Annotated in this window: 40 protein-coding genes and 1 other RNA gene (1 of these 41 running past the window's edge); 25 read left to right on the top strand and 16 right to left on the bottom strand. The window is 33.9% G+C overall.

Annotation, left to right across the window (positions count from 1 at the left end):
- Positions 1 to 328, top strand: partial view of a protease complex subunit PrcB family protein gene (locus BUC29_RS12310; protein WP_073416480.1) — the 3' portion only. 95 nt of this gene lie to the left of the window's left edge; 328 of the gene's 423 nt are visible here — the last part of the coding sequence; the start codon falls outside the window, past its left edge; its stop codon occupies positions 326 to 328.
- Positions 329 to 500: 172 nt separating this feature from the next.
- Here BUC29_RS12310 and BUC29_RS12305 read toward each other — a convergent pair whose 3' ends face one another.
- Positions 501 to 998: a hypothetical protein gene (locus BUC29_RS12305; protein WP_073416479.1), complete on the bottom strand. Its 498-nt coding sequence runs from the start codon at positions 996 to 998 to the stop codon at positions 501 to 503.
- 155 nt (positions 999 to 1,153) lie between these two features.
- The gene (locus BUC29_RS12300) at positions 1,154 to 1,978 is read right to left on the bottom strand and encodes a UDP-2,3-diacylglucosamine diphosphatase (protein ID WP_073416478.1); all 825 of its coding nucleotides are present in this window, start codon (positions 1,976 to 1,978) and stop codon (positions 1,154 to 1,156) included.
- Positions 1,979 to 2,166: 188 nt separating this feature from the next.
- Between BUC29_RS12300 and aroC the strand changes: the two genes are divergently transcribed.
- The gene (gene aroC / locus BUC29_RS12295) at positions 2,167 to 3,225 is read left to right on the top strand and encodes a chorismate synthase (RefSeq protein WP_073416477.1); all 1,059 of its coding nucleotides are present in this window, start codon (positions 2,167 to 2,169) and stop codon (positions 3,223 to 3,225) included.
- A 51-nt stretch (positions 3,226 to 3,276) separates the two neighbouring features.
- Positions 3,277 to 4,560 carry a dicarboxylate/amino acid:cation symporter gene (locus BUC29_RS12290; RefSeq protein ID WP_073416476.1) on the top strand — a complete coding sequence of 428 codons (1,284 nt, stop codon included), beginning with the start codon at positions 3,277 to 3,279 and terminating at the stop codon, positions 4,558 to 4,560.
- A gap of 90 nt (positions 4,561 to 4,650) precedes the next feature.
- On the opposite strand, the gene BUC29_RS21780 is transcribed toward BUC29_RS12290, so the two are convergent.
- Positions 4,651 to 4,779 carry a hypothetical protein gene (locus BUC29_RS21780; protein ID WP_262489302.1) on the bottom strand — a complete coding sequence of 43 codons (129 nt, stop codon included), beginning with the start codon at positions 4,777 to 4,779 and terminating at the stop codon, positions 4,651 to 4,653.
- A 243-nt stretch (positions 4,780 to 5,022) separates the two neighbouring features.
- On the opposite strand from BUC29_RS21780, the gene BUC29_RS12285 reads away from it, so the two are divergent.
- The gene (locus BUC29_RS12285) at positions 5,023 to 7,206 is read left to right on the top strand and encodes a response regulator (protein WP_073416475.1); all 2,184 of its coding nucleotides are present in this window, start codon (positions 5,023 to 5,025) and stop codon (positions 7,204 to 7,206) included.
- Here the strand turns inward: BUC29_RS12285 and BUC29_RS12280 are convergent.
- Together BUC29_RS12280 and BUC29_RS12275 are read right to left on the bottom strand one after the other, a co-directional pair.
- Positions 7,203 to 8,450 (bottom strand): DEAD/DEAH box helicase, encoded by a 1,248-nt coding sequence (locus BUC29_RS12280; RefSeq protein WP_073416474.1) that lies wholly within the window; start codon positions 8,448 to 8,450, stop codon positions 7,203 to 7,205. The genes BUC29_RS12285 and BUC29_RS12280 overlap by 4 nt on opposite strands.
- Positions 8,451 to 8,573: 123 nt before the next feature.
- Complete coding sequence (locus BUC29_RS12275) at positions 8,574 to 9,620, bottom strand: formimidoylglutamase (RefSeq protein WP_073416473.1); 1,047 nt, start codon at positions 9,618 to 9,620, stop codon at positions 8,574 to 8,576.
- 97 nt (positions 9,621 to 9,717) lie between these two features.
- Here BUC29_RS12275 and BUC29_RS12270 point away from each other — a divergent pair, with 97 nt between their 5' ends.
- On the top strand, positions 9,718 to 10,599 hold the full coding sequence (locus BUC29_RS12270) for a hypothetical protein (RefSeq protein ID WP_073416472.1): 882 nt from the start codon (positions 9,718 to 9,720) through the stop codon (positions 10,597 to 10,599).
- 201 nt (positions 10,600 to 10,800) lie between these two features.
- Here the strand turns inward: BUC29_RS12270 and hutI are convergent, their stop codons facing one another.
- Positions 10,801 to 12,036, bottom strand: a complete 1,236-nt coding sequence (gene hutI, locus BUC29_RS12265) for an imidazolonepropionase (protein ID WP_073416471.1) — start codon at positions 12,034 to 12,036, stop codon at positions 10,801 to 10,803.
- Between the two features lie 92 nt (positions 12,037 to 12,128).
- Positions 12,129 to 13,178, bottom strand: a complete 1,050-nt coding sequence (locus tag BUC29_RS12260) for a glutaminyl-peptide cyclotransferase (protein ID WP_073416470.1) — start codon at positions 13,176 to 13,178, stop codon at positions 12,129 to 12,131.
- A gap of 88 nt (positions 13,179 to 13,266) precedes the next feature.
- Here BUC29_RS12260 and ffs point away from each other — a divergent pair.
- From ffs to BUC29_RS12240, 4 genes are all read left to right on the top strand, one after another.
- Positions 13,267 to 13,364: signal recognition particle sRNA small type (gene ffs, locus BUC29_RS12255), an RNA gene on the top strand.
- 138 nt (positions 13,365 to 13,502) lie between these two features.
- Positions 13,503 to 14,306: an SDR family oxidoreductase gene (locus BUC29_RS12250; RefSeq protein ID WP_073416469.1), complete on the top strand. Its 804-nt coding sequence runs from the start codon at positions 13,503 to 13,505 to the stop codon at positions 14,304 to 14,306.
- A 171-nt stretch (positions 14,307 to 14,477) separates the two neighbouring features.
- Positions 14,478 to 15,134: a fructose-6-phosphate aldolase gene (fsa, locus tag BUC29_RS12245; RefSeq protein WP_073416468.1), complete on the top strand. Its 657-nt coding sequence runs from the start codon at positions 14,478 to 14,480 to the stop codon at positions 15,132 to 15,134.
- Positions 15,135 to 15,223: 89 nt separating this feature from the next.
- Entirely contained in the window at positions 15,224 to 15,718 is a 495-nt protein-coding gene (locus tag BUC29_RS12240) for a hypothetical protein (RefSeq protein WP_073416467.1), read from the top strand.
- Positions 15,719 to 15,835: 117 nt separating this feature from the next.
- On the opposite strand, the gene BUC29_RS12235 is transcribed toward BUC29_RS12240, so the two are convergent.
- The 3 genes from BUC29_RS12235 to BUC29_RS12225 form a co-directional block, all read right to left on the bottom strand.
- Positions 15,836 to 17,272, bottom strand: a complete 1,437-nt coding sequence (locus BUC29_RS12235; RefSeq protein ID WP_073416466.1) for an MFS transporter — start codon at positions 17,270 to 17,272, stop codon at positions 15,836 to 15,838.
- Between the two features lie 168 nt (positions 17,273 to 17,440).
- Positions 17,441 to 18,142 (bottom strand): LytR/AlgR family response regulator transcription factor, encoded by a 702-nt coding sequence (locus BUC29_RS12230; RefSeq protein ID WP_073416465.1) that lies wholly within the window; start codon positions 18,140 to 18,142, stop codon positions 17,441 to 17,443.
- A complete protein-coding gene (locus BUC29_RS12225) occupies positions 18,132 to 19,184 on the bottom strand; it encodes a sensor histidine kinase (protein WP_073416464.1) in 1,053 nt (350 codons plus the stop codon). Before BUC29_RS12225 ends, BUC29_RS12230 begins: the two co-directional genes overlap by 11 nt.
- 271 nt (positions 19,185 to 19,455) lie before the next feature.
- Between BUC29_RS12225 and BUC29_RS12220 the strand changes: the two genes are divergently transcribed.
- The 10 genes from BUC29_RS12220 (at position 19,456) to BUC29_RS12175 (ending at position 42,804) form a co-directional block, all read left to right on the top strand.
- On the top strand, positions 19,456 to 22,653 hold the full coding sequence (locus BUC29_RS12220) for a SusC/RagA family TonB-linked outer membrane protein (protein WP_073416463.1): 3,198 nt from the start codon (positions 19,456 to 19,458) through the stop codon (positions 22,651 to 22,653).
- Between the two features lie 12 nt (positions 22,654 to 22,665).
- Positions 22,666 to 24,189 (top strand): SusD/RagB family nutrient-binding outer membrane lipoprotein, encoded by a 1,524-nt coding sequence (locus tag BUC29_RS12215; protein ID WP_073416462.1) that lies wholly within the window; start codon positions 22,666 to 22,668, stop codon positions 24,187 to 24,189.
- Between the two features lie 68 nt (positions 24,190 to 24,257).
- Positions 24,258 to 25,283, top strand: coding sequence for a glycosyl hydrolase family 18 protein (locus BUC29_RS12210; protein WP_073416461.1), 1,026 nt, complete (start codon positions 24,258 to 24,260; stop codon positions 25,281 to 25,283).
- A 328-nt stretch (positions 25,284 to 25,611) separates the two neighbouring features.
- Positions 25,612 to 28,644 (top strand): SusC/RagA family TonB-linked outer membrane protein, encoded by a 3,033-nt coding sequence (locus tag BUC29_RS12205; RefSeq protein WP_073416460.1) that lies wholly within the window; start codon positions 25,612 to 25,614, stop codon positions 28,642 to 28,644.
- 10 nt (positions 28,645 to 28,654) lie between these two features.
- A complete protein-coding gene (locus BUC29_RS12200) occupies positions 28,655 to 30,235 on the top strand; it encodes a RagB/SusD family nutrient uptake outer membrane protein (RefSeq protein ID WP_073416459.1) in 1,581 nt (526 codons plus the stop codon).
- Between the two features lie 112 nt (positions 30,236 to 30,347).
- Positions 30,348 to 32,288, top strand: coding sequence for a glucosamine-6-phosphate deaminase (nagB, locus tag BUC29_RS12195; RefSeq protein ID WP_073416716.1), 1,941 nt, complete (start codon positions 30,348 to 30,350; stop codon positions 32,286 to 32,288).
- Positions 32,289 to 32,443: 155 nt separating this feature from the next.
- Positions 32,444 to 34,510 carry a beta-N-acetylhexosaminidase gene (locus tag BUC29_RS12190; RefSeq protein WP_073416458.1) on the top strand — a complete coding sequence of 689 codons (2,067 nt, stop codon included), beginning with the start codon at positions 32,444 to 32,446 and terminating at the stop codon, positions 34,508 to 34,510.
- A gap of 473 nt (positions 34,511 to 34,983) precedes the next feature.
- Entirely contained in the window at positions 34,984 to 39,717 is a 4,734-nt protein-coding gene (gene chiA / locus BUC29_RS12185) for a T9SS-translocated chitinase ChiA (RefSeq protein WP_073416457.1), read from the top strand.
- A 436-nt stretch (positions 39,718 to 40,153) separates the two neighbouring features.
- Positions 40,154 to 40,927 carry a TlpA family protein disulfide reductase gene (locus BUC29_RS12180; protein WP_073416456.1) on the top strand — a complete coding sequence of 258 codons (774 nt, stop codon included), beginning with the start codon at positions 40,154 to 40,156 and terminating at the stop codon, positions 40,925 to 40,927.
- A gap of 257 nt (positions 40,928 to 41,184) precedes the next feature.
- A complete protein-coding gene (locus BUC29_RS12175) occupies positions 41,185 to 42,804 on the top strand; it encodes an ABC-F family ATP-binding cassette domain-containing protein (protein ID WP_073416455.1) in 1,620 nt (539 codons plus the stop codon).
- A gap of 264 nt (positions 42,805 to 43,068) precedes the next feature.
- Here BUC29_RS12175 and BUC29_RS21535 read toward each other — a convergent pair whose 3' ends face one another.
- The 3 genes from BUC29_RS21535 to BUC29_RS12165 form a co-directional block, all read right to left on the bottom strand.
- Complete coding sequence (locus tag BUC29_RS21535; RefSeq protein ID WP_167369537.1) at positions 43,069 to 43,242, bottom strand: hypothetical protein; 174 nt, start codon at positions 43,240 to 43,242, stop codon at positions 43,069 to 43,071.
- A 108-nt stretch (positions 43,243 to 43,350) separates the two neighbouring features.
- Positions 43,351 to 44,154, bottom strand: coding sequence for a hypothetical protein (locus BUC29_RS12170; protein WP_073416454.1), 804 nt, complete (start codon positions 44,152 to 44,154; stop codon positions 43,351 to 43,353).
- A 28-nt stretch (positions 44,155 to 44,182) separates the two neighbouring features.
- Complete coding sequence (locus BUC29_RS12165; protein WP_084538638.1) at positions 44,183 to 45,070, bottom strand: TIR domain-containing protein; 888 nt, start codon at positions 45,068 to 45,070, stop codon at positions 44,183 to 44,185.
- A 197-nt stretch (positions 45,071 to 45,267) separates the two neighbouring features.
- Here BUC29_RS12165 and pyrR point away from each other — a divergent pair, with 197 nt between their 5' ends.
- From pyrR to BUC29_RS12135, 6 genes are all read left to right on the top strand, one after another.
- Positions 45,268 to 45,807 carry a bifunctional pyr operon transcriptional regulator/uracil phosphoribosyltransferase PyrR gene (pyrR, locus tag BUC29_RS12160; RefSeq protein WP_073416453.1) on the top strand — a complete coding sequence of 180 codons (540 nt, stop codon included), beginning with the start codon at positions 45,268 to 45,270 and terminating at the stop codon, positions 45,805 to 45,807.
- A gap of 152 nt (positions 45,808 to 45,959) precedes the next feature.
- Positions 45,960 to 46,886 carry an aspartate carbamoyltransferase catalytic subunit gene (locus BUC29_RS12155; protein ID WP_057120673.1) on the top strand — a complete coding sequence of 309 codons (927 nt, stop codon included), beginning with the start codon at positions 45,960 to 45,962 and terminating at the stop codon, positions 46,884 to 46,886.
- Between the two features lie 205 nt (positions 46,887 to 47,091).
- Positions 47,092 to 47,424: a ribonuclease Z gene (locus BUC29_RS12150; protein ID WP_073416452.1), complete on the top strand. Its 333-nt coding sequence runs from the start codon at positions 47,092 to 47,094 to the stop codon at positions 47,422 to 47,424.
- 86 nt (positions 47,425 to 47,510) lie between these two features.
- Positions 47,511 to 48,416 carry a ribonuclease Z gene (locus BUC29_RS12145; protein ID WP_073416451.1) on the top strand — a complete coding sequence of 302 codons (906 nt, stop codon included), beginning with the start codon at positions 47,511 to 47,513 and terminating at the stop codon, positions 48,414 to 48,416.
- A gap of 248 nt (positions 48,417 to 48,664) precedes the next feature.
- Positions 48,665 to 49,309 (top strand): pyridoxamine 5'-phosphate oxidase, encoded by a 645-nt coding sequence (gene pdxH / locus BUC29_RS12140; RefSeq protein ID WP_073416450.1) that lies wholly within the window; start codon positions 48,665 to 48,667, stop codon positions 49,307 to 49,309.
- A gap of 172 nt (positions 49,310 to 49,481) precedes the next feature.
- On the top strand, positions 49,482 to 49,982 hold the full coding sequence (locus tag BUC29_RS12135; RefSeq protein WP_073416714.1) for a CAP domain-containing protein: 501 nt from the start codon (positions 49,482 to 49,484) through the stop codon (positions 49,980 to 49,982).
- Positions 49,983 to 50,103: 121 nt separating this feature from the next.
- Here BUC29_RS12135 and BUC29_RS12130 read toward each other — a convergent pair whose 3' ends face one another.
- From BUC29_RS12130 to BUC29_RS12120, 3 genes are all read right to left on the bottom strand, one after another.
- Positions 50,104 to 52,038 (bottom strand): OmpA family protein, encoded by a 1,935-nt coding sequence (locus BUC29_RS12130; protein WP_073416713.1) that lies wholly within the window; start codon positions 52,036 to 52,038, stop codon positions 50,104 to 50,106.
- Positions 52,039 to 52,050: 12 nt separating this feature from the next.
- Complete coding sequence (locus tag BUC29_RS12125; RefSeq protein ID WP_073416449.1) at positions 52,051 to 52,968, bottom strand: PorP/SprF family type IX secretion system membrane protein; 918 nt, start codon at positions 52,966 to 52,968, stop codon at positions 52,051 to 52,053.
- A 123-nt stretch (positions 52,969 to 53,091) separates the two neighbouring features.
- Positions 53,092 to 57,671: T9SS type B sorting domain-containing protein (locus BUC29_RS12120; protein ID WP_073416448.1), on the bottom strand; the 4,580-nt coding region annotated here is incomplete at its 5' end.

Here is a 57,671-nt window from a genome sequence, read left to right as displayed (position 1 = left end):
AGAACAGCCAGATGGCGGAGGAAACATCAAATTCTTTGAAATTTTAACAGAACCTAATGAAATTAAAATGCTGCAGAATGATCCTCTTCTGTCTTCTAAAATGAAACATGATGATATTAATACTTCAAATTATGTCATTCTGAATATGGGAGAAAAAAACACAAGCGGCTATACTATTGGTATTGAAAAAGTCGAAGAAACAGATAAGAATATTATCATTACGGTAAAAGAAAATAATCCCGCTCCGGATGCTATGGTAATGCAGGTAATAAGCTATCCATATACAGTTGTAAAAGTGCATTCTAAAAAGGAGATTATTATCAAATAGTATTAGAAGTAAAAAGTTAGAGGTTAAATCATGCTGAGCGAAGTCGAAGCTCTTTTTACCTCGAAAGTCCTTCGACTTCGCTCAGGGTGACAATTACTTTAACTAACAAATAAAAAAAACCTGTCGCATTAAAAACGACAGGTTTCTTCTTACAATTATTTTTTAATTTTAATTAGAATCTGAATTTAACGCCTAGACCAACGTCAAATCCAAAATTGTCATCGTCATAGTATCCAGAACCAATTTCAGGTCTTGCATCTAATGACAGTGTAATAGGCACTTCCTTAAATCTATATTCGATACCAATGTCTCCAGCTGCAAAAACATAAGTTCCGCTATCATTGTATCTGTAATTGTTGTTATAATAATCGTGATCCCAAGCGGCTAAACCACCACCAACACCAGCGTACCAGTTAAATCCCCCATCGATGTTCCAAACCCATTGATAAAGTGCCACACCTTTAATAGCATCAACATCACGGCTGTTTCTCCAGCCTAAATCAAATTCAAGTCTGTTTTTTTGATTTAAACCTAATTGGTATGAGACTTCTCCTCCAAAACCGTTATTGTCTCCTAAACGTAATCCTAAAGCGTGCTTCGAAATTTCTTGCGATTGAGCCGTAAATGCTAATCCAAAAAGCATAATGGCAGATAATAGTATCTTTTTCATAAAATGGTTAATTAATTTTTGTCAAATTTAGATTTCCTTATTTATGAAGAACGTATAATATTTTTAGAAATTGTTACATAATTCACATTTTTGCGAATTTTGATACACTCAAAAGTTAAAAAAAGCCTTTACAAGGCTTTAGAAGTACATATCGCTTATTTTTTTAAAATAATATTTGATAATACTTGTGAGGTTAAAATGTCCTCCATTTCAAAAAGATTTTCTTCTTCTGTAAAGTTAGTATGGGTGTATGAATATAATTTCCAGCGCTTTTTATGATATTCAAGAGCAGTCAAATTTTCCACCCAATCTCCTGAATTTAAGTATAAAGTAGATCCGTGTTTGTTTTCTTTAGTTAGGATTTTTGGTTCGTGAATGTGCCCGCAGATTACATAATCATAATTTTTTTCAATAGCCAGATCAGTTGCCGTAGTTTCAAAATCAGAAATAAATTTTACGGCCTTTTTTACACTGGCTTTTATTTTTTTAGAAAAAGAGTAAGGTTCGCGTCCTAATTTTGCAAGACACCAATTAGCAAATCGGTTCATTAAAATTAAATAATCGTAACCTAATCCGCCCAGTTTTGCAATCCATTTTGAATGCTGTACAGAAGCATCAAAAACATCTCCGTGAAAAATCCATGCTTTTTTATTGTCTAATTCTAAAACCAATTTATCAACAAGAGAAAAATTTCCCATATTCATGTCGCTAAATTTTCTAAGAATTTCATCATGATTTCCGGTAATATAATACACTTTTGTGCCTTTTGAAGCCATTCCTATTATGCGCTGAATGACTCTTAAATGTGCTTTCGGAAAATAAGATTTTCTAAATTGCCATGCATCAATAATATCACCATTTAAGACTAAAGTTTTAGGTTTAATGGTTGATAAATAGTTGTTTAGCTCTTTTGCGTGACTTCCGTAAGTTCCCAAGTGGACATCAGAAATAATGACCAATTCGACATTTCGTTTTTTCAATTTTTCTTAATTTGAAGTTCCACAAATGAAAGAAAATCCTACTCAGTTTATTTTATCAAAAGGTTACTAATTTGGAGACAATTTTAATAAATTGTGATTTTTAAAGTGTTTAATCTTTAATTAATATTACCAATTTTTAATTTTTTAATTTAATTCATAAAACTTACATTTGCTCAAAACAAATTACAATGGCAGGAAACAGCTACGGCACCCTATATAAAGTTACAACATTCGGAGAATCTCATGGTGAAGCTTTAGGCGGAATTATAGATGGTTGTCCATCAGGAATAGAACTTGATTTTGAAGCGATTGAGGTCGAAATGTCTCGAAGAAAACCAGGTCAGTCGGCTATCGTAACCCAAAGAAAAGAACCAGATGCAGTTCAGTTTTTATCTGGGATATTTGAAGGAAAAACTACCGGAACTCCCATAGGTTTTATTATTCCAAATACCAATCAAAAATCCGACGATTACTCGCATATAAAAGATAATTACAGACCAAGCCATGCTGATTATGTATATGATCAAAAATATGGTTTTCGTGATTACCGCGGAGGAGGAAGAAGTTCTGCACGCGAAACAGCAAGCAGAGTGGTAGCAGGCGCAATTGCAAAACAAATGCTGCCTCAAATTAAAATTAATGCTTATGTTTCTTCTGTTGGTCCAATCCATTTAGAAACTCCATATCAGGAATTGGATTTCTCAAAAATAGAGAGCAATCCTGTTCGCTGTCCGGATGAAAAATCGGCAGCAATTATGGAAGAATATATTCGCGACATTCGTAAACAGGGAGATACTGTTGGCGGTGTTGTTTCTTGCGTTATTCAAAACGTTCCGGTTGGTTTAGGAGAACCTGTTTTTGATAAACTTCATGCAGAATTAGGAAAAGCAATGCTTTCTATAAATGCAGTAAAAGGTTTTGAATACGGAAGCGGTTTCTCTGGTTCTGAGATGAAAGGAAGCGAACACAATGATTTATACAATCCTGATGGAACTACAAAAACAAATCTTTCAGGAGGAATTCAGGGCGGAATAAGCAACGGAATGGATATTTATTTCAGAGTGGCTTTTAAACCTGTTGCGACTATCATGCAGACTCAGGATTCTCTTGATAATAAAGGAAATATCACACCAATGACCGGAAAAGGACGTCATGATCCGTGCGTGGTGCCTCGTGCAGTACCAATCGTTGAGGCGATGGCTGCGATTGTTTTGGCTGATTTTTATTTAATCAACAAAACATATTAATAAAAGTAAGACAGTGAGGGTCTTATATTTTAATAATTAAAAAATAAATTAATGCAAATTACAGAAACTAAAAAAAAATCATTTCTTGGAGGATTAACAGGGCAAATTTTAATTGCAATGTTTCTTGGCGCAACGCTCGGAATTATACTGCATAATTATATTTCGCCAGAAGCAGCGCAGTCATTTAGTACAAAAATTAAAATGCTGGCTACTGTTTTTATCCGTTTAGTGCAAATGATTATTTCTCCTTTGGTTTTTACAACCTTGGTTGTTGGAATCGCAAAACTAGGAGATATAAAAACAGTTGGAAGAATTGGAGGAAAAGCACTCGGATGGTTTTTTACGGCTTCGTTTATATCATTATTAATCGGTTTATTTTACGTAAATATTTTAGAACCGGGAGTTGGTTTAAAATTAGGACACGTAGATATGGCTTCTGCTTCTGAGGTTACTGCAAAAACGCAAAATTTATCTTTCGAAAATTTTGTTGAGCATATTGTTCCAAAAAGTATTATTGAGGCAATGGCAACAAACGAAATTTTACAAATAGTAATTTTTTCAATTTTCTTTGGATTAGCAGCTGCTTCTTTAGGAAATACGGTTAAACCGGTAATTGGCGCTTTAGATAAAATTTCACACATCGTACTTAAAATGGTAAATTATGTAATGAACTTTGCTCCAATAGGAGTTTTTGGAGCCATTGCAGCTGTTTTTGCCATTCGCGATGCCGAAGAATTATTAATTACATATTTTAAGTTTTTTGGATCTTTTTTATTAGGAATTGGAACTTTATGGGTAGTTTTAATTGCAGTTGGATTTATCTTTTTAAAAGGAAGAATGATCGAATTATTAAAACGAATTATTGGTCCTTTGGCAATTGCTTTTGGAACAACAAGTTCAGAAGCTGTTTTTCCTAAATTAACAGAAGAACTGGAAAGTTTTGGTGTAAAGGACAGAATTGTTTCTTTTATGCTGCCGCTTGGATATTCCTTCAATCTTGACGGAAGTATGATGCATATGACTTTTGCCAGTATTTTTATTGCACAATTCTATAATGTACATTTAGATTTGGGAACTCAAATGGCGATGCTTTTGGTTTTAATGCTCACAAGTAAAGGAATTGCCGGCGTACCAAGAGCAAGCTTAGTCGTAGTTGCTGCAACCTGCGGAATGTTTGATATTCCGGTTGAAGGGATTGCATTAATATTACCAATTGACCATTTTTGCGACATGTTTAGAAGTGCAACCAATGTTTTAGGAAATGCTTTGGCAACTTCAGTTGTTGGGCAATGGGAAAATGGTAAAGAAGAGAATTTAAGTATAGAAGAAAAGTAATCTAACTTTTCTTTAAATATAAAAAACCGTAACAGACATGTCTGTTACGGTTTTTTAATTTTATACCAGTCGAGTAAGTCAGCTAGTGAATTATTTTGCGGCAACTTTTCCTTTTCTGGCATCTTCATCCTCTGGAGGTGTATCGCCGCCGGTAATTGTTTTTTGCTGTGTTTTTGTCAATTTTTCTGTTTCTTCAAATTTTGAAAAGTTATCTAGCATAGTTTTTGGTTTTTTAGCGCTCCAATCTTTAAACACTTGGGGCTTGTGTTTTTTTAATTATGTTAAAAATAGTATTATTTTTTATTCGTTGTCAATTATTTTTGAATATTTAATTGAAAAATATATTTGCAGTATAATTTATGTCATTTTAAGCGTGTTTGGTCAATCTTTACATTATTAAGGTAAATACTATTATTGTGTATTACTATAAAGATGTATATTTGAATAATCATACTCCAAATTATGCTTCGTTACAGATTTAGTCTTTTAATTTTAATTTTTCTAAATATATTCTGTCTTGAGTTGTCGGCTCAGAACCATACTGTATCAGTTGAAAAAGTTAAAAATTTAATACAGGAAGCTTGTGACTATTTAGACGAAACGAATTACGAAAAATCCTTAAAGAAATCCGGGATTGCTCTTCAATATGCATTTGATCTTAAAAATGATACCCTGATTTCGAGAAACTACAATATAATTGGAATTAATTTTCATGATTTAGGTGAAATTAACAAAGCAGTATTCTTTTATAAAAAAGCTCTTTTTTATGCTGAACGATCTAATATTGTTAGTTTAAGAATGATGATAACCAGTAATCTGGGTAATTTATATTTTTTTGAAAAAAAAATGTACAATACCGGAATTACATATTACAAAGAATCTCTAAAATTTGGCAGACAGCAAAAATATTCGAAAGAAGTTGCGATAACAAACCTCAATATTGTCTGGTCATACTTTAAAATTGAAAATTACAAAGCAGGCTTACCCTATTTACAATACATTAATAAACACAAGGATGATTTAAAAGGAAAATCAAATGATATTGCATTGAATTTTTTGAACGGAATGTATTACGCCAGCATAAATGATACTGTAAATGCAGATAAGTATTTTTTAAAGGCGGTTTCTGTTAAATCAAAAGATGACAAGCCAGATCTTGCCTATGCCCATTTAGAATATTCAAAATTTTTGGATAAAATAGGAAGACATAAAGAGGCTTATGATAATCTTGTTATTTATAACCAAATAACAAGTGAGCAATATAGCGAGGAGAAACTTAAGAAAGCTTCGATTGCCGGTTTGAATCTAGAACTTGATGAATACAAAAGACAGATTGAAAAAATCGAAAGCGAAAAAACGTCACAATCTCAAAGTCTGAAAAAATCAAGAATTATTGTAATATTATTTATTCTGATTTCGTTTATTCTGCTTTTCTTAATTGTCACTTTAATTAAGAATATCGGACTTAAGAAAAAACACAATTTACAGCTCTTAAAAGCAAAAGAAATTGCAGAGGAAGCCTCTCTGCTCAAAACTCAGTTTATTTCGACTATAAGCCACGAATTGCGTACACCGCTTTATGGTGTTGTAGGAATTACAAATATGCTTTTAGAAGAACATAAAGAATTATCGCAAAGCCAGCATTTGAGTGCCTTAAAATTCTCTGCCAGATATTTATTGTCTTTGGTAAATGATATTCTCCAAATCAATAAAATCGAAGAAAACAAGGTCGTTCTCGAAAGCCTGACTTTTAATATTTCTGATGAAATTACTGTAATCAAAAATTCTCTCTCATTTTTATCTCAAAAAAATAACAATAAAATTAATGTTGCCATAGATGTTGATATTCCAGAATATTTAATTGGAGATAAACTTCGTCTGGCACAAATCTTAATGAACCTGGTGAGTAATGCATTAAAATTTACTAAAGACGGAGAAGTTGAGATTATTGTGAGACTAGACAGAGTAGAAGGCAAGTTCTATTATTTGGACTTTTTAATAAAAGATAACGGAGTAGGAATCGCCGCCGTTGACCAGAATAAAATATTTGAAAAATTTGTTCAGGTGGGCCGAAAAGAAGAAGATTATCAGGGAACAGGATTGGGACTCAGTATTGTAAAACGATTGCTGGGACTTTTTGGTAGCACAATTACTTTAGAAAGTGACCTTGGTGCCGGAACATCTTTTTCGTTTATAATTCCTTTTGAACACGATCCTTTAAAAACAAAAAAAATTATTGAAAATATTGAAGTTGATTTAACATCGAGCGATATTTATAAAATTCTTATTGTCGAGGATAACCAGATAAATCAATTGGTAACCAAGAAAATTATTGAGAAAAATAATTTTATCTGTAAAGTTGTCGACGATGGTTTTGCTGCTTTAAAAATATTAGAAACCGAACAATTTGATTTAATTTTAATGGATATTAATATGCCATTAATGAATGGTTTTGAAACAACAAAAAGAATTCGTCAGATTGGAATAAAAACTCCGGTTGTGGCACTAACTGCTTTTGATAAGGATGAAATTACCGATGAAGCAATTTCAGCCGGAATGAACGATATAATCGTTAAACCTTTTGAACCGGTTAAACTGTTTAAGATTTTAAATTACCTGATAAATGAAGCCAAAAACGCTGGTTAGTACCAGCGTTTTTTATTTTTTTTAGAAGCATTTGATTTTCTCGATTTGTGAGCACCGCCGCTTCTGTTAGAATTTTTAGGTTTTTCGCCTGCTTCAGGACTTCCTGCATGCCAAGGATACGGATGATCTGAAATAATTTTTACATCGACTTTTATTAATTTCTTAATATCCTTCCAGTAAGGTTCTTCGTCTTTACCGCAAAATGAAATAGCAATACCGCCATTACCTGCACGTCCCGTACGGCCAATTCGGTGTACATATGTTTCCGGAATATTGGGCAAATCAAAATTGATTACATACGGTAATTGTTCAATATCGATTCCTCTTGCTGCAATATCCGTTGCTACAAGCACACCAACTTCTTTATTTTTAAAAGCATCCAGAACACGCTGTCTCGCATTTTGCGATTTATCTCCGTGAATAGCTTCAGCAGGAATATCTTTTTTACGAAGTGCTTTTACAACATTATCTGCACCGTGTTTGGTTCTTGAAAAAACCAGTACATTTGATAAGTTTTCTTCTTTAATTAAACGGTAAAGCAGGTTTCTTTTTTCTGTTTTGTCAACAAAATAAACACGCTGTTCAACATTTTCGGCAGTTGAAGAAACTGGAGAAACTTCGACTCTTTCCGGATCCTGCAAAAACATTTCTGCAAGTTCAAGAATAGCAAGAGGCATAGTAGCGGAAAACAATAATGTTTGTCTGTTTTTTGGCGTAAGTTTTACAATCTTTTTTACATCGTTTATAAAACCCATATCCAGCATCTGATCGGCTTCATCCAGAACTAAAGTATGAAGATGATTTAAGTCAAGAAAACCCTGCTTGTGTAAATCTAATAATCGGCCCGGCGTTGCCACCAAAACGTCGACACCTTGTTTTAAAGCATCAACCTGAGGGTTTTGAGAAACTCCCCCGAAAATTGTTAATTGCGTTAAATTGGTGTATTTAGCATAAGTGTCAAAACTCTGACCAATCTGAACGGCTAATTCACGCGTAGGCGTTACGATAAGTGCACGAATTTGTTTGGCTTTTTTTGATGAACCCACAATTCGGTGCAATTGGTGTATAATCGGAATTGCAAATGCAGCAGTTTTTCCGGTACCAGTTTGTGCACAGCCAATTAAATCCCGTCCGTCTAAAATAATCGGAATTGATTTTTCCTGAATTGGAGTGGGATTTAGGTAGCCTTCTTCAAAAACGGCTTTTTGTATACTTTTTGAAAGTGATAAATCTTCGAATAACATATCTTACTAATTAAGAATTTAGTTTTAAGTACTAAATTCTCTGCAAAGATAGGTTTATTCGGTCAATCGTTTATTTGAATCTTGTATTATTTGGGAAATGTGCGGTTTTAGGCCGCTTGCTCTTCATTGTGTTTTTTCTTTTTCGTTATTGGCTTTTATAAAATCAGTTACCAAATAGCCAATTAATTTTCCAATTAAATTATTGTTTGGAGAATCGGCTAAATCTGGAGCACCTTCGCAAATATGCAGATATGCGGCATTTTTATGCTGTGCAAAAAACGAGATAAAACGTCTTAATTCTTCTACCGAAAAACCGCTTATTGTCATGGCACTGCTGGCAATATTTGGAATTGCATCCAAATCAATTTCAATTCCAAATGAATCAGTTTTTATAAATTCCAGTGCAAGAGCCATTTCTCTTTCAAAATCTTTCTCTTTGCGAATATTTACACTGTCATATGTGTTATAACGAACGCGGTCTTCAAGTTTTTTAATAATATCTAAAACGCTTTTTGAAGTATAATTTTCGTGAAGTCCAAAAATGAAATATTTTTTTAAGAAACCTTCCTCATAAGCGTACGAAAAACCATTTCCGCTATGACGGCCTTCAAGGATTCTAAAATCTGAATGTGCATCAAAATTGATTGCATTAATAGGTTTTCCTTTGGCTAAAGCCGAACCTTTAATATTTCCGTAAGCATTATTGTGTCCGCCTCCAATAATAATTGGCGTTTTTCCGGCTTTTATTATTGTAAATATAATATGTGAAACTTCTTTGTCAATTTTTTCTACTAACTGACTTAATTTAGAACGGTCATCAATATCGTTAAAATCGAGATTTTCGACGTCACGCATTTCCTGAGCAACATCTAATTGCCCTAAAACAATAATCTGGCTTCCTTTCGAAAAACGATTATGCTGAATATTTGCAATACTTTTAATAGCATTTTCCCAAGCAGATGCTGCGCCTGGTCTTCCGTAATTGGCACGCACACCAATATCTTCTGGTATTCCCAACAAAACATACTTCGCCTCCGATTCTTGCAAAAACTTGATTTTATCAACTCCTTTTGGAAGTACAATCATTTTTTCTCCGAATTTTATTTCACCACTACGATGATTTGTGACTTTTGCCAAATCATTGACAGTAAAAGGAACTAATTTCTCCATGAAAAAAATTTATTTTCCAAAAATAATATAATTGTTACAACTTACGTTATTAACATATATTAATTCTTAAATTTGTTATTAAAGAAAATTATTCAATATGGAAAACCCAAAGAACAACAACAATTCAAGTCTAAAAGCGGTAATAGCGGTTTTAGCAGTCCTACTGATTGGTAGCTTAGTGTATATTTTTAAACTTTCTTCTGATACTGAAGTAGTTAAAACAGAATTGACAACGTCAATGACAGAAAAAGAATCTGTTATGAAAGATTTACAGGAATTAAAAGCAACGTATGATGCTGCAATTGCTGAAAACACGTCAATGTCTGATGAATTAATTCAGGAAAGAGATAAAGTTGTCGCTTTAATGGCAGATTTAAACAAATCAAAAGGCGATGTTTCTAAATACAGATCTCAGGTTCAGGCAATGCAGGGTAAAATGAAAACTCTTGTTGCTGAAAACGACGAGTTGAAAAAACAAAATGGTGTTTTAACAACGCAGAGAGATAGTACAATTGTAGTTTTAGGAGAGTCTAAAAAATATAACGAAGTACTTGTAGGTCAAAATGAAGAGCTTGCAAAAACAGTTGAAAGAGGTTCTAAATTATCAATTACGAACACTAAAACAGCTGCTTACAAATTAAGAAGCTCTGGAAAACAAATTGAAACAGATAAAGCAAGCCGTGCTGATGTTTTAAAAATAAGTTTTACAATTGCTGAAAACCAAATTGCAAAATCTGGTGACAAAACATATTATGTACAAGTTATCGATTCAAAAAATAATGTTTTAGGCGAGAAAAAAACAGAAAGTTTTGGAGACAACTCTTTAACTTACAGTTTTAAAACTACTGTAAAGTATGAAAACAAAACTGTAAATGTTACAGAAGATCTTCCTGGAAAAGATTTCGCAAAAGGAACTTACTTTATCAATGTTTTTGATAATGACGAATTAGTTTCTAAAACTAGTTTCAGCTTGAGATAATTTAATCTCGCAAAATAAATACCACATAAAAAAGGTCTGCAGATTTATTTGCAGACCTTTTTTTTGTTTAATGAAACTTTTATAATGGTTTCCCGTGGTTGAAACCACGGGCTATGTTTTTCTTGAGGAATTTAATGATTGTAAGCTTTTAACAAAGGGAGCGGTTTCAACCGCTGCTGTCAATTTTATAATATATTGTTATTAAATAATTTCGCCCTCAATAATTACATCTTCAATTAAATTACTTCCAAAAGCGTATGGAATTTGATAATAAGAAGAAATAGGTTTTGTAATAATTAAATTGGCTTTTTTACCTTTTGTAATGCTTCCATGAGTTTCTGAAATTCCCATTGCATAGGCACCGTTTATTGTTGCTGCATTTATGGCTTCTTCAGGAGTCATTTTCATTTTAATACAAGCCGTTGCCACTACAAAATTCATATTTCCCGATGGAGTAGAGCCTGGATTAAAGTCGGTTGCTAATGCTAAAGGTAATCCTGCTTTAATCATTTCGCGGGCGGGTGTGTACGGAATACTTAAAAAGTAAGAACACGAAGGTAATGCAACAGGCATCGTTTCGGTATTTTTTAAAGCTTCAATATCTTCTGGCGTCATTATTTCAAGATGATCGACAGAAAGTGCGTTAAATTTAACGCCAGCCTGAATCCCGCCAATAGAATTGAATTGATTTACGTGAATTTTTGGCTTTAAGCCAAATTCAATTCCGGCTTGCATAATTTTTTCTGTTTCTTCTACAGAAAAATAGCCGCTTTCGCAAAAAACATCTACATAATCAGCCAGTTTCTCTATGGCAATTTCAGGAAGCATTTTGGTAATAATTTCATCGATATAACCTGTTTTATTTTCCTTGTAATGAGTTGGAAAAGCATGTGCACCCAGAAAAGTTGCTTTTATAGAAATAGGATAATTTTTGGCAAGTTTTTTAATAACGCGCAGCATTTTTAATTCGCCTTCAACAGTTAATCCATAACCTGATTTTATTTCAACAGCACCTGTTCCTAAACGCATCACTTCTTCTAATCGAAGTTTTGACTGTTCGTAAATTTCTTCCTCCGAAGTTTCGTTTAGTTTTTTGGCCGAATTTAAAATTCCGCCGCCACGATTGGCAATTTCTTCATAAGATAATCCATTGATACGGTCTACAAATTCCTGTTCGCGGTTTCCTGCATATACAATATGGGTGTGGCTGTCGCACCACGAAGGAAGTACAACGCGGCCAGATGCATTAATAACTTTATCTGCTTTGATTTCGGGAAGATTTTCCATAGAACCAAAATCTGCGATTAGATTATTTTCTAAAATTAAAAAAGCATTTTTTATTGTAGGAAGTTCAGCCATTTCGGCTCCGGAAACTTTGTTAATTGAAGATTGACGAACTTGCAGTAGTTCTTGTATATTTTTTATTAATGTGATCATTATGGATGTTGTTATAAAACACAAATTTCACAAATTATCACGAACTAATCCGTGAAATCTGTGAAATTCGTGTTTTTATTCTTTATATGTTTTTATTCAGAAACAGTAATTTCGAATATTTTCTCCCAATATTTTCCGGTAACAAAAATTGTTTTGGTTTGCGGGTTATAAGCAATTCCGTTTAAAACTTCGGCTTTTGGTGCTTTTATGAATTTTCTTAAACCAGAAAGATCTAATATGCCTTCAACCGCCCCTGATTTTGGATCTACAACTGCGATTGCGTCTTTCTGCCAAACGTTTACATAGAACTTACCATCGATTAATTCTAATTCGTTAATAGCTTTAATTTTTGATGAACCAGAATAAACATTGATATAATCAATTAATTTTTGCGTATTTGGATCCATTTTCCAGATTTTCTCTGTTCCGTCAGAGTGATAAATGTATTTGTGGTCATGTGTCATTCCCCAACCTTCAATATCTTTATCATATTTAAAGGTTTTTTCTAGTTTCAACGTTTTTGCATCATAAATGAAACCCGTTTTTTCCTGCCAGCTTAATTGATAAATTTTTCCATTGATAAAAGTAATTCCTTCCCCAAAATATTCTTTTGGAAGATCAACCTGCTGGATCACTTTTCCGGTTTTATAATCTACTGATCTAAAATATGAATCTTCTTTTTGACCAGTACTTTCAAATAAAACACCGTCGTGAAATTCTAAACCTTCAGTAAAAGCTTCCGGATCGTGTGGAAAAGTATTGATTACTTTATACTTTAATAATTTAGGCTGAACATCAGAAACTAATTCAATTCGTTTTGTTGCGTCAGATGAATCTCCGCCAAAATATGCTGTCGCTTTTAAGTATTGATAGCCTAGTTTTTGATCTTTTAATTCAAATTTGAATTTTTCAGCTCCTTTTGTACTTCCTACTTTTTTGTCGTTAACAAAGTAAACAATGCTGTCAATTTCTTTCGAATTTGGGTTTAAAATTCCAATTGAAACTGCTTCTTTTGGAAGAAAATGTGCTGGAAAAACAGAATCATCAATAGTAAATAAAGAATTTTCACCTTTTTTTGTACCGTTACATCCAATTAATGTAATTCCTAATAAAATGACAGTTAGGAAGTTATATTTTTTCATAGTTTAAAATTTGAATAAGCCAATATACGACGATATTTTTATAGCAGCAAAGCTCTTGCAAAAATATAAAAAGATTGTATATTTGCACTGGCAAGTCCTACACGACCAGCTCCTGCAGACTCCCCCAGGATGGGAACATAGCAAGGGTACGCGGTTGAGCGGTGCGATGTAGGTCGCTTGCCACTTTTTATTTTTTAGAATTTGTATAAAAGTAGTCTTCCTTCGGGAGGATTTTTTTATTTTTGGACCTTTCGAAAGTTAGAAGTTTTTCCTGTTCGCATTAACTCTACTTATTGATAATCATATTTAACTTATAACCAGCAAATGAATAAAGTCGTTTTAATTACCGGAGGATCCTCAGGAATTGGTAAATCAATTGGAGAATTTTTGCATGCTAAAGGTTTCGTTGTTTACGGAACAAGCCGTAACCCGGAGAAAGTTTTAAATTCGGTTTTTCCGTTAGTTGCTTTAGATGTTCGAAATGTTGATTCCATTAAAACTGCGGTTAATAAAATTATTGCAACTTCGGGAAGACTAGATATCGTTATAAATAATGCTGGTGTTGGAATTACTGGACCTTTGGAAGAAATTCCGACTGAAGAAATCAGAAATAATTTTGAAACAAACTTCTTTGGTCCAATTGAAGTGATGAAAGCTGTTTTACCACAAATGCGTAAACAAAATTCAGGTTTAATTATAAATATTACTTCCATTGCGGGGTATATGGGACTTCCTTACAGAAGTGTTTATTCGGCATCAAAAGGAGCTCTTGAATTAATTACTGAGGCTTTGAGAATGGAAGTCAAATCTTTTGGTGTTGAAATTACCAATGTAGCACCTGGAGATTTTGCAACAAACATTGCTGCAGGCCGTTATCATGCGCCAGTTATTAAAGATTCAGCTTATGAAAAAGTGTATGGCGATATTCTAGCTACAATGAATGATCACGTTGATGCGGGAAGTAATCCGAATGAAATGGCAGAAGCGGTTTATAAAATTATTGAAACTAAAAAGCCAAACGTACATTATAAAGTTGGTGCTTTTATGCAGAAGTTTTCAATTGTTTTAAAACGTGCACTTCCGGATAAATTATATGAAAAAATGTTGATGAATCATTATAAGTTATAAAATGTAAAATTAACACTTATTTATAACATATAATTTCAAAATGGTTTTGATTTTGAAAACGTTATTGGTTTTGATTTTGTAATTTTGCAGCTATATTTTCTTTAAATGCATATTTGAAGAAAAAATTGTAAAGATGTAAATACGAACAAACCAATTTTAATTAAATAAATTATGAAATTTTTTATTGACACAGCTAATCTGGCACAAATTCAAGAAGCACAAGCTTTAGGTGTTTTAGATGGAGTAACAACTAATCCGTCGTTAATGGCTAAAGAAGGAATTACTGGAAAAAATAACATTCTAAAGCATTATGTTGACATTTGCAACCTTGTAGAAGGAGATGTAAGTGCAGAAGTAAATGCTCTTGATTATGATGGAATGATTAAAGAAGGTGAAGAATTAGCTGAATTGCATGACCAAATCGTTGTAAAACTGCCAATGACTAAAGAAGGAGTTATGGCTGCAAAATATTTTTCTGATAAAGGAATTAAAACAAACGTAACTCTTGTATTCTCTGTTGGACAAGCTATTTTAGCTGCAAAAGCGGGAGCTACTTATGTTTCTCCGTTTGTTGGACGTTTAGATGATATTTCTACTGATGGTTTAAACTTAATTCAGGAAATTAGAGAAGTTTATGATAACTATGGTTACGAAACTCAAATTTTAGCTGCTTCTGTACGTCACACAATGCATATTGTAAATTGTGCTAAAATTGGTGCTGATGTTATGACAGGACCACTTTCTGCAATTTACGGATTATTGAAACACCCATTAACTGATATCGGTTTAGCTCAGTTTGTAGCTGACTTCGAAAAAGGAAACAAGTAATCTTTAGATACTTACAAAATTTAAATCGTCTTTTTTCTAACGAGAAAAGGCGATTTTTTTTACTTTTATATAAACTTAAATTGTTGATTATGAAAGTGATAATGGTTTTAATATCTTTTTTTATGGCCAGCATTTCAATAAATGCACAGGCAAAGGTTATAACTTCTGTAAATGATGCCGGAGATGTAGCTACGTATGAATTAGATTGTTCGGTCAAGTTTCAAACTTTGGCAAAAGGTCTACGGTATAATATTACCAGACACGAATTTAAAGGTCCCGAAATAAAAAATAGTTATAGACTTCTATTGGTTATGGATGGATTTTATTCGAAAACTTTAAATAAAGAAATGACTATTTCAGCCGTTTTAAGTGATGGAACTGTTATTGAAGCTAAAAAGATTATCGAGGATGATGGTTTTTTTGACGGAGCCTGTACGTTGAAAATAAAAGATCCGCAGGCGCTTTTAAATGCAAATATTGATAAAGTTATTGTACATGCTGATAAAGATGTTGTGTATCAATTATCAGCCCAGAATAAAGCTATTTTTAAGAAGAATTTGAATAATATTATTAATGCTAAGTAAAGCGACTAAGGCTTTGAGATGCTAAGAAGTTAAGTTTAACTTTTGTAAATAAAAAAAATCCAAATTCCAGTTTTTAAAATTGGAATTTGGATTTTTTATATGGGTATTTCTGAAATTTTAGTGACCTCCAGATAATTTTTTGTCGAAATTAATTCCTTGTTTTTTAAGGATTCCGCTTACGCTCCAAGCATAGAATGCAAGGTAAGCGAAACATACGATACCAACAATATAACTCGCCTGAATACCTATGAATTCAGATACAAAACCTTGTAACCAGCTGATAACTCCACCACCCATAATCATCATGATCAAGAAGCTGCTTCCCTGGCTTGTGTTTTTTCCTAATCCGCTTACAGCAAGTGTAAAGATACATGGCCATAGCGTACTGCAGAATAAACCAACACTTGTGAAAGCATAAACACTTACAATTCCAGTTGTAGCCATTCCGATAGCGATCGCAACAATACCTAAAGAAGAGAAGATTAATAACATTCTTGCAGGGTTTCCTTTACTTGCAATATCAGCAGCAATTAATACTAAAATGATTAATCCGTAAATATAAAATGGAGTTAAGTCGTGTTTTGCAATTGCATTTACCGTTAAGAACACACCAAAAGCTAAATAAGGAGCTACGAAACGTAAAATTTGCTGTAAGCTTGCTTTATCTGTAAAAGCTTCAATTGCACCTGTCCAACGTCCGATCATTAAACTCGCCCAGTATAAAGAGATGTATGGAGCAACTTCCTGAGTTAAGAATCCTAATTTGCTTTCCATATATGCCGGTAAATTACTAGCTGTAGAAACCTCTACACCAACATAAAGGAAGATTGCAATCATTCCCATTATTAATTGAGGATATTGTAAAGCTGATTTTTTTGCATTAGCACCGTCAGCAGCAATTTCTTCTTCGATAAGAGCTGGTTTGTCAGGCAAAGATGAAAATTTAAGTAATATAGCAACTAATAAGAAAGCAAGTCCTAAAATTAAATAAGGGATTTTTACACTTTCGATACTTAAAGTTGATGATCCTGTACTTGATCCGAAGATAGCAAAACTTACAATTAGTGGTCCAATTGTAGTTCCTAAGTTATTGATTCCACCTGCTAATGTTAAACGCTGAGAACCCGTAGATATTGGTCCTAAAGCAATTGCTAATGGATTAGCTACAGTTTGCTGTAATGAAAATCCCAAAGCTACTATGAATAAACCTGAAAGCATTAAAGGAAATGAACCTGTATTTGCTGCAGGATAAAATAATAATGTTCCGATTGCAGAAATAAGTAACCCTAATGACAGACCGTTTTTGTAACCAATCTTGTTAACTAAATCTTCTTTGATTAAAACAGAAATTCCCATGTATATTAAGGATCCTACTGTATAAGCAATATAGAATGCCAAAGAAACTAATTGACTTTCTCCTTGAGATAAATTAAAAGCCGTTTTAAATACAGGAATTAAGATATCGTTACTTGCAGCAACAAAACCCCAAAAGAAGAACACGATAACTAGTGGGATAAACTGTCCCCATTTGGTTTGAACATTTTCTGAACTCATAATTGTAATAAGGTTAATTTTTTAATATTGTGTTTTTTGAAGACCGTAAATATATTTGTTACATGAATCAAAAAAAAATTATTGATCGAAAATAATGTTAAATTTAAACGAACAACCTTATTTATTCAACAATGTGTTAATTTATATGTAGTTAGAAATGTTAAAGTTTTATTCGAGGATCCTGTTTTTTACGTCTTTGCTGTAATTTCTTCCTATAGGAATGGTATAAGACTGAATTTGAATACGATTTCCTTCGATTGATTTTACCTTATTTAATGCAATTACATAAGATTTATGTATACGCAAAAAGCGGTCTCCAGGTAATTCTTCAGACAATGAAGTTAAAGATTTGTGTGTAATATAAGTTTTGTCGGCCGTTACAACTTTTATGTATTCTTTCATTCCTTCGATAAAAAGAATTTCTTCAATATTAATTTTCATCATTTTTTTATCGACTTTGATAAAAATATGCGAATCTCCTTTTGAGACATCAATTTTAATATTGTTTTTTAAGTTGTATTCTGTAGTAATTTTGTTAATACATTTTATAAATCTCGGCAGGGGAATGGGTTTAACTAAATAATCCAGAACGTCGAGGTCGTAACTTTCGGCAGCAAATTCCCTAAATGCTGTTGTTATAATAACTTTGGTTTTGTTTTCGATTAAACTTATTAATTCAAAACCGGTCATCATTGGCATATTGATGTCTAAAAAAACGGCATCTACAGAAGTGCTGTTTATAAAATCCAGAGCTTCTAAAGAGTTATTGAATGTGCCGATAACTTCAAAATCTGTAAAATTGTTAAAATAATTTTGCAGCACTTTGATTGCTAGAGGCTCATCATCAATCAATACACATTTAATTTTCATTATGAATAGGTATTTGCAAACGAATTATATAGTAATTCAGTTTTATTTTGTCTTTTAAGCTATAATTATTTCTGTAAATTAATTTTAGTCTTTTCTTGGTGTTAACTAAACCAATGCCTCCTTTAGACTTAACATTTTGTGAAATTACAAAATTATTTAAGATTTCAAAGTCTAACATTTTATTGTCAATAACTTTACAATTTATTTTAATTTTAAAGTTATTATTATTGACGCCGCCATGCTTAAATGCATTTTCAACCAGTGAAATAAAAATTAGCGGAGGAACTACAACATCTTCTATATTAGACTCTAAATTTATCGTAACATCTACATTTTCAAAGCGAAGTTTTTCAATTTCAATATAATTCTGAATATAATCAATCTCTTTTATTAATGGGACAAACTTGGTTCCTTTTACATCATACAGAACATATTCCATTAAATTAGAAAGCTTAATAATTACATCAGGAACTTTGTCTGAGGATTCTAAAGATAAAGCGTAAAGATTATTTAAAGTATTAAAAAAGAAATGCGGCTGAATTTGATTTTCAAGATATTTTAGTTTGATTTTAAATTGATTTTCTCTCAAAGATCTGTTTCTTTCTCTTTCGCGAAGCCAGGTCAAAGTTAGGTAAACTGACGATGCCATTGCCAAAACGTATAATTCTCCTATACAAACTGCAACGATATGATTTATTTCAAATGGATGATATTCTCGATTAGCTTCGGGCCAAATATTTTCGGATACTATATAATAGGTAAGAGCAGTTTTTAATAAATATATTGCAAAAAGGCTTACCAGAAGAGATAGAGTATAGGTAATGTATTTCTGTTTAAGTACATATTTTGGTACCAGTACAAAAAGGTTGAAATATACTAATGGGATATGGAGTGAGAACTCAATTAAATTCGATTTAAACGAATAGGGATAATCATTAAAGTAAGCTCCCCATCGTAAAAAGTTGAGAGTGAAATAAGAACCCCAAAACCATATATGATTTTGAAGTTTTATATCAAATTTGAGTTTTCGAATTTCGTTCAACTTTTATTTAACTTTTTATTATTATCTAAATAAGTTTTCTTATTGCTGTGCAACTTTACACAATTACTGGCGAAATCGCAATTCTTTTGAATAAAATTTTATAAAAAAAGCTTATTAATATTTTATTTAAATAGGATAACGTTTTCGTAAAACATAATGTTGAATGTTTTATGTCGTTTGTTGAAAAGATCAAACCGTTTGTATAAAATATTTTTTTTAACAGTACCTTAACAATAAATTTATCGCTTAACTAATCAAAACCATGATAAAAATGAAACAAATTATGTTATTCCTTATGGTTGTCTTTACGGCGCAGGTTTCGCTTGCACAAGTAAAAACAGTCAAAGGTTTGGTAAGCGATCAAAACGGATTGCCGCTGCCAGGAGTAAGTATTCTTATTCAAGGTACAAAAACGGCAACTCAAACTGATTTTGACGGTATGTATACGATTCAGGCATCTGCAGGAGATGTTTTGATATTTTCGTATATAGGTATTAAAACTAAAACTGCAACAGTTGGTACTTCTGCAACGTTAAATGTGGTGTTAAGTCAGGACACACAAAACTTAAATGAAGTAGTTGTTACAGCGTTAGGGATTAAGAGACAAAAGAAAGAATTGGGTTATGCTGTTCAGGATGTAAAAGGAGAGCAGTTAAACAAAGCTATTACAACAAATGTTACTACAGCTCTGTCAGGAAGAGTTGCGGGGGTTGATGTTTCTATACCAGCTACGGGTGTTGGAGGAAGTACGAGAGTTATTATTAGAGGTATATCAAGTATAGGCGAAAGTAATCAGCCGCTTTATATTGTTGATGGTGTGCCTATTGATAACTCTGGTTTAAATAACGATCAGGCTGCTACAAGCAAGTGGTTTGATGGTCGTGATAACGGAGACGGTATTTCTAGTATTAACCCAAACAACATTGAAAGTTTAACGGTACTTAAAGGAGCTGCTGCAGCTGCCTTATACGGTTCAAGAGCTTTGAATGGAGTAATTTTAATTACGACTAAAAAAGGAAGTAAAGGAAAACTTCGAGTAGAATTAACTAGTGGAGTAAATTTTGACAGAGTGAACGCAAAGTATTCTGATTATCAGTCTGAATACGGAACAGGTTCAAATGGCGCTCTGCCAGATCCTACAAAAGCTCCAACAGAAATTTATGGCTATACAACAAATGCATGGGGACCTAAATTTTCAGAATCTGTTGGACAGCAGGTAAAAATATTTGATGGTTCTATGAAACCTTATGCTAAAGTTGACAATAATATTCAGGATTTCTTTAGAACCGGTTTTACAACTACAAACGGAATTGCGGTTTCTGGAGGAAATGACAGCGGATTTGTACGTTTTGGTTTTAATAACCTGAAAAATAATGACGTAGTGCCAAATTCTGGATTAGAAAGAAACGATGCGACTTTAAATGCTACATTAAAATCAGAGAAATTTACATTAGATGCTAATGTGAATTATATAGCTGAAAACACAAATAACAGACCAGCTCTTGGAGATTCTCCAAATAACGTTGGGTATTCATTAAGCGGTTTAGCTCCGAATATTGACCAGGCTTGGCTGAAAAATTATCAAAATGCAGAAACAGGTCAGATTTATCCATGGAACAGCAATGTTTATTTGTTAAACCCATATTTTGTAACAGAAGCAAATCATAATACATCTTTAAAAAATCGTTTTATCGGAAATGTTACTGGAACTTACCAATTGAAAAACTGGCTTGCATTAACTTTCAGAACAGGTCTTGATACCTATGCTTTTAGTTCAAAAGATTTTATGGCAGCAGGAAGTACATGGCCGGGAAGAGACGAAGGATATCTTGGTTTAAATAATATCAATGTATCAGAAATGAATACAGATATTATTGCAACTTTAAGCAACATCAAATTAGCAAATGATTTAACTTTCTCTGGAATTTTAGGTACCGCAAGAAGAGATTTTAGAAGAGAGCAAAACTCAAGATTTGGAACAAAAATCATCGAGCCGGGAACAGAGTACATTAGTAACTTTGTAAATAAAACAGAAAATGCTCCGGTTGAAACAAAAACAAGAACAAACTCAGTTTACGGATCTGCAAAATTAGATTATAAAGGATATTTATATGCTGAGTTTACAGGAAGAAATGATTGGTTCAGTGTAATTTACAGCGGAGATGAAAGTGCTTTTTATCCTGCAGGATCTTTAGGATTTGTATTCTCAGATGCATTGAATATCCAAAACGATACCTTCTCTTATGGTAAATTTAGAGCATCATGGGCACAAGTTTCGAACTCACCGGGGGCTTATAAAAATGCGTTAAACTACACTACGTTTTCTTCTTATGACGGGCAGAGTGTTGTAAATATTAAAAATACTGCAGCACCAAATCCTAATTTAACGTATCAGTCAAAAACTGGAATTGAGTTTGGAGTTGAAACTGCTTTCTTCAAAAACAGATTAAGAGCAGATATTACAGTTTATCGTGAAGATACATCAGATCAAACACTTGATTTACCTTCATCTGCAACATCAGGATATGAATATATTTCTGTAAATGCCGGAAAATTACGTAACGAAGGTATCGAAGTATTTTTATCTGGTACGCCAATTAAAACACCAAACTTTGAGTGGGGAATTGATTTAAACTTCTCAAAAAACAAAAACTCAATTATCTCATTGCATCCAGATATTAATACGTACACCATTTCTGAAGCACGTTGGGCTGGAGCTGCAGTTGTGGCACAAGTTGGCGGACAATACGGAACTATTATGGGTAGAGATTTCTTAAGAAATGAAAATGGAGACAAAGTAGTAGCTGCAAATGGTTTACCTTTATTTACAGACGAGAAAGTAGCTTTAGGAAAAGGACTTCCTGACTGGGCTGCTGGTTTAACGAATAGATTTACTTATAAAGGAATCACACTTCAGTTCTTAATCGATATGAAATTTGGAATGGATGTATATTCTATGACAAATTCATTAGCCGCTACAAAAGGACTTTTGGATGTAACTACAGAAGGCAGAGATGCGTATAACCATGCAAGACAAGAAGCTATTGCAAATGATCCTAATTTTAGCCAGTCTACATGGGTACCTACAGCAGGTTATGTTGCAGAAGGTGTTGTAAATACAGGAACAGCAGCAAATCCGGTTTATGTTAAAAACACAAAACCTGTTAATCCTCAGGATTACTGGAATACAGTATTCAACAACTCACCGGCGCCATTCGTTTATGATGCATCTTATGTGAAACTAAGAGAAATTAGTTTAGGATATACAATTCCATCAAGTGTTTTTGGAGATTCAAAAATTAGTTCAATTTATGTTTCGGCATTTGCCAGAAACCTATTAACTTTTAATAAAGATCTTCCAAATATTGACCCAGAATCAATGTATACTTCTGGAAACGGACAAGGTTTTGAATATGGTTCACTGCCATTTAGACAATCGTACGGGTTTAATATTAAAGTTGCATTCTAAAAAAAAGAAATTATGAAATTTAAACAAATAATTATAGCCGCACTCACATTGTTTACTGCAGTAGGCTGTACCGATAATTTTGACGAACTGGAAAAAGATCCGGTTGCGTTATCAGCAAATCCGGCTGGGCAGCTTACGTTTACCCAATTGTGTATGTCGGGTGACGGATTCTACCAATGGAGAACCAATTTAATTTATTCAGGAGGTTTTGTGCAGCATTATGCAGGAGCATGGAACGTAACGGAGTTTGGAAGTAAATTCAAAAAAGATGATGGTTACGCAACCGCTCTTTGGAGAAACGGTTATCAAAATGAATTAAAAAACGTGGTGGATATTTTGGATAAAACAAGTGGAGATCCAGCTGCTGTAAATATGAATGCCGTTGCTAAAATTATGAGAGTAATGGTAGCACAGCGTATTACTGATATTTATGGAGATATCCCTTATTCTGAAGCTGGATTAGGTTTCTCTAAAGGAATTGTAACGCCAAGATACGATACACAGGAAGAAATCTATACTTCATTCTTCCACGATCTAGAAGAAGCTCACAATCAATTAAATGCTAATGGCGGATCTGTAAAAGGAGATTTATTCTATGGTGGAGATATTTCTAAATGGAAAAAATTAGCCAATACATTGAGATTACGTCTTGGAATGAGAATTTCTGAAGTTAAACCGGCAGAAGCAGAAAAACAGGTAAAAGCTGCTTTAGCGGCAGGAGTTTTTACAAGCAATGCTGATAACTGTATTATGAAACACTTAGATGCTACTTTTAATGATGATCCAGCGTCGATTGATTTTAGAGGAAATGGATTAGCATATGCACTTGTAGGAAATGAAAACGGAGATCACTTTAGTACTTTGGTAATTGACTTTTTGAGAGACAACGGAGATCCAAGATTACCAATGTACGCAACTCCTAAAACAACAAGCAGCCTTGCTTGGGGAGCGCCATTACAGCCAGGTGAAACACCTTATGAAGGAGTAAAACCAGGATTGTTTCAATGGGAAGTTCCAATGGGAGCAAGTTCAACATCTGGAATTCAGTCTTATTTCAAACAAAAAACAACACCTTTCTTACATGTAAGTTATTCAGAATCTCAATTATTACTTGCTGAAGCTGCATTTAGAGGATGGGTTTCAGGTTCTGCGGCAGATTATTATAGAAAAGGAGTTGAAGCAGGTATTAAGCAATTAGAAATTTATGGAGCAACACCGGCAACTCAGGCAGCTATTGATACGTATTTAAATGCAAAACCTTTAGTAGCAGGACAAGAAATGAAACAAATTTCTACACAGCTTTGGATTACTTATATCTTTAATAGTATTGAAGCTTATTCAAACTGGAGAAGAACTGGATTCCCTGTATTAATTCCAATTACAAATCCAGATTCTGAAACAGGAGGAGTTACACCAAAACGTTTGTATTATCCTAATGATGAAATGCAGAAAAACGAGAAAAACTATAAAGAAGCATTATCAAGAATGGGAGGAACAAATGACTGGTTGAATAAAGTTTGGTGGGATGCAAACTAAATAAAATCCTAAACATATAAAGTTATGCCTAATAAGGTCATATTTTCATTCTAATTAAATTTAAAATTATGATAAAAAATAAAGCCTTATTAGGCATCCTTTTTTATATAAGTTCTCTTTTTTCAGTATATAGCTGTACAAACGAAAAAGAGCGTGATCCAGAAGATTCAAAAACTAAAACAGCAAGAGTAGTTGGATATTTATCTACAGACAGTTTCAGTAAAATAACTTCGATCCAGTTTTGTAAATTAACACATTTAAATATCGCTTTTGCAAATCCGGATAAAGGTGGAAATATAGTTTTTGAAGGAGATATTGACGCAGTAGTTAAATATGCCAAATCAGTTAATCCCAATCTTATTGTAAGTATCTCGCTCGCAGGCGGAGTTATTTCTGAAGAACAGGCAGCAAATTGGTCATTTTTGATTGATAAACCCGAAAACCGACCGGCATTTATTCAAAACATTATAAAGTTTGTAACGGACCATAATTTAGATGGAGTAGATGTTGATCTTGAATGGGATGCTGTAACTTCTGGTTATAGTGGTTTTGTAGTTGAATTAAAGAAAGTTTTAGTTGAAAATAAAAAACTTCTAACCGCAGCTTTACCCAATAGTACCAGATTTGAAAATATAAATTCAGCAGCATTAAACGCTTTTGATTTTATAAATGTAATGGCGTATGATAGTACTGGACCGTGGAGTCCAACTAAAGTGGAACAGCACAGTTCTTTCGAATTTGCAAAAAACGGAATTGAATTTTGGCATAAACAGCAAAATGTTTCAAGTGAAAAATTAACACTTGGAGTTCCTTTTTACGGATATAATTTTACATTTTCACCTGTTACAAGTTCTACTTTCGGGCAGATTGTTGAAGCTGGGACACAATTTGCAGATCAGGATGAAATAGGAAAACTATACTATAATGGCAGACCCACAATTTCCAGAAAAGTCGAATACGCTGCTGAAAATACCGGTGGAATAATGATTTGGGAATTAGCACAAGACTCTTTTGGCGAATATTCTTTGCTGGATGTTATTCATAAAAAATATAGTGCTTTAAAATTTAAAACTTCGGGTAGCTGCGGCAACTAAAAAAGAACTCTTACGTGCTTTTGAAATTAATAAGTTTTTTCGCTTCTTTTAATTGTAAATTAAGATGAAGCGATTTTTTTTATATAAATATCAGATTCCTAAATGTTTGCTGTATTTAAATATTTTTTAAAGAATTGTAAATTTTTTAAAATAAAATGTACGTAAATGGGTAAAATAGTGCTTTTAATAGAAACGAATACGTTTTCGAGTAACGGATTATTGAATGATTTATGTCGTTCGTTTAAAAAAAGCAGCTGTTTGTATAATATATTTTTTTTAACAATCCCTTAAGAATAATTTTACCTCATAACTAACAAAATAAATAAACATGAAAAAAATTTTCTTAATCTTTATGATTGTTTTTACTGCGCAGGTTTCGCTTGCTCAGGTAAAAAATGTTAAAGGTGTGATTACAGATTCTGATGGGATGCCATTACCAGGTGCATCTGTTGCTGTACAAGGAGGTCAAAAAGGTGCTACTACCGATTTTGACGGATTGTACTCAATTGAGGTTCAAAAAGGACAAACATTAGTTTTTAGCTATGTTGGTCTTGAAACACAAAGTATAGTTGTAGGCGATGCTGCTACAATTAATGTGAAAATGCAGATAGCGGCATCAAATGCACTTACAGAGGTTGTTGTAACGTCATTAGGTATCAAGAAAACAAGAAAATCGTTAACTTATGCAGCTCAGGAACTTAAAGGTGAAGAGTTAACAAGAGTAAGAGACGTAAACGTTATTAATACTATTGCAGGTAAAATTGCTGGTGTTGCTGTAACTAAAAGTTCAAGTGGTACAGGTGGATCTACAAAAGTAGTTATTCGTGGTAACTCTTCTGTTTCTAATAACCAGCCTTTATATGTTATTGATGGTATTCCTTTGTATAATGGTACTTCAGGACAGCCAAATGACAGTTTTGGTAGTACTGCTACTGGAAACCGTGATGGAGGGGATGTTGTTTCGCTTATCAATCCTGATGATTACGAAGGAATGACAGTTTTAAAAGGTGCTGCAGCTTCTGTATTATACGGTAGCCAGGGAGCAAATGGTGTTATTTTGTTATCTTCTAAAAAAGCAAAAGCTGGAAAACCATTACTTACTGTTTCATCGGTAACAACTTTTGAAAGTGCTGCTTATTTACCAAAATTCCAAAGTGATTATATCGCAGCACCAGGAGCTGACGAAAGCTGGGGAGCAAAACAAAAAACAAAAGATCATGTAAAAGATTTCTTCGAAACAGGAAATACTCAAATTACATCAGTTGGTTATTCTACTGCAGCTGAAAATTCTTCTACAGCATTTACTTACTCTAATACTTCAGGACAAGGTGTTATGCCAGGAAACAGTATTAAGAAAAATAACTTTGGTATTCGTCAGACTGCTAAATTCTTTGATGATAAACTTCTTTTTGCTGCAAATGCAAATTATACTTCTCAAACAATCATCAATAAACCAGTTAACGGTTTCTATTTCAACCCGCTTACAGGAGTTTATTTAATGCCAAGAGGAAATGACTTCAATTATTATAAAAATAATTTCGAAGTTTTTGATCCAAACAGAAACTTAATGGCTCAAAACTGGATGACTAATAGAGATATTATGCAAAATCCATATTGGGGAATCAACAGAAATAAATCTGAAGATAAAAACAACTTTTTCAATGGAGCGTTATCTTTAACTTATAAAGCAAACAATTGGTTAAGCATTGCTGCAAGATATAGCTATAATAGAATTGAGAGTGGTTTCGACAAAAAAATCTACGCTACTACGCAAGGAACAATTTCTCATATCAATGGTAGATATTATGTAGAAAATACATTAAGTACACAACGTTATGCAGATTTAATTGCAACGATCAATACAAAAATTGGAGAAAACTTTAGTTTTAACGCAAACGTAGGTACAAGTGTTAATAATACTTTAGGAAATCAAAAAACCATCCTTGATTCAGGAATTGGTGGAGGTTTAAAATATGCTAACTGGTTTACATTACAAAACTTCAACAACAATTCTGGAAACTACCAAACAATTGATAATCAAAAAGAAGTACAATCAGTATTTGCTGCTACAACTTTTGGGTACAGAGATATGTTATTCTTAGATCTTGCTGCTAGAAATGACTGGTCATCAACTTTAGTTAATACAAAAGATGCAGGATATTTCTATCCATCTGTAGGTTTAACAGCTATTCTTAGTGAAATGGTTACTATGCCTGAGTTTATTAATTATGGTAAAGTTCGTGCAACTTATGCAGAGGTAGGAAATGATATTTATCCTTTCGTAACAGTTCCAACTTACTACTACACTCCTGGTGTTACGGATCCGAAACCAAAAGTGGCTCCAAAAGAAGGAACTTCATTAAAACCAGAATTAAAATCAGAGTATGAGCTTGGTACTGAGTGGAGACTTTTCAATAACAGATTCAATTTTGAATTATCATACTACAACTCAGAAACTAAAAACCAATATTTACAAGTTGTTGCTCCAAAAGGAAATGCACTTGGTGTTGATTTCTACGGAATTAACGCTGGTAGTATTGAAAACAAAGGTTTTGAGGCAGTTGTTACAGCAGGAATCTTTAGAGGAGAAAAATTCTCTTGGGATGCAAGCGTAAACTATTCACAAAACAAAAATAAAGTAAAAGAAATTCCAACTGAATTAGGAGGAAGAGTAAACTTAACAGAAGCAGGTGTAAACAGTTACAGATATGCTTTAATTGAAGGAAGACCGTTTGGGGTTATTGAAGGTATAAACATCAAAAAAGATGCTCAGGGAAGAATGTTGTTAAATGATGATGGAACTATTCAAAAAACAGATTTTGAAGAAGTTGGAAATTCTAATCCAGATTTCATGTTAGGTTTCTCTAACTCATTTAAAGTAGGTTCATTCTTCGCAAATGTTTTAATTGACGGACGTTTTGGTGGTGAAGTAATGAGTTTAACTCAAGCTCAAAACGATGCATTTGGTGTATCTAGAGCAACTGGTGATGCAAGAAATGCTGGTGGTGTAAAAGTAAACGCAGTTAGAGCAAGCGACGGAACTCCGGTTTCAACAATGGATGCACAATTATACTATACTCAGGTTGGTGGTAGAGCAGGGATTACTGGAGAATATGTTTATGATGCTACAAATGTTAGTGTAAGAGAAATTTCTATCGGATATAATTTCAATGCTAAAAAATTACCATTTATTCAAACGGCTAGTATTTCATTAATAGCAAGAAACCTATTCTTTATTTATAAAGATGCTCCGTTTGATCCAAACATTGCATTAAGTACAGGCGAAGGATTACAAGGTGTTGATATTTACGGATTACCATCTACAAGAAGTATCGGTCTTAATTTAAATGTAACTTTCTAATACTAAAAACATGAAACTAAATAAAATAACAAAAGCAGCTATCTGTATGTCATTGCTTGCAGCAGTAGGTTGTACAGGAGATTTTGAAGAAATAAATACCAATCCTAACGGTATTACACCAGAATTATTTGAACAGGATTTTAACCATATTAAAGGAGGTTTTGCTCCAATGTTTAATAACATTTACGTATACACTCCAGAATGGGTGTATCAATTACAGCAAAACTTAAATAGTGATATTTGGTCTGGTTACATGGCAACGCCTACAGGATTTGCAGGAGGAATAAATAATACGACTTATGCATTAGTTGATGGCTGGAACGGATTTATATGGGATTATGCATACAGTAATGTAATGTTTAATGCATATGATATTGCTCAAAAATCAAAAGGAAAATACGATCAGTTTTATGCATTGTCATTAATCCTGAAAGTAGAAGGAATGCACAGATTAACAGATACTTTTGGACCAATTATTTATTCTAAATTTGGGTCGACTGAATCTACAATCGAATACGATTCACAAGAAGAAGTTTACAACCAAATGTTCAGCGAATTAGATTTTGCTGTAACAGAATTAACTAAAAGAGTTGATGCTGGTGAAGCTACAAGTTTTGAATCTACAGATTTATCTAACTACAAAGGAGACTATAAAGCATGGGTTAAATTTGCAAATAGTTTACGTTTAAGATTAGCAATGCGTATTGTGAAAATAAACCCTGCATTAGCAAAAACTCAGGCAGAAAAAGCTGTTGCTCAAAAGTTTGGAGTATTTACAACAAATGCGGATTTATTTAAAATTGTATCTCCGGTATATAATAACCCAATTTCAACAATTAGCGGTGCTTGGTTAGATATTCGTATGTCTGCTGATATGGAGTCAATTATGGGTGGATACCAAGATCCTAGAATCGAAACTTATTTTGATCCATCAACTCAATTCCCTGGACAATACAAAGGAGTTCGTACAGGAATTGATATCGCAGCAAAATCTGATCACCAGGATTTCTCTGGAATTGGAGCTGTTGTTAAAACTAAAGAAGTTGTTTTAATGACTACTGCAGAAGTTTATTTCTTAAGAGCAGAAGGAGCATTAAGAGGATGGAATGTAGGTAGTGACGCTAAAGCATTATACGAAGCAGGTATTACAGCTTCATTTGAGCAGCGTGGTGCTGCTGGAGCCGCTGCATATATCGCAGATAATACAAAAACTCCAAAAGCGTATGTTGATCCTAATTTCCCTGTAAACAATTCTCCAGCTGTAAATAATGTTACAATTGCTTGGGATGCTGCTGCATCAAATGAGGTAAAACTTCAAAAAATCATCACTCAAAAATGGATTGCTAACTTCCCAGAAGGACAAGAAGCTTGGTCTGATTACAGAAGAACTGGTTATCCAAAATTATTCCCTGTACTTAAAAACTATAGTGGAGGAACAATTACAACTGAGTTAGGTGTACGAAGAATCAACTATGTACAGTCAGAAAAAGCTGGAAACTCTGGTGGTGTTGCTACAGGAGTTGCTAAACTTGGAGGACTAGACAACGGAGGAACAAGAGTTTGGTGGGATAAAGCAGCACCTAACTTCTAAAAAAATATAAAAATTTAAGATTTTAAGTTTGGTTAGTAAATGGTATAAGCAGTGAAAATTGCTTATACCATTTCAAAAACCAAAATTGTACATACCAAAAAAAGAAAAAGAAATGAAAAGTGCTTTAGAAATAAAACCTGATATCAGCTATAAAAGCGCCGGGAAATTTGAAGAAACACGATTTGAAAAAATTCACAACGAAATCTTCAAAAGTTCTGCTGAAGCATCAATAATTGTAGCGCAGGAAATTGCTCAGTTAATTAGATCTAAGCAGGAAAAAAATAAATCTTGCGTGCTTGGTTTGGCAACAGGATCTTCTCCTATAAAAGTATATGAGGAATTAGTGAGAATGCACAGAGAGGAAGGACTGAGTTTTAGCAATGTAATCACTTTTAATTTGGATGAATATTATCCAATGAACAAAGAGAACAATCAGAGCTATCATTATTTCATGCATCAGCATCTTTTTAATCATATTGATATTAAACCTGAAAATGTTAATATTCCTGATGGTACAGTTTCTATTGATGAACTAAATCAATATTGTATCGACTATGAAATGAATATTAAACAAGCTGGAGGACTTGACTTTCAGTTATTAGGAATTGGACGTACAGGTCACGTTGGTTTCAATGAGCCGGGTTCGCACATTAATTCCGGAACAAGAATTATTACACTGGATCACATTACAAGAGTGGATGCTTCGTCTGACTTTAACGGAATTGACAACGTTCCGAAAAGAGCCATCACAATGGGAGTTTCTACTATTATGAGATCTAAAAGAATTGTATTAATGGCTTGGGGACAAAACAAAGCCGATATCATCAAGAGAACCGTTCAGGGTGATATTAGTTCAGAAGTTCCTGCGACATTTTTACAAAATCATCCAAATGCAACATTTGTACTGGATCAATCAGCGGCATCTGAATTAACACGTTTTAAAACGCCTTGGCTTGTTGGAGAATGTATTTGGACACAAGAATTAAAAAGTAAAGCGATTGTTTGGCTTTGCCAAAAAACAAATCAATCTATTTTAAAATTGACAGACCGTGATTACAATAATAACGGAATGTCTGACTTATTAGCACAAGAAGGTTCTGCTTACGATTTGAACATCAATATGTTTAATGTATTGCAGCACACTATTACAGGATGGCCGGGTGGAAAACCAAATACCGATGATTCGCATCGTCCGGAAAGAGCCAATCCTGCAAAAAAACGAGTTATCCTTTTCAGTCCGCATCCAGATGATGATGTGATTTCGATGGGAGGAACTTTTTCAAAATTGATTAAACAAGGCCATGATGTACATGTTGTATATCAAACCTCTGGAAATATAGCCGTTACAGACGACGAAGCACTAAAATTTGCTGAGGTTTGTAATGATTTTACGGGTGGAAATCTTCCAAAAGATATCAACTTCAAATCTGTAATTGAATTTTTAAACAACAAATCAGAAAATCAAATTGATTCTCTTGAAGTTAGAAAATTAAAAGGATTAATCAGAAGAAGAGAATCTTACGCAGCAACAAGATACATCGGCTTAAAAGATGAAAATACACACTTTTTAGATCTTCCGTTTTACGAAACAGGACAAGTTAAAAAGAATCCGCTAGGACCAGAAGATATTGCTATCGTAAAAGAAATTATCGCCAGAATAAAACCACATCAGGTATTTGCCGCAGGAGATTTGGCAGATCCGCACGGAACGCATGAAGTTTGTCTTAATGCGATTTTTGCAGCGATGAAACAATTAAAACCAGAAAAATACATGGACGACTGCTGGTTATGGCTTTACAGAGGAGCCTGGCACGAGTGGGACATTCATGAAATTGATATGGCAGTACCGCTTTCTCCATCAGAAGTATTGTTGAAGCGTCATGCCATTTTATACCACCAGTCCCAAAAAGACAGGGTGATGTTTCAAGGAAATGATTCTCGAGAATTCTGGGTAAGAGCAGAAGATCGAAATAAAAATACAGCTATTCTGTATGACAAATTAGGATTGGCAGAATACGAAGCTATTGAAGCTTTTAAACGATTTGATTATTAAAGTTGTTTTTTTAAGATTCGGGTGAGAGCGAATCAAATTGCAAAATTCAGTTAGACCTCAACGCAATAAGTGAGGTAAGCTGAAGTCTTTCTGAGTTTTGTTTTTTCTAATTTAAATGGATGTTTGAGAAAAGCATCTGACCAAAAAAATAAAAAATGAAATATTTATTTGTACTACTATTAGCGGGTGTAACAGCTGGTGCTCAGGTTAAAAAAGAGCAGTTGAATCTTATGCCCTGGCCTCAAAACGTTGTTGTTAATGATGGAAATTTTACTTTAACCAAAAACTTTAAAGTAAACATTTCCGGAAATCCAAATCCGAGAATTTTTGGAGGAGTAACACGTTTTTTACGCCGACTTGATGGTAGAACAGGTATTTTTTTCGAACAAGGATTTATTACAAAACTAAACGAATTTCCAAATGCTGAATTACAGATTAATTGTGATAAAAGCGGAAAAATAGGTTTGTATGAAGATGAAAGTTACAGTTTAGATGTTAAGGCAAACAAAATTACGATTCATGCAACAAGCGATTTAGGAGCTTTGCATGCATTAGAAACATTATTGCAATTATTACAGAATGACAGTAAATCATTCTACTTTCCGGTTTCTCAAATCTCAGATTTTCCAAGATTTACCTGGAGAGGTTTGATGCTGGATGCGTCAAGACATTTTCAGCCGGTTGATGTTGTTAAAAGAAATATCGACGGATTGGCTGCTATGAAAATGAATGTTTTTCACTGGCATTTAGTTGACGACCAAGGCTGGAGAATTGAAACTAAAAAACATCCAAAATTAATAGAATTAGCTTCGGATGGATTGTATTACACACAAGAGGAAATTAGAAATATCGTAAAATATGCTGATGAGCGCGGTATTTTAATTGTTCCCGAGATAGATGTTCCGGGTCATGGATCTGCAATACTTACGGCTTACCCGGAAATTGGAAGCAAAGTGATCACGCTGACTGGTGGAACTTCTGAGAAAAATATTCAAGGTACAGCAATTAGTACCTATGGAATTGAAAGAAATGCTGGAATTTTTACGCCAACATTAGATCCTTCAAATCCTAAAACATACAAAATATTAAGTGAACTTTTTGATGAGATATGCCCATTATTTCCCGGAGATTATTTTCATATTGGGGGAGATGAGAACGAAGGGAAAGACTGGGATGCAAACCCAAAGATTCAGGAGTTTAAAAAGAAACATAATTTAAAGACGAATCACGAATTACAAACGTATTTTACGATGCAGCTGGCTCCGATGCTAAAAAAACACGGAAAACAATTAATGGGGTGGGAAGAAATTTTAACAAAAGATCTTTCAAAAGAAGCAATTGTACACTCTTGGCGAGGCCCAAATGAAGGTGTTGCTGCTGGACAGTCTTTAGTTGATGCTGTAAAAAAAGGATATAAAACAGTGCTTTCAAACGGATATTATATCGATTTAATGTATCCTGTTGCAAGTCATTATTTAAACGATCCAATGCCAAAAGGCGCTGATTTATCTGCAGAAGAAAAAGCAAGAATTTTAGGAGGCGAAGCAACAATGTGGACAGAACTTACAACACCAACAACTATAGATTCCAGAATTTGGCCAAGAACAGCTGCAATTGCAGAAAGACTTTGGTCTGCAGAAACGGTTACAGATCTTGCAAGTATGCGTAAGCGTTTGGATAATGTATCGTTTAGGTTAGAAGAATTAGGATTAACACACATTAGAAATAAAGATGTTATTCTGAGAAACATCACTAATAATCAGAATATTGAATTGATAAATGAATTCTCTAATGTTTGCGAACCATTAAAAGGATATACCAGAAATAAAGGCGGAACAGAATATCAAATGTATTCTCCGTTTACACTTTTTGCAGATGCATGTACTCCTGATGCTAAAGAATCGTTGGCTTTTAATGATGCAGTTACACAATATCTGGCAAATAAAACAGAAGATAATAAAGCAAAAGTGGCATCATTTTTCAACAAATGGATCAGCGTAAATAAAGGTTTAATTGATTTAAGTGCCAATGCCCCTTTAGTACAGCCAATTTTGCCTTTGTCAAAAAAACTAAGTGACGCATCGCAGGAATTACTGCTTGTTTTAGATAATAAATCGACTTTAAAACCAGCAGATTTAAAAAGTTTAATAGAACAATGCAATACAAAAGATCATGCTGACGTAGAATTGTCAGTTTATGAGAGTTTAAAGAAATTAATTTAAAGGTTTGGTTTGAATTAGTATTTAGTAAGTTTAAGTTACCACTATGTTTTAAAAGTGTGATTGTCTCTGCCAGAAACCTCTGGCAGAGTTAATTAAAATTGAACTTTACCAATTTTTTCCTGAATCTTTCCAAATAAAATAAAAAGCAAAAAAATAACCAATAACGGAGTATTAACATTTAAAAAACCAAATAAAAGAATAACACAAAACATGACAAAAAAAGAGTATAGATTGATGAGTAGTCCCAAATTTATCATTTGTATTTAAAATTAATTTTTTAAAAATTATAAATAAATATCAATCACTACTATTGGCTAATGATTATGAAAATCAGTAATAGTAATATTTATCTATAGAATTTAATTTGAGTTATTTCCAATCGACGCAGCCTTCCAACCTGTGTTGAGCGAAACCCAGCAGTAAAACTGCTTCGGCCCAATTATTTATTTTCTATTAACCAATATTTATTAATTATGAAACATTATTACAGATTGCTCTTTTTGTTACTGTTTCCCTTACTTGCGTTGGCCCAACCTGCCCACGGAAAAAAAGTAGTGGGGTATTATGCGCAATGGTCTATTTATGCCCGGGATTTCAACGTTCCGAAAATTGATGGAAGTAAATTGACGCATTTAAATTATTCTTTTTATGGCACAACGTATGATCCGGCTCATCCGGAGAATACAAAATTGAAATGTTTGGATACCTATGCTGATTTTGAGCATATGGAAGGTGGAATCCCATGGGATGCTCCGGTAAAAGGAAACTTTTATGATTTAATGAAACTTAAGCAAAAGTATCCTCATTTAAAAGTTTTAATCTCTGTAGGAGGATGGACAAAAGGTCAGGATCTTTCTCCAATTGCTGCTAGTCCGGTAGCAAGAGCCGCTCTGGCTGCAGATATGGCAAACTTCATTGTGACGTATCCGTTTATTGATGGTTTCGATATCGATTGGGAATATCCTCTTTCTGGCGGAACCGACGGAACAGAAATAGTGAATGGTTCGCCAGTTCCTCCACAAAAATACAGTCCTGATGACAATAAAAATTTGGTGCTTTTATTAAAAGCTATGCGTCAGGCAATGCCAAATAAATTAATCACAATTGCAGCCGGAAATAATGTTAGAAAAGTGGCTCAGCAATATTTAGGTCCAAATAACAGATCACAATACGGAATGACAGAAGACATTTCTACTTATTGCGATTATATTACGTATTTTGGATATGATTTTGGTGGAAACTGGTATGATAAAACATGCTACAATGCACCTTTATACGCAAGTGGAAATCCAAACGATCCATTATACGGTGCGACACAATCAGAATCATTAGATGAATTAACAAATCAATATTTAAACGTAATTGGTTTTCCGGCAAATAAATTAATCATGGGATTACCGTTTTACGGAAAAAAATTCGATCATGTTGCCGCTAACTCAACAAACGGATTATTCGTTTCTGCACCAAGAGATGTAGTTGGAGGATGTACAAATCCTCAAAACCCTATCGGAACTTGGGATGGTTCAGGAGCGTGCGAACGTTCAGGAAGTATCGAAATTTGTGACTTAGTCGGAAATCCGGTTACCAATTCACATCCTTACTTAGACCCAAATACAATGCAAGTTACTGCAAGTGCAGCTTCTGCAGGTTGGGTAAGATATTTTGACAATACTACAAAAGTACCTTATTTATATAATGCTACTACAAAAGAGTTTATCTCTTATGAAGATAAACAGTCTATGGATTTAAAAGTACAATATATAAAATCTAGAAATTTAGCCGGAGGTATGATTTGGGAATTATCTCAGGATACAAGAGGTTCAATTCCAAACTCATTATTAACTCAGGTTGATACATCATTCGGAAGCGTTGTTCCTGGAACCGTAAGTATTTCCGGTTCTGCAAAAAACGGATCAGCTTTAGTTACCGATGTTACAGTTGAATTACGAAATGCAAGTAATGCTGTAATTCAAACCGTAGTTTCGGCTACAGGAAATTTCACTTTCAACAACTTAACTTCTGGACAAAACTATACAGTTTCTGCATTAAAAGCGACTTATACGTTTACTCCGGTAACTTTAACAAATGTTGTAGTGAATCAAACAGGAGTTATCATCAACGGATCGCAGCCAACTTACACCGTTAGCGGAACAGTTCTTAACGGAAGTACTCCAGTTTCTGGCGTAACAGTTTCGGCAGTTTCTGGAAGTTCAACTTTAACAGCAGTTTCAAATGCAAGCGGTGTTTACAGTGTTGCAGGTTTAACAGCTGGATTAAATTATACCGTTACGGCTGCAAAAACTGGATTTTCTTATACTCCGGCTTCTACAGTTTACAATGCAATAGATTCAAACAAAACGTTGAATTTTACTCAGGGAGCAGTAGTTGTAACGTATACAGTAAGCGGAACAGTTCTTAACGGAACAACTCCGGTTTCTGGTGTAACGGTTACAGCAGCTTCTACAGCAGGAAATGTTTCGGCAACAACGAATTCAAGCGGAGCTTATACACTTACATTAGCTTCTGGCGGAAATTATACAGTAACAGCTGCCTTAACAGGGCAAACTTTTACTCCGGCATCAACAGTTTATTCTAATTTAAATGCGAATAAAACATTAAACTTTACTCAGGATGTTGTATCAACTTCAAGTAAAATCAGTGGTACAGTTAAAAACGGAACAACTCCGGTTGCTGGTGCAAAAGTAGAAATCGTTTTACCTTGGACAGACAATACGCACAACTGGAAAAGTGTTTTAGCAACAACAGATGCACAAGGAAAATACAGTTTTGACAATTCAGTTATAGACGGTTATACACAAATCACAAGTTTAAAACTGAATACATGGCAAAACGGAGAAGTAAATTATTATCCAAATAATTTAGCAAATTTCGCAGTTCCTGCAAACCCAACAGTTTATAACTTTAATACAAGTGCTACTGCAAAAACAGCGCAGGTTCAGGCTAACTTAATCAGCGGTAGCGTTAAAAATGGCACTACTCCGGTTGCTGGTGCAAAAGTTGAGATTGTTCTGCCTTGGACAGATAACACACATAACTGGAAAAGTGTTTTAGCAACAACAGATGCATCAGGAAATTATACTTTTGATAATTCAGTTGTAGCGGGTTACAATCAAATTTTAAGTTTGAAATTAAATTCATGGGAAAATGGCGAAGTAACGTATTATCCAAATAACTTAGCCAACTTTGCAGTTCCAACAACGCCAACAATCTATAATTTTAATAGACAAGCAGTTGTTACGACTAAACCTGTAGTTAACATTACAGCTCCAACAGCTTCGTCGATTGCTATAAATTTAGGATCATCAATTAATTTTGTTGCAACTGTTGGATTAAGTGCTTCTGATGCTACTACAATCTCATCTGTTGTATTTAGTTTAGATGGACAAACCATAAGTGCTACGAATTCTTCAGGAACTTATACATCGACTTGGACACCAGCAGCAAATCAGTTTGGAGTTTCTCATACTTTAACTGTTACGGCTACTGCATCAAACGGAACAACAGAATCTAAAACATATAGTTTTACATTAACTTGTTCAGGTGCAAACTGTCCGAATACATTACCAACAATTACTTGGAATTCACCATCGAATACTACGATATACCAAAGCTCTTTCCAGGTTGTGCCAATTTCAGTTACTGCTGTTGATAGCAACGGATCGGTTTCAGGTGTTACGATTACCATAAACGGTGGCACATATAACATGACAGCTGGTACAAACAATACGTATACGTATAATTTTACACCATCTGCTTATCAGGATTATCCAGTTGTAATCAAAGCAACCGATAATCAATCTGGAGTAACTACATTAAACAATACGATTAAAATTGCTACAGTAAGCGGTAATAGATTCATTCCGCTTCCATCTAAGATCATTTTAGGATATGCACATTCTTGGGAAAATGCCGGAGCTCCATTCTTATATTTCTCTCAAATGGTGGGAAGTAAATTTAACGTAGTTGATTATGCTTTCGTAGAAACAGTTAATCGTGATGGTTATACGCCAATATTAACCACAAACGATAATAGATATTTAACGAATGGTGTTTTCAATAAACAATTGTTGAAAAATGATATTAAATCTTTAAGAGACAGCGGCGTTCCTGTTATTGTTTCTATTGGAGGTCAAAATGGTCATGTTGTTTTAGAGAATGTTACTCAGAAAAATATATTTGTTAATGGTCTAAAAGCCATTATTGATGAATATCAATTTGATGGAGTTGATATTGATTTTGAAGGCGGATCGATGAATTTTAGCGCAGGAAATTTAAGAGATATCTCTTATGCGGGTATTTCTGCTTATCCAAGACTAAAAAACGTAGTTGATGCTTTCAAAGAATTAAAAGCTTACTACGGCCCGGGATTCTTATTAACAGCAGCTCCTGAAACACAATATGTACAAGGTGGATATACTACTTATACGGATACTTTTGGTTCTTTCCTTCCAATTATTCAAAACTTACGTAATGAACTAGATTTGTTAGCGGTACAATTATATAATACAGGAGGAGAAAACGGATTAGATGGTCAATATTATGGATCAGCTAAGAAATCAAACATGGTAACTGCTCTAACAGATATGATAATCAAAGGATATAACATTGCTTCAACAGGAATGCATTTTGATGGTTTACCAGCTTCAAAAGTTTTGATTGCCTTACCAGCTTGTCCAAGTGCAGCAGGAAGCGGTTATTTAACCCCTCAAGAAGGAATTAATGCTATGCATTATTTAAGAACCGGAACTACTTTTTCAGGAAGAACATACACGATGCAGCCAGGCGGTCCATATCCTTCTTTAAGAGGATTAATGACTTGGTCTGTAAACTGGGATGCCTCTTCTTGTGGTAATTCATCTGAATTGTCCAAAGCGTATGCCGCTTATTTCGCTTCGCAGTCAGCGGCAAAAACATTAGCACTTGATGATATTTCTTCAAAAAACACTGCGACGATAGCATATTTCAAAAACAATGCATTATCAGTTTCAAATGAAAACGAAGAGATTGCACAAGTTGATGTATTCAACATATTAGGACAAAATATAGTAAGTCACAGAAATGTTCAAAACAATAAAGAAGTATTGCTTCAGAGCCACAGTTTCTCATCTAAACAATTGTTTTTAGTTGTAGTAACAGACAAATCCGGAAACAAAAAATCTTTTAAAGTAATGAACTTTTTAAACTAGAATAAAGAAATGAAGAATTTGAAATAAAAAATTTGGGACGGTTAAAATTGAGTTTGGTTATTTATTTTTTAATCTATTTTTATTTCGAATAAATGCTGAGAATCAAGGAGATTTGTTATTTGGTTTTCTCCTTGAGGATCACATTATGAACCCGACAATTTTATTGTCGGGTTTTTTTATAGATTCTTTTTTAAGGGCTTAATCTCAATAATAGGTTACATGGGTAACGCAGATCAGACGAATTTACTTCGTAAAGACGCGGATTAAAACGGATTTTTCATTTAATTTTTTTAGAACATTAATAAAAAAATCCGTTTTAATCCGCGTTTTCGCGTTAGCGAATCCGTATCATCCGCGTTCCATTTCTTCACAATTCAGCCCAAGTTGCAAACTATTTTAATTACTTTTGACTTTAGAATTATTGCATAAAAACTTCATGAAAAAATCATTCACCATAATAATCACTTTTTTAATTTTTGCAACTTCTTTCAGCCAAAACAAATTCGGAAATCCCGAAGTCAATCCAATTCAAATTCAAAAAACTTTTGGCGATTGGTCAGCATATCAAAGCAAGAATATAATGCTTTCGAGAGATTTTATTGCGTTTGATTCTGCTTCAAAAGAAATTTCAAAAGAAGCCTTTTTAGATCAATTAGCAAATGGAAATTTCATCCCAATCCGATTAAAATCAGATGATGGAATTTACTATTACAAACTATTCAAAATTCAACCAAAATCAGATTCCAGTATAAAAGCAACAATCAATCAAATCGGTTTTGATGCCTTCAAAAATTATAAAATGGAAGGAACGGCTTTTCCGCAATTTTCATTTAAAGATTTAGACGGAAATCTGGTAACCAACGAATCCATGAAGGGAAAAATCATCGTGATAAAATGCTGGTACATTCACTGTACACCTTGTATTAGAGAATTTCCTCAAGTTAACAAACTAGTTGAAGAATATAAAGACAGAAAAGACATTGTTTTTATGAGTTTAGCCGAAGATTCAGCAGAGCAATTAAAAACATTTTTAGCCAGAAAACCACTTTCGTATTCTGTAATTCCAGACATGAAAGTTTATATGAATGAAGCTTTGCAGTTGAATTCTTTTCCAACACATTTTATTCTGAACAAAGAAGGAATGATTTCGAAAGTGCTTCCTAATTTTGAAAGTTTAGAAGTGGCGTTGGCGAAAGAAAGTAAATTATAAATAAGTTCCAGAGGAACAAAATATATTGTAGGGATGGATTTTAATCCATCATGCGCAATCAAAATCTAAAGCCCTTGTCATTTCTCCTTCGTTCGAAACGACAAGATCGCTTGACGATCAACAGCATAAAACAAAACTCTGCGCCTTGGCGACTTTGCGAGAACCTCTCAGCAGCATAAAAACCTTAGCACCTTAGCATCTTTGCAACTTAGAACCTTTTTCACTACTTTTGCACCAAATTAATTAAAAAGACATTCATGTTAACAGTCAATAATTTATCAGTTCAGTTTGGTAAAAGAATTTTATTCGACGAAGTAAATACTACGTTTACTCACGGAAATATCTACGGCGTTATTGGAGCAAATGGTGCAGGAAAATCTACTTTCTTAAAAGTAATTTCGGGTGATATTGATCCAACTTCTGGTCACATTCATTTAGAGCCGGGAAAACGTATGTCGGTTTTAAACCAGAACCACAACATGTTCGACGAGCATACCGTTTTGGAAACCGTTTTAATGGGAAATAAAGTTCTGTACGCTGTTAAAAAAGAAATGGATGAACTTTATTTAGATTATAATGATGCCAATGCAGATAGAATAGGGGAATTGCAAGTTCAGTTTGAAGAAATGAACGGATGGAATGCCGATTCTGATGCCGCAGCAATGTTATCTAACTTAGGAATCACAGAAGCAGATCATTATACTTTGATGGCAGATATGGAAGGAAAAATGAAAGTACGTGTGCTTTTGGCGCAGGCACTTTTCGGAAATCCTGACTTGCTGATTATGGATGAGCCTACCAACGATTTGGATTTCGAGACAATCGCTTGGTTAGAAAACTTCTTGGCAAACTACGAAAACACTGTAATCGTTGTATCTCACGACCGTCACTTTTTGGATGCGGTTTGTACACATATTTCTGATATTGATTTTGGAAAAATCAATCACTACTCAGGAAACTATACGTTCTGGTACGAGTCTAGCCAATTAGCGGCAAAACAACGTGCACAGCAAAACAAAAAAGCAGAAGAGAAGAAACAAGAGTTGGAAGAATTTATTCGTCGTTTTAGTGCAAACGTGGCAAAATCGAAACAAGCAACTTCTCGTAAAAAAATGATTTCGAAATTAAATATTGCCGAAATCAAACCTTCTAGCCGTCGTTATCCTGCAATTATTTTCGATCAGGATCGTGAAGCCGGAGATCAGATTTTGAATGTAGAAAACTTAGCGGCATCTGTAGACGGTGAAGTTTTATTCAAAGACATTGATTTGAATATGGCAAAAGGCGATAAAATCGTTCTTTTCTCTAAAGATTCACGTGCAACAACTGCTTTCTACGAGATCTTAAACGGAGAACAAAAAGCAGATTCTGGAACTTTCGATTGGGGAATTACAACCAACCAAGCGTATCTTCCAGCTGAAAACCATAAATATTTCGAAAACGATTTGACTTTAGTTGATTGGTTACGTCAGTACGCTAAAACAGAAGAAGAGCGTGATGAGGTATTTATTAGAGGTTTCTTAGGAAAAATGATTTTCTCTGGAGAAGAAGCTCTTAAAACGTCTAGAGTTTTATCTGGAGGAGAAAAAGTTCGTTGTATGCTTTCTAGAATGATGATGGAGCGTGCAAACGTTTTAATGCTAGACGAGCCAACAAATCACTTAGATTTGGAGTCTATTACAGCTTTCAACAACTCATTGAAAAACTTTAAAGGTTCTGTAATCTTCACAACGCATGACCACGAGTTCGCGCAGACTGTCGGTAACAGAATCGTAGAATTGACTCCAAATGGAGTTATCGACCGTTACATGACATTTGACGAATATCTTGATGATGAAAAGATTCAGGAACAAAGAAAGAAGATGTATAATCTATAATCTTTTAAATCACAATATTAAAAATCCCAAATTCCAAATTAAAACGGAGTTTGGGATTTTTTAATTTATGCGCAATCGTTTAACACATAGAAACATAGTTTTGTATTGTTAATAAAGACTGTAAAAGAGAAATATATTTCTCAACACATAGCTATGTTTTTTGCAAAAAAGTGAAACGCCTTTCTGCAGTTTCAAAAACTATGTTTCTATGTATTTAAAAACAAAATCCCCGCTATGAAAATAACGGGGATGTTTTTTATGTATTTATTTACTTCCGAATATTTTAGCAAAAATCCAGATAATAATCGCAATAATAAAAATTACGATAAAGATCCCGAATCCCATTCCGGCTTTAAAAATGTCTCCTATAACTTCACAGCTTGTAAATGAAAACAGTATTACAAATACCATTAACAATCTTAGTATTTTATTTTGCATGACTCTGAGTTTTTAAATTTGTTTATTAAAATTACTTCAGGAATCATGAAAATGTGTTATAGAATTTTTTGGAAATGTTTTAGGATTTAGTTTTTTTATGTGACAGCTTTATTTTTTTTTCCAATACATTTTTACTAGAAAATTGGAAGTCGATTCAATTAAATGTTTAGGCAATAACTGTAAATATCTCATATAATTTAGCTTATACTTAAAATCTGAAATTTCTCGACTAGATAATAAGTTCTTTCTTAGATAAAGATATTTTTTTTGGATACGAATACTTTTAAACTTAATTAGATTTTTTTCTATTAATTCTTTTATTAATAAATAATGTTGTTGAGTGTCTTCATTGCTTTCGCCCACCAAAGATGAATAGTCTTTATACCATCCTATTTCATATACAGTTGGTGATACTTTTTCTAAATGATTAAGAATATATTCTATTTCAGCCTTCGGGTAGTCCTTGTTTCCTTCACCAGGAAATTCTTCTGCTATTTTCAGAAGTTTTTTAGAAATTGTTATTCTGGGCATATTTTCTAATGCTTCTAACTTCATTACATTCAGAAATTCTGGACCAAATAAAAAATTTCCTTCATGATATAATTGTCCTACAGATATTACTCCCTTGCATATAAAACCATTAGAGAAAAGAGAATGCATTGCAAAACTGGCATTTGTGACAATATAATAAATTCCGCCAGGATAATCAATTGGAAAGGATATTACTATTGAGTCTGAAAATTGACTAAATTCCATTAAGTCTCCAGAATAATTCTTTCTGAATAAAATTTCAAGATTTTCTAGAGTAGTTTTTAGTATATTAATTTTCGATTTGTCGTTAATTGAAGAATAAATTTCATTGGTGAAACCTAATATATCTACAAAAAGTATTAATCGATTTGAGTAATTCATGAAATTTTAAAATTATTTATTTTTAGATTTATAAAATTGAATTTGCATCTACGTTATAACCGGCTTCTTTAAGTTCTTTAACTAAAGCAAATTTCCAGGTATTAGCTTTGTCAATTGGGATAAATAATAAACCGTGAATATCGCTTGGTAATTCAACGCCTTCACTATATAAAGGTAAAACTCTTTTTCTTCCAAGTTGGCCGATAAAGTATCCTAGCTCTAAAATAACGTTTTGTCTAGCCCTGCTTTTCAAATCTATATCAGTTTTTGATTTTCCTTCATCATCATCAGTTAGCAAAATTACTGCAAATCCTACGTTTGAATTCGATTCAAACTTTTCTATAATTGTGCTTCCAGCATTTGGGCGCTCATTTAATATAATGGGATTAAGACCTAGTTTTTCTAATGTTCTGGCAACACTTTGTTGAATAGCAATATTATGTCCATGTACGATAAATATGTTTGTATTGGAGCTGTCTACAGTTTTTGATAAACCAACCGCTGGTTGATTTTCTTCTATATTTGATTTTAATAAATCAACTTTTTCAATTAACCTTTCCAAGAAGGTTAATTTACTTGATATTTTATCTTTTAATTCTTTTAATTTTTGATTTGGAGAATCATTACCACTGGAGAATAAACCATAAAATTTATTTGTGTTATCATAATCTCTTTTGTATTGATTGTTTTCGTTATTAAAAACTTGTTTTAAGTATTCAGAATTATAATCATCCCAACTATAATAATCTTTCTGATTTTTTTCCAATTCAGGAACATTTGTAATTGAACGATCTCTTAGTTCTTTGCCTTTTTCAAATATTTCCGTGAGATTACTCTTGAAGTTTGCCCTTTCAATTATTAATGCATCGGCTATTTGTGTGCTAACTTGGTTAGGTTTTTTTCTAGATGTAGCCATTTATTATTGGTTTAATGTTAGTAATACTTTTTAAAAATAAGATTTTATTTTTTAATAATAATATTATAATTGCTAACATCCACACATTTTCAAAGATTAAATTCTCCCTCCAAAGCAAAAAAATATTTCCAACCCCAACACCCCAACAAATAAAATCAGATTCCGTATATTTGCGCAACCAAACATTACATTCACTTATGAGTCAAAAAGTATTACTTAATTCTAAAGAAGTTACTATCATACTCCATCGTTTGGCTTGTCAGTTAATCGAAAAACATCTTGATTTCTCTGAAACTATTTTAGTTGGAATTCAGCCAAGAGGCGTTTTTTTAGCTGAACGTTTAAAACAAATATTAGAAAACGAATACCAGGTTCCTGAAATTTCTTTAGGATATTTGGACATCACTTTTTTTAGAGATGATTTCCGTCGTACTGATAAACCGCTTGAAGCCAATAAAACCCAAATCAATTTTATAGTCGAAGACAAAAAAGTCATTTTTATCGATGACGTTTTGTTTACAGGAAGAAGCATTCGTTCTGCCTTAACTGCCATTCAATCTTTCGGAAGACCTTCAGAAATTGAATTATTGGTTTTAATAGACAGACGTTTCAGCCGTCATTTACCAATTCAGCCCGATTACAGAGGCCGTCAGGTAGATGCTATTAATGGCGAAAAAGTAATAGTGAGCTGGAAAGAAAATGATGGTGAAGATGTAGTTCACTTAGTGACAAATTAGTTTAATCGGTTAACCGGTTAATTGTTTAATCGGAAAAACCAATGATTAAACGATTAAAGAAATTAAAAAAGTTGAACCGTTAAATCGGTTAACTGTTTAATCGCAAAGCAAACGATTAAACGATTAAACAAATAAACAGTTAAACATTAAACATGAAAGAATTAAGCGTAGATCATTTATTAGGAATCAAATATATCAATGAGAATGATATTAACCTGATTTTTGAAACGGCAGATCATTTTAAAGAAGTCATTAACCGACCAATTAAAAAAGTTCCTTCATTACGAGATATTACCATTGCCAATATTTTCTTCGAAAACAGTACCAGAACCAAACTCTCTTTCGAATTAGCCCAGAAACGTTTATCTGCAGATGTCATCAGTTTTTCTGCAGCTCAGTCATCGGTTAAAAAAGGAGAGACCCTGATTGATACTGTAAATAATATCCTTTCGATGAAAGTGGATATGGTTGTAATGCGCCACTCCAATCCCGGAGCGGCTTATTTTTTATCTAAAAACGTTAAAGCCAGTATCGTAAACGCCGGAGACGGAGCGCACGAACATCCAACTCAGGCTTTGTTAGATAGTTATTCTATCAGAGAAAAACTAGGCGATGTTGCCGGAAAAAAAGTAGTTATTGTAGGCGATATTCTGCATTCGAGAGTTGCGTTATCCAACATATATGCTTTGCAGATGCAGGGCGCAGAAGTAAAAGTCTGCGGTCCAAAAACACTGATTCCGAGATATATCGAATCGCTTGGTGTTACGGTTGAACCGAATTTAAGAAAAGCTCTTGAATGGTGCGACGTAGCAAATATGCTTCGTGTACAAAACGAACGTATGGATGTGAATTTCTTCCCGTCAACACGTGAATACGCACAGCAATACGGAGTAGATAAACCGCTTTTGGATTCTCTTGGGAAAGAAATCGTAATCATGCACCCGGGACCAATCAACAGAGGAGTAGAGATTACTTCAGAAGTTGCTGATTCAGATCATTCTGTGATTTTAAATCAGGTTGAAAATGGTGTAGCGATTAGAATGGCGGTTATTTATCTTTTGGCTTCTAAGATTCAATAGTTTTGTTTCAAGTTTCAGGTTTCAAGTTGTTGGAACTTGAATATCCGAATGTCACCCTGAGCGAAGTCGAAGGGCATTTAAGTGAGAGCTTCAACTTCGCTCAGCCTGACAACCTGAAACCTGAAACCTGAAACAACAAATAAAAAAACTTCGTACCTTAGCACTCTGAAAAATCAATTTTTATATTAGCCCCATAAATTATAAAATGAAAGTAGATCAAAAAGGACATACCGTTACAATTAAAGATACGCAGGGCGATTTTAATGGCTTTGTAGAAAAAGTAACGCAGCAGTTTAAAACCTTTGAAAAACAAAATGTTATAATCGATTTGTTGTCAAATTCTGAAGTATCGGAGAATGATTTGAAAATTTTTCTGCCGCTTTCAAAAACACATCGAAAAGCAAAAAAATCGTTTGTAATTGTAGCTTCTGATCTTGATTTTAATGCCGTTTCAGATAAATTGGTCGTTGTGCCTTCACTTTTAGAAGCACATGATATAATCGAAATGGAAGAAATTGAAAGAGACCTCGGGTTTTAATTGTAGATTTTAGAGTTCAGATTTTAGATTTTGAATGTTGAAGTCTAAATCGTCTTCAATCTAAAATCTAAAATCAACAATCTAAAATGAAATTAACAATACTTGGCTGTTATGCCGCAACTCCCAGAACGCTTACTAACCCCACTTCACAGGTTTTAGAAATTAAAAACCGTTTGTTTTTAATTGACTGCGGTGAAGGAACTCAGGTTCAGCTTAGAAAGAACAAGATTAAGTTTTCAAAAATTAATCACATCTTTATTTCGCATCTTCATGGCGATCATTTGTATGGATTAATCGGTACTATTTCGACTTTTTCTCTTTTGGGAAGAACTACCGATTTGCATATTTATGGTCCAAAAGGAATTAAAGAACTGATTCTGCTTCAATTAAAACTGACTGAATCCTGGACAACTTATGATTTGTTTTTCCACGAATTAGAGTCAAAAGAAAGTGAAGTTGTTTTTGAAGATAATCGTGTTATTGTCAAAACGATTCCGCTAAAACATCGTGTTTATACGAATGGATATCTTTTTCAGGAAAAGCCTGCTGAAAGAAAACTAAATGTAGAAGCTGTTCAGCAGTATAATATTCATGTTGCTTATTACCAAAAGATTAAAAACGGAGGAAATGTTACTTTGGATGACGGAACTGTGATTGAAAATGAAAAACTGACTTTTGATCCTGAACCGGCAAAAAGTTACGCTTTTTGTTCTGATACAGTGTATAATGAAGCAGTAATTCCGATTATTGAAAATGTGGATGTTTTATATCATGAATCTACTTTTTTAGATTCTGAAGCTAAACTAGCTGAAAAGACACTGCATTCAACAGCAAAAGAAGCAGCCACTATTGCTTTAAAAGCCAATGCAAAACAATTAATTTTAGGACATTATTCTACTCGTTATGATGGTTTGGAGCCATTTAAAAAGGAAGCTGAGGAAGTTTTTTCTAATGTGCTTTTAGCCGATGACGGTCTTAGTTTTGAGTTATAAAAGCGGTGAGGTTCTAAGATGCTGAGGTGCTAAGTTTTTGCTAGTTTGTAATATATCAGATTTGTCATGCTGAGCGAAGTCGAAGCCCACGCTTTGTTACATATCTATGATATCGTTGTAAAAAGTCCTTCGACTTCGCTCAGGATGACAAATGTATAATAATTTGAAACCTGAAAACTGAAACAAAAATCAAGTATCAGTTTTTAATAAATCTAAAATCAACAATCTAAAATCTAAAATAATAAATCATGAGTGATTTAAGTAATTATAGAAAATCTTACGAGAAAAGCGAGTTATTAGAAACCAATATTCCCGAAGATCCGATTAATCTTTTTAACAGATGGTTTCATGAAGTAGAAGATTTTGGCGCAAGCGGTGAAGTAAATGCTATGACAGTTTCGACAATCGGTTTGGATGGATTTCCAAAATCTCGTGTTGTTTTATTGAAAAAATTCTCTGAAGAAGGGTTTATATTTTATACGAATTACGATTCTGAAAAAGGAAAGGCTATTACAGCAAACCCAAATGTTTGTTTGTCTTTTTTCTGGCAGGAAATGGAACGTCAGGTTATTATAAAAGGAATTGCACAGCGAACTTCTGAAATTATTTCAGATAATTATTTTGATTCGCGTCCTGATGGAAGTAAACTAGGAGCAATTGTATCACATCAAAGTGAAGTTATTCCGTCCAGAGCTTTTTTAGAAGAGAATTTAAAGAAACTTGAAGCCGAATTTGAAGGAAAACGAATTCCCAGACCTGACCATTGGGGCGGATTTTTGGTAACACCACTTCAGGTAGAATTTTGGCAGGGAAGACCTAACAGGCTGCATGACAGAATTCGCTATACAAGTCAATCTGACTTTTCATGGAAGATAGAACGTTTGTCATCTTAATTTGTAAGAATTATATAGTATTTTAATTTTTTTTAGTGCATTTCGTCGACTATTTTTGTAGTTTAACGATTTATTAAATACGTTTGATCCATAAATAAGGAGAAATTGTCACATAATAATTTTAAAGGATTTGCCCCAACATTTACTTTAAAGCTTTAAACTACTAATGATTATGAAAAAGATTATGTGCGCCATGGTGTTCATTGTGACGTTGTTCACAATGAACTCATGCTCTGCAGATAGCGTCGAGGGAAATGAAAGTGGTACTACAACTGAACAGTTAATTAGTGACTACAACTACAATACATCCGAACTGCAAACCATGCAGTTAATAAACGAATACAGACTAAGTATTGGTTTAAATACATTGCAAAAAAGCAATCATATTTCTAATAAATGCGAAGAACACAATCAATATATGATTGCGAACAATGTTGTAAATCATAATGATTTTACAGCTCGTTCTAATAATATTATGAGTGTTTTGGGGGCTAAAAAAGTAGGAGAAAATGTGGCTTACAACTACAAAACTTCTGAAGCCGTTTTAAAAGCGTGGCTTGCAAGTCCCGGACATAAAGAGAATATTGAAGGCGATTATACTCATTTTGGTATTTCTGTATCTACAGACGCTAACGGAAAAAAATATTACACAAATATATTTGTGAAAATCTAAAAGTAAACATTTGAACTGGTTGGTTAGTTGTTGTTGCAATTTCCTGAATTGTAACGACGTTTTATTAAAAAAGCTGTCTAAATTTTAGACAGCTTTTTTAAGTTTTTAGTGGTTTTTATATTTATAATCCGGTAATAATAAACTCGCTTCTTCGATTCATTTGGTGTTGTTCCTCGGTACAATCTACATTGTCAGAACAGTTGTTTACCAATTCTGTTTCACCATATCCTCTTCCTGTTAAGCGGTTTTTAGCTACACCGTTTTGAATTAACCAATCGATGGTTGCTTTTGCTCTTCGGTCAGATAATGCCTGATTGTATTGATGAGAAGCTCTGCTGTCTGTATGTGAACGAATATCAAGTTTCATAGTTGGATTTTGGCTTAAAACATCAAGTATCTTTTCCAAATCCAAAGCAGCTTCGGTTCTAATATTAGATTTATCAAGATCAAAATAAATTCTTTTTATACCGAAACATTTTCCTAAATCATCACCAACAGCGACTTTACAGACCGATTTTTCAAGTGCAATCGGAAGGTCAGTTTTTCCGCTTGTTTTTGGAATTGTTACGCTAACTTCTTTAGTAGCATAATCAGGTTTTTCGGCTCTTACACTATAATTTTTTCCACATTCGACAACAAAACTGTATTTTCCTGCTGCATCTGCAACTCCAGAATTTTTTATTTTTTGCATGCCATCGTATAATGTGAGTTTAGTTCCGGGAAGTATTTCACCGCTTGCAGCATCTGTAACAACACCGCTTAATTCCTGAATGCATTTTAGGCGTTTGGTTTCCAGGAATTTGTAAATGTCATCAGAACCTAGTCCGCCGTCTTTATTTGATGAAAAATACCCTATTCTGCTAACAGGATCGATAATATAAGCAAAATCATCTTTTGGAGAATTTATATCGGCACCTACATTTTCGATATCACTGATAGTTCCATCAGTGTCAATCTGCCCTACAAATACATCAAGTCCGCCCAGACCAGGATGACCATCTGAAGCGAAATAGATCTCATTTTCACTGGTTATGTAAGGAAATGTTTCTTTTCCTTCGGTATTAATTTCTTTTCCCAGATTTTGAGGAGTTCCAAAGCTTCCATCGCTGTTTATGCTGATTTTATAGATATCAGACTGGCCAATTGATCCGGGCATGTCTGATGCAAAATACATTGTTTTTTCATCGGGACTAAGTGCGGGATGCCCCGTGCTGTAGTTATCGCTTGTAAAAGGAAGTGCCGTAATGTTAGTCCATTTTCCGTTTTCCAGACTGGCTTTGTAAATTTTTACCAGTGTAACATTATTGGCATCTTTGCCTTTCTTACCATCAACAAAATTGTTTCGGGTAAAATAAACCGTATTTCCATCTTTCGTAAAAACAATAGTTGATTCGTGAAAACGCTTGTTTATTTCGGATCTTATTTTATGTACTTTGGATGGCTGGCCACTCTGGGCATCGATATCTGCATCATAAATATTGGTAAAATATTCTCCGGTCCATTTGTGTTTTCGTTTAGAAAAATTTCCTGTGTCTCTGGCCGATGCAAAATAGATTTTATTATTGTAAACAAAACTTCCGTAATCAGAATATTTTGAGTTGATTCCGGCATCTTCAATTTTATATCGGCCTGAATTAGCTTTGATTTTATCCAGATAATTGGGATTATTTCGATAAAGTTTTGCTCTTGAATCGTTTTTATATTTTGCATTGAATTCGCTGAGAATTTTATCAGCTTTATTCATTTGTCCGGTTGATTTTAAGGATTGTGCATATCGATAATAATATTCGGCTTCCGGTGATGGATTTGTTGAGAATAATTCATCGTACCATTTTACTGCTCCTTCAAAATTTGAATTAAAATAATATGAGTTACCGAGTTTCTTATATAAATCTTCAGACTTATATCCTTTATTTGCTACACGTTCATAGGTTTTGATCACATCAACGTATGCATAACTATCATACTTTTTCGCACCGGAATTGATTTTCGACTGCTGCGAATAGCTGAAAAAAACATTCAAAATTATTAAACAAAGAAATGTATAGTTTTTCATAACCATTATTTTTTAGAAGAAACGAGGTGTTGTCATTTTGCTGGAGTTTTTAAAGAATTCATAGCGCAGATATATTTCATGCGACCCTGAATTATAATTATTTAGTTTTGTGGTTTCGCGGTCGTAACCATATCCTAAATAAAGACCGTCTGTAATTTGAAATCCGACAATTCCGCTTAAAGAAGCACTCCATCTGTAAGAAACTCCCGCTACGAATTTTTCGAAGAACATAAAATTAGCAGAAACGTCTACCTGAAGCGGCGCTCCTTCTACCATTTTAACCAAAGCGGCAGGTTTGAATTTAATATATTCGAGTTTGTCAAGATCAAATACATAACCACCCATTAAATAATAATTGATCTTTGATTTGTAGATTACATAATCATTAGTATCGAATTTATTACTCTCAATAAAATTTGGAACTGATAAACCGATATAAGCTTTTTCTGAATGAAAATATATACCGGCACCAATGTTGGGTGAAAATTTATTGTCTAAATCCTGAAACTGGGGGTCGCCCTGATCTTCCGGATTTAGTTTGGTTATATCTAAGTTGAATAAATTAGCACTTCCTTTAAGACCGAATGAAAGTTTAAAATCTGGTGATGTTTGAAGTGTGTAAGATAAATCTGCAGAAATAGTTGTCTCATTTGTTGGACCAATTTTATCATTTACCAGCGATACTCCAACTCCTACATTACTATTGTTTATGGGAGTATTTGCTGAGAAAGTAGCAGTTTGCGGCGCTCCATCCAGACCTACCCATTGAGTTCTGTAAAGCCCAAAGATACTTAAAACTCCCCTTGATCCTGCATAAGCGGGATTTATGTTTATTGCGTTATACATATACTGAGTATACTGTGCATCTTGCTGTGCATAACCAAAAAAGGTTATAAACATAATGACGAAGAAAAATAATTTTGTTCTCATAATAGATGTGTATTAATTATTTTCAAATCAAAAAGTCAGTTTTTCCTTATTCAAAATTAAGTAAATTTTTACATTTTTATTGTAACTAGCTATATAATAGTGTTTTATATAGCGAGTGAACGTTTATTTAGACAGATATAAAAATCCGTCTTCCTTATTATTTTGAATTGCATTATTACCGTCTAACGATTTGTAATTAAGAATGTAGAAATATGTACCCGATGGTAATTTGTCAGATTTATGAACAGTTACTCTACCTCTTGATGTCCCATCAAAAGCATTGGTTGTATTGTTGTAATTTGTAGTTTCAAATACTAATATTCCCCAACGATTATAGATTTCAACCGTATTTTCAGGATAACAGGTTAAATCACTAATATTATCAATTACGAAGACATCATTTATTCCGTCGCCATTTGGAGAGAAAGCATTATGTACTAAAATGTTTCCGCATGCTAAAACCTGGCAGTCGTTATTAATTTCCATGTTTAGTACGACACTTCTTGGACAATTTTCATCGGTTATTTTATATTCGAAAGTATAATTTCCAAGAGTAAGACCAAACGGATTCAGGATATTACCCTGTAAGGCATTAGAATTGTTTGTGTCAATCCAGGTTCCGTTTATTGGTGTACCTTCAGGAAGTAAATTTGATAAGTTTATTAAAGAAGAATCTTCATTACAAGCTTCGCCGGTTATGTTAGTAATTCCATTTGGAACTACAATTATCGTTACTGTTGCCGTATCGCAGTTTTCGGAACTTAATTTATCGCAAATACGATACATATATGTATAAGTTCCTGGCGGAGTTAAACCTGATACATTTACATTTCCTGAAATGTCAATGGTAATGTTTGGATCTGTTTTTGCCTCATTTTGATTTTCGCTTAATAATGTGAAGTCGACCAATTCTAGTGTTGCCGGAAGCTGACCTTTAAAATCGTTACTTAAAACATTTCCAACCAATCCAAAAGTATTACAGCCAATATTATCATAGACATCATCATTAGCAATAACCGGAGTAGGCGGTACAGGATCAACAATTATTACTGTAACAATTGCTGTGTCGCAGTTTCCGGCATCGGCATTTTCGCAAATTTGATACGTTAATGTGTAAGTTCCTGCTGGTGTATTTGGTGCAGCATCTACAGAACCATCTGGATTTAAGGTTAATGTATTTGTTGGATCTGGTGTTACCAGAGTAAGTGTTACATCATTTGGATTTACCGGATCGTTGTTTAAAGTATCATTGTTAAATACATTTACAATATTTATTACTCCCGCCGGCCCTGTAATTGTTGGCGGATTATCATCATTTGCTACTATTGCAAATGCTGGTCTGGCTATGCAATAAGGATCGGCTGGTGGATAATTTACAGTTATGGTTTCACTTGGGTTTACTGATATGGTTAAGTTAACAGCAGGACGTAAAGATTCGAAACCGTCCGCACCCTGAATCCATTTATTATTTTGGAATATCCATCCCGGCCAGTCAATACCATTTCCTGCTTCATCAACCAATGCACCAGGCCATAAAACGCGTCCGCTTAAAGGTAAATCAGTCATTGTGGCTATTACAGTATTTTGTGCATTTGCCCAGGCAATTGTTACACCATTTACAGGAGTGAAATTTGTTGGAGTTACAGTATAATCAATATACGGAACATCGTTTACACAAATTGCTGTGGCTGTAACTGTCATAACTGGTGCTTCTATTGTGATAGTTACCGTTGCAGTATCACAGTTTGAAGTTTGATCTGCTTCGCAAATTTGATATACCAATGTTAGCGTGCCAACAGGTGCATTTGGCAAAACATCTACAGAGCCATCTGGATTTAATTGTAAAAACTCGTTTGGTGTTACTGTAGTGATAATTACATCAGATGCTGTTACAGGATTTCCTTCTAATGTGTCATTCAGTAACACATTTAATACATTTGTCGTTGTGTGGTTTACACCGGCAATTGGTCCGGCATTATCATCATTAGCGACAATGTCAAGGTATTGTTTGCAGCTTATGCCAAAATCAGCATCTAAATGAACTAAATCTTCGGGCGTAACATTTACTATATACCCACTTTGAGTAGTAGTGGAGCATACTGTATGCATTTGTATCTTACCGGTTTTAGCAGTTATTTTTTTGTCTGCCGCATTTGGAAGCACTTTAATAAGTCCGGTTGCTCCAAGAGCTGCCGCCATAGTATCGAGATTGGCATCTTTAACTAATTTTATAGTATAATTTCCATATGGATTTTGCTGATTTGGTCTGTCTCTCCAGAATCCCTGAATTCCAATTATTACTTCTTCATGATATCCATTTGGACCATCAATTATAATATTTGGGGATAATGCGTTTCCAAAACCGCCAGCATTTAATTCGCCCACATTCAAAGGCCCCTTGTAACTTCCGTCTCCGTTAAAATCAATCCATTCCCATAGGCTGTAGTCTATTGCGCCATTTGCATCAGGAACATTTTTAGTAACTACGCCGTCATTATTTGCATCATACCATTCGTCCTGAATTCCGTTGCTGTTTACATCATACCAAACATAATCACCTAATACAGGAAGTGTAGATGAACCATATTCGAAATTATGCTGTTGGAAACTACAATTTTCAATCGTTGTAAAGAATAAGCTCGAATCAACAGGATATAATTGATAGATATTATTCAAATTAGCATCTTGAACCTGAACCAGATAACTTCCTTCCGGCATTCCTGTAAAGTTGTATGAACCATCCATTGCGGTTAAACGAAGCAAAATTGGACCGGTTGTAGAACCTTGCGGAATTAAAGTAATAGGTACATTTGGAATTCCTGTATTTGTTTCCACATTAATTACATATCCGGATATTTTTACAGTATATTCAGGTTGTGTAATCACAACTGTAGTGGTCGCAGTACAAGTCTGGCCTTCTCCATTTACAAAAGATGTCGCGGTAAGTGTATAAGTTCCGGCAGGTAAATTTGTGCTGCCTACAACTTCATTTTGATCATTTGTAATAACCACTGTTGCATTAGGACTGCTGGTTACTAAAATTGAACCATCATTTTTTCCAAAGCAAGTTGCATTTGATACTACATCCGTTACAAAGACTTTATTTTCAACTGTAAAAGTTTGAACTAATTCGGTTTTATTTCCTGCACAGTCTATCAATGTATAAGTTCGGGTTAAGATGTAAGGATTTCCGTTACAGCCGCTTCCTCCGTTGTTGGAATCGCTGACAGTAATATTAACTGAGCTGCTGCAATTGTCTGTTGGATTAATTACACTTTGCGGATTCGCTGCCGGAATATCGCCAATATTTTGTAAATCTGCCACATCAGCCGGTACAGTTCCTGTTGGTGGAGTGGTATCTTTTACTATTATGGTTTGGGTATGCGAAATTGTATTTCCACTGCAATCGCTCGTAGTCCATTTTCGAATTAAAGTATAATCTGTACCACATTCATTTAAAACATCACTTTTTGTTTCAGAATATACAATTGGTAAATTTCCGCTGCAATTATCAGAAGCTTCAATATCAGCAGGTTCAGGAACTGCATCGCAGGAAACGGTAATATCCGTAGGAAGATTTCCAATAAAAGCTGGTACTGTTGTATCTTTAATAGTTATGATTTGAACGAAACTATCGGTAACATTTCCACATTCATCTTTTGCAATCCAGCTGTTGGTATAAGTACCTGCATTTGAACATGCTTCAGAAGCTATAAACTGACCGCTGGTTTTTTCATAAGTAATTAAAGTACAATTTGCAGCTGCAGCAGGAGCTAGATTTTGAGCATTTTCTAAACCGGCCGAATCACTGCATTCTAAAGTTATATTTAAAGAACCTGCCTGAGTTGTCCAAACTGGCGCTGATGTATCCTGAATTGTAATTACTTGCGTAAAAACATTAGAAATATTTCCGCATGTATCTTTTGCGGTCCAGGTATTTGTATAGGTTCCTGTACTGCCGCAATTTCCACGTTGTAATTGTCCACTTGTTTTAGTGTACGTTACAGATCCATTACAATTATCTACTGCAATTGGTGCTTGAGATTGAGCATTGTTTAATCCTGCTGTATCACTGCATTCTAAAGTTATATTTAAAGAACCTGCCTGAGTTGTCCATGCTGGAGCAGTTGTGTCCTGAATAGTAATCACCTGGGTAAAAGTATCCGAAGTATTTCCGCAGTCGTCTTTTACGGTCCAGGTATTAGTATAAGTTCCTGAATTTGAACATCCTTCAGAAGCTGTAAACCCTCCGCTTACTTTTATAATATTGGAAACATCACTATCGCATAAATCTGTAGCCGTTGGGAATAATGCCTGAGCATTTGCAAGTCCTGCTGTATCACTGCATTCTAAAGTTACATTTAAAGAACCTGCCTGAGTTGCCCAGGCTGGAGCAGTTGTGTCCTGAATAGTAATCACCTGAGTAAAAGTATCCGAAGTATTTCCGCAGTCATCTTTTACGGTCCAGGTATTAATATAAGTTCCGGAATTTGAACATCCTTCAGAAGCTGTAAACCCTCCGCTTACTTTTATAATATTGGAAACATCACTATCGCAGGAATCGGAAGCCGTTGGGAATAATGCCTGAGCATTTGCAAGCCCTGCTGCATCACTGCATTCTAAAGTTACATTTAATGAATTTGCGGTTGTTGTCCAGGCTGGAGCAGTTGTGTCCTGAATAGTAATCACCTGGGTGAAAGTAT

Source organism: Flavobacterium defluvii, from assembly GCF_900129555.1.
Taxonomy (GTDB): domain Bacteria; phylum Bacteroidota; class Bacteroidia; order Flavobacteriales; family Flavobacteriaceae; genus Flavobacterium; species Flavobacterium defluvii.
Note: the sequence above shows the minus strand (reverse complement) of the source record. Positions and strands in the feature narration are given on the sequence as shown.

Excerpts from the sequence above, each read along its gene's own strand:
- hutI (WP_073416471.1), bottom strand. The coding sequence starts at position 12,036 with ATGATCACATTAATAAAAAATATACAAGAACTACTGCAAGTTCGTCAA.
- aroC (WP_073416477.1), top strand. The coding sequence starts at position 2,167 with ATGGCAGGAAACAGCTACGGCACCCTATATAAAGTTACAACATTCGGA.
- BUC29_RS12275 (WP_073416473.1), bottom strand. The coding sequence starts at position 9,620 with ATGGAGAAATTAGTTCCTTTTACTGTCAATGATTTGGCAAAAGTCACA.
- pyrR (WP_073416453.1), top strand. The coding sequence starts at position 45,268 with ATGAGTCAAAAAGTATTACTTAATTCTAAAGAAGTTACTATCATACTC.
- BUC29_RS12145 (WP_073416451.1), top strand. The coding sequence starts at position 47,511 with ATGAAATTAACAATACTTGGCTGTTATGCCGCAACTCCCAGAACGCTT.
- BUC29_RS12220 (WP_073416463.1), top strand. The coding sequence starts at position 19,456 with ATGAAACAAATTATGTTATTCCTTATGGTTGTCTTTACGGCGCAGGTT.
- BUC29_RS12175 (WP_073416455.1), top strand. The coding sequence starts at position 41,185 with ATGTTAACAGTCAATAATTTATCAGTTCAGTTTGGTAAAAGAATTTTA.
- BUC29_RS12165 (WP_084538638.1), bottom strand. The coding sequence starts at position 45,070 with ATGGCTACATCTAGAAAAAAACCTAACCAAGTTAGCACACAAATAGCC.
- nagB (WP_073416716.1), top strand. The coding sequence starts at position 30,348 with ATGAAAAGTGCTTTAGAAATAAAACCTGATATCAGCTATAAAAGCGCC.
- BUC29_RS12125 (WP_073416449.1), bottom strand. The coding sequence starts at position 52,968 with ATGAGAACAAAATTATTTTTCTTCGTCATTATGTTTATAACCTTTTTT.
- BUC29_RS12305 (WP_073416479.1), bottom strand. The coding sequence starts at position 998 with ATGAAAAAGATACTATTATCTGCCATTATGCTTTTTGGATTAGCATTT.
- BUC29_RS12130 (WP_073416713.1), bottom strand. The coding sequence starts at position 52,038 with ATGAAAAACTATACATTTCTTTGTTTAATAATTTTGAATGTTTTTTTC.
- BUC29_RS12240 (WP_073416467.1), top strand. The coding sequence starts at position 15,224 with ATGAAAGTGATAATGGTTTTAATATCTTTTTTTATGGCCAGCATTTCA.
- BUC29_RS12235 (WP_073416466.1), bottom strand. The coding sequence starts at position 17,272 with ATGAGTTCAGAAAATGTTCAAACCAAATGGGGACAGTTTATCCCACTA.
- BUC29_RS12135 (WP_073416714.1), top strand. The coding sequence starts at position 49,482 with ATGAAAAAGATTATGTGCGCCATGGTGTTCATTGTGACGTTGTTCACA.
- BUC29_RS12200 (WP_073416459.1), top strand. The coding sequence starts at position 28,655 with ATGAAACTAAATAAAATAACAAAAGCAGCTATCTGTATGTCATTGCTT.
- chiA (WP_073416457.1), top strand. The coding sequence starts at position 34,984 with ATGAAACATTATTACAGATTGCTCTTTTTGTTACTGTTTCCCTTACTT.
- BUC29_RS12205 (WP_073416460.1), top strand. The coding sequence starts at position 25,612 with ATGAAAAAAATTTTCTTAATCTTTATGATTGTTTTTACTGCGCAGGTT.
- BUC29_RS12170 (WP_073416454.1), bottom strand. The coding sequence starts at position 44,154 with ATGAATTACTCAAATCGATTAATACTTTTTGTAGATATATTAGGTTTC.
- BUC29_RS21535 (WP_167369537.1), bottom strand. The coding sequence starts at position 43,242 with ATGCAAAATAAAATACTAAGATTGTTAATGGTATTTGTAATACTGTTT.
- pdxH (WP_073416450.1), top strand. The coding sequence starts at position 48,665 with ATGAGTGATTTAAGTAATTATAGAAAATCTTACGAGAAAAGCGAGTTA.
- BUC29_RS12250 (WP_073416469.1), top strand. The coding sequence starts at position 13,503 with ATGAATAAAGTCGTTTTAATTACCGGAGGATCCTCAGGAATTGGTAAA.
- fsa (WP_073416468.1), top strand. The coding sequence starts at position 14,478 with ATGAAATTTTTTATTGACACAGCTAATCTGGCACAAATTCAAGAAGCA.
- BUC29_RS12150 (WP_073416452.1), top strand. The coding sequence starts at position 47,092 with ATGAAAGTAGATCAAAAAGGACATACCGTTACAATTAAAGATACGCAG.
- BUC29_RS12285 (WP_073416475.1), top strand. The coding sequence starts at position 5,023 with ATGCTTCGTTACAGATTTAGTCTTTTAATTTTAATTTTTCTAAATATA.
- BUC29_RS12260 (WP_073416470.1), bottom strand. The coding sequence starts at position 13,178 with ATGAAAAAATATAACTTCCTAACTGTCATTTTATTAGGAATTACATTA.
- BUC29_RS12210 (WP_073416461.1), top strand. The coding sequence starts at position 24,258 with ATGATAAAAAATAAAGCCTTATTAGGCATCCTTTTTTATATAAGTTCT.
- BUC29_RS12190 (WP_073416458.1), top strand. The coding sequence starts at position 32,444 with ATGAAATATTTATTTGTACTACTATTAGCGGGTGTAACAGCTGGTGCT.
- BUC29_RS12215 (WP_073416462.1), top strand. The coding sequence starts at position 22,666 with ATGAAATTTAAACAAATAATTATAGCCGCACTCACATTGTTTACTGCA.
- BUC29_RS12155 (WP_057120673.1), top strand. The coding sequence starts at position 45,960 with ATGAAAGAATTAAGCGTAGATCATTTATTAGGAATCAAATATATCAAT.
- BUC29_RS12280 (WP_073416474.1), bottom strand. The coding sequence starts at position 8,450 with ATGTTATTCGAAGATTTATCACTTTCAAAAAGTATACAAAAAGCCGTT.
- BUC29_RS12230 (WP_073416465.1), bottom strand. The coding sequence starts at position 18,142 with ATGAAAATTAAATGTGTATTGATTGATGATGAGCCTCTAGCAATCAAA.
- BUC29_RS12270 (WP_073416472.1), top strand. The coding sequence starts at position 9,718 with ATGGAAAACCCAAAGAACAACAACAATTCAAGTCTAAAAGCGGTAATA.
- BUC29_RS21780 (WP_262489302.1), bottom strand. The coding sequence starts at position 4,779 with ATGCTAGATAACTTTTCAAAATTTGAAGAAACAGAAAAATTGACAAAA.
- BUC29_RS12290 (WP_073416476.1), top strand. The coding sequence starts at position 3,277 with ATGCAAATTACAGAAACTAAAAAAAAATCATTTCTTGGAGGATTAACA.
- BUC29_RS12180 (WP_073416456.1), top strand. The coding sequence starts at position 40,154 with ATGAAAAAATCATTCACCATAATAATCACTTTTTTAATTTTTGCAACT.